A 57,671-nucleotide genomic window follows, 5' to 3' on the forward strand; every position below is an offset into this window, starting at 1 on the left:
GAGTTAAAACAGTGCAAGGCCTGTCCGTTACACGACTCCTGTACACAAAATCGTGCTCGGAGAATTCTTACAGTCGGGATGAACACGGCTCAATTTTATGAACTCTCCCAACAGCAAAAGACAGAAGAGTTTAAAGAAAAATACAAGAAACGAGCTTCCATAGAAGGAAAGAATGCGGAGCTGAAAAGGTTTCATGGCCTATCCCGAGCCAGGGGGTATGGTCTTTTAAGTGTGTCTACACAATCAAAACTCACTGCCATCGCAGTGAATTTAAAAAGAATTGCGGCATTGGTATCCTAAAAATACGGAGGATATCTACCTCTATATCCCCCGTTTTACAATAAAAACAGTCAAATCACACTGCGATATACAAAAATAACCAATTTAAAGTGAATATGTTTTTTGAAAGCCTACTTTTTCACTGGTCTCGAACCGTCCCCTTGCTTCCCAGTGGTCGGGCTTCGTCACGGGAACACTGCTAAGGTTGTATTATACCTTCTGTTCCAATTGAATCTGGGGATCTTCCTTGGCCAAATGCTTGAACTAGGCGGCCATCCCCTCCTGGCGGTGATGATGCTCCTGAATGGCGCCGTGTTCCTTGCTGCCTATAAAAGACACATCATCCAGTATGGAGCATTTCTCATTGGGTTCCTTGCCTTTTTCTCATTAACGGTCATCGATTTTTCCCTGCCGCTTCATACGACCTACACCGCTCTGTTCTTTCTGACCGCAACGGGCTGCATCTATTTCTTAAACAAATGGGGCTTTACCTTCTATTGGATAACATCCCTGGTCTTTTGGTTCATGCTCATCATTCAGCTGTATTATATTCTGGCTTGCCGGTCAGCAACTGCTCCCATTTGCCCTGCTTGAAGAAAGATTAGGGGAACAATAGACAATTAATTGAAATAATGGATCTGACCCAGACCAATCTAAAGTGTCTAGCGTTAATGTGCTAAAGTGCATGGAAGGATCAAATGGGTGGAATAACGTTCTCAACTTTCAATTCTTAGCAGCCAGAATGGCGGCTGTCATCTATTCAATCGGGATGACGACAAAGTCTACCCCTATTGCATCGCTAAATTACCTTTAAAAAAATAATGAATTACTATATAATTTACTTATTCTAACAGCTGAAAGGAGTAATTAAAATAATAATTCACCAACGAAAATCAACATATATCAAAACGAGTACAATTATTTGTAGCATTATCTTTCTTTTCTTGTTGATTGGTACACTTAATGCGACTGAGTCTACAATTAGTAATCTAGGGTTATTCGCCTTATCTGCTTTACTTGGAATAGCAAATGTTTTATTAGTAGCCCGATTTATAAAAAATAAGAGAATAAATAATATACATCTAACTATTATAACCATCTCTTTTATTTTTGTTCTTATATCAATCATAGGTATGCTTGATAATATATCTACTAATGGATTAATTAATATTTTGCAATATAGTTTGTGTATAGGATTCGTTGTATTCTTATCAGTCATTAGGTGGGACACATTAAAAATTAAGATTATCGGAAACTTAGCATCATTATTCATTCTTATACAGTTTGTTATTTGGGCCAGTACAAGTTTCCAATCACAATTTTCTAGTATTTATTCTAATTCTAACTTAATTACGCCTTATATGCTGTTTATGATGTTTTTTGTGTTCATGTTAATTCAAAACGTGAGTAATAAATCTTTTTATTATTTCATAATTTTATTAGGCTTTTCTCTCATGCTAGGTAGTGGTGCTCGTGCAGCGATGTTTGCTGGCATACTGTCTTTAATAACATATATTTTTTGGAATTTTATTTCAAAGAATAAATTTAGATTTTTATTTTATTTTCTGATTGTTATTTTTGGACTAATGATGTTTATTTTTGTATATCCACAATTACCATATTGGAAATATTTCCCTTATTTCGAAAACCTCATGTTGGAATATACGGGTAAAAGTATTATGTCTGGCCGTGATGATATTTGGAGACCTGTTATTGCTGCAATTAATGAACAACCTTGGTTTGGTTATGGTCCTGGTACTTTGCCAATTGATGTAACTGGTATAGATTTGTCAACTCATAATCTTTATCTACAAATTGCCTTGCAAAATGGGTATCTAGGATTACTCGTGTTTATAATACTATTATTATACTTTTGGATAATTTTCTATAGAAACCTAAAGGATAAAACAGTAAGATTAGTTGCTTCATTTTTCATAGCTATATTAATACATCAATCGTTTGAAATTGCCCTGACCCAGAACCAACTTTCAATCGGGTTAATGCAATGGTTTATTATTTCAGTGGGAATCAGTCAGGTAATGTATTTAAATGAAAATCACAGGCCACAATAAAGTACTCAATGGAATCAACAAAAAATGTGCTCTTGAGGGTGCTTGTATCAGAATAAATATGATAAATGCAGAAATTAGCAGATTTATAATAAAGACTAAAAGTGTTGAAGGAACAGAGGACTTTTTCTAAGGTAGAGTCTTATCCTAAATGGGGAAATTATATCGGTTTTTAATTGTAGGAGTATTAGCGGAAGCTCTTTAATTCGCTAATGAGGAAGAAAAATAAAACTATTTATACCTGATTATAAAAATAAATAGGAAACAGGAAGATTTAGCTCCCCTGTTTCCTATTTATAATATATCTTCTTCTAAATAGGTTGTGATTTGTCAAAGTTTTTGCTTAAATGTAAAGTTTTAAATATTAACAACAAGTTAAGGATGGCACCTGTTATTCCAAATAAGGCGATCGCAACCATATCACTTTTATATATAAAATAACCAATGGATAATGCAGATACACGTGTTATCAGCATAATAGTAGTAAACTTTAGGTGAAAAGATTGGGCCGACAACACTGGTAAAGTTCTGATAGAAGGAATGTTCATGAATACAAAAAACGACCAAATAGCTATCCACCTCGCATATTCTCCAGCCAATCCCCAATTATCCCCAAATACAAAGCTAAATAACCAAGGCCCAAACATAATAACAGTTCCAAAAGGAATTATTCCTATTAAACCAAGCGCTACAGTTGCTTTCCTAATTAAACTTGTCAATTCCTTACCGTCATTTGCAGCTTGATTAATTTTTGGGTAAAACACATCCCCAACTGATAAACCAATTAGTTGAGATGGTGCTCCTAATACGGTTCTGCCAATTGAGTAAAAACCTGCAGAGGCAGGGCCAAAGAAAATTGTTAATAATAATATGGGTAAGCTTTGTGAGGCTGCATTAATTAAAACTTCAGGAGCTCTATATTTAGGAAATTCATTATATTTTTTAGCTATTTTTTTTAACGGTACTTTAATCTCATTTTTTTCTCTCATAGAGAATTGCTTATAGCTAGATATTCTTGTGAAGATAAATAACAAAAATGCCTTTATACCATTACTTAGCGCTGTCATAACCACTAGTACTGCAGCCACTGGATATAATATACCCACCCCAACCATACTGCCATGAAAAAGTAAAGCATGAAAGAAAGATACCTTGGCGGTTATACTGAATTGTTTTGTGCGGATAAGCCATTGTTGTATAACTTGTAAATACCCCGAAAACAAAACAACTAAAGGAATTAAGTACAAAAATGGTGCAACTTCTTTTAGTTGGAATAAATCAACTAATTTGTCACCTAAAAATAACAAAAAAATAGTTACTAAAATAGATATTAAAGAAGTTAAATATAGTGATAGTCTGATAATACCTTTTGCTTCGCTATCACTCTTAGGAAGAACAATAGCTATAGGATATGTTAAGGCTGATATTGGAGCAACAATTCCAATGATGCTAATGAAAACTCCCATGATACCATAAGCTTCCGGTCCGTATAAACGAGTGATAATAGGTGACAGTGCTACTGCGATAAGTTGAGCTGTTGCTGTACCAGTAGCCATTATAAATACATTACGAATAAATGGCAGTTTACTTAATTTTAATAGTTTTTTTTTCATCTTATCTTCCTTCACTGTCATAACTTTTTACAAGTTATTATATTAACTCATTCTTCTTTTAATCATTTTGTGCCATTCCCCAAAAGTCAATACTTGGGTTAGCAGTCTCTCATGGTCTTTTATTCCATGAACGTGTTGATTGAATTTTTCTCTTAGAATTTCTCTATCAAAAATTTTGTCGCTTAAAATGCTGCTATCTTCAATAATAGATAAAATATTTTGTTGAATTTTCTTATTTTCTATAATCAACCTTGAATAGTTTGGCCAAGAATAGTTTTCAGATTTATAGTTTTTAGATTTATATAATTTGTTATATACTCTATGATAATTTGTAGCTAACCATTGCAAATTATAGTTTCTTTTTAAACTTAATCTTGAACTTGACAAAGGTATTTTTCCAATTTCTGGATCTAGTCGAGTGATTGCTTTTCTTAACAAGTCTCCTGAAGCTCTATATTTAATAGGTACCTTCAACAATAAATCAATTAATCTGTTATCATAAATGGTTCTATAGTTAATTTCATTGTTAATGCACAGTTGATTTAAATGGGAACTATATCTTCCATAACTATCACAAGCTAAGTAGTCTATTGCTTCTTGTGGGTCAATATCAATTTTCTGAAAATTAATCTCAAGCATTTCTTTAAAAGTTTCTTTTATTAATAAATCAACATCCAAGTCTAAATCTTTATTAAAAATTCCCTCTATATTCGGAACCTTTCGAGGAAAGTTTTCCAGTACTTTATCTATGGGATTGTCTTTACTTTTATCAATAAAAGGTAATGATAATTTATATTGATGGAAGTAAAGATTTTTTTTAATGAATTTACTACCTTGCCAAAACTGCTCTATTAAGGATCCATTAAAGATAATATCAACATCTTGACTAATTTGATCTAAAAATCCTATAAAATGACCATTTAGATAATTATGCATACCATCTCCAATTTCAACAGAATCTTTAATTATATTATAATAATGATTCGATTCTCTTTCTATATAATTGAATTTTGCCCCTTTGTGTTCTGCTATACTTTTAGATATCTCACATTCAATATTAAAAGAATCTCCTAAAGTATAAACTTGAGAAATCTTACTTTTAATATCAGCTGCCATAATTGCTCGCGAGTCTAATCCTCCACTTAGGAAAACTCCATACTTCATATCTTCTTCAGTTTTAAAACACATAATCTGTTTCATAAGATCACTTAAATCAGAAATGTATTTTTTTTCACTAAAATCTCTATCTATATGGTGTTTGAAAGACCAATATCTAAAGTTTGTCATTTTGCCATTACTAAAATTATTCAGAGTTGCCTTTTCCAAAGAATATATATTTTCAATAAAAGTTTTAGATCCAAATACCATCTGTAACTTAAAAAACTCAATAATTGCTTTGTAATTTAAATTAATATTTGTATTCCTGTATATTGCTATTTCTGACATTCTATTAGAAAAGAGCAATCTTTTTTCATCAACAAAATAATATAATGGCCTGGTTGCAAATCTATCATTTATAATTTTTATTTCTTTGCTTTTATGAGAATAAAGTATTAAATTAAAAGAACCATTTAATTCTTCAAGTGTATTAAATTTATTTTCAACTATGTCTAACATTATTTTTTTCAAAAAGTCTTTATCATTAGCTTTTATATTAAAGTCATTACTATATAATTCACCATCTACTATTAGAGTAATATTTATATCTGCATAATGATATATATTAAAGTCATTAGTATTACTTACATAGTCTATTCTAAATCTTTCATCTATATCTTTCTTTTTTGAGAATGAAATCATATTTCTTTTAGATACCGTCTCATCAAAAAACAACTCGCCAATATATTTCCTCATAAGAACCCCTCTTAATTTATAAGCTTTTAGTTATTGCTTGCTGGACCAGTTTAGTAAATAGAGAAGATATAGAATTAACTAAATTTTAATTCTAGAAGCAACTTGAAGAATTTTGGAATTAAACCCAAGTGCCAAACATTATAAACTTAATAAAATCTATATACTAACTGGAAATAATTTTAAATTACTCTTTCGCTAGATAAATTTTTTTGAATTTATCAGCTACACTGTTCCATTGAAATTCATTTGCTCGCTTCAGGCAGTTTTGAGACATATTGTTATAATTTATAATTATTTTGGAAACCACATTACATAGCATTTCTGAATTTCTCGGATCTACTGAATAACCAACTTCTCCATTTTTAAAGAAACCATCAATCCCTTGGCCTTCAGAATATATAACAGGTATACCTCTTGACATAGCTTCAATATATACAAGTCCAAAAGTTTCTTTAAATGATGGCATAACAAATATGTCACAATTATCCATAATTCTTGTAATAGATTTTATATCAGTAATATATCCATGGAAAATAATATCTTTTTCCATATTCAGTTTATTAGATAATTCTTTGCAATGCATTTCCAGTGGCCCATCCCCTATTACATCTAAGGATACATTGTACCCTCTGCTTTTAAGGACTTGGCAAGCTTGTATTACAGTTTTTAAGTTCTTATTTTTATTGATCGATCCAATAAACAATAATTTTACTTTCTTAGATATAGAAGTGTTCTTTTGTATTAACGAATTTTCATGCCAATAATCATGTATCCCATTAGGAATTACATAACACTTATTTTCAATTTGATTCAAAATATATGAAGGTAAAACGGATAGTGTTTGTTTTTTATACGCATGAGATAAAAAAATAATAGCTTTAGCATTTAATAGTACCTTATACATAAATAATCTTAAGTGTACTCCGTATTTATAAAATACGTTTATATCAGTATTACGTACATTAACAATATAATTAATACCATATTTCTGATGTAACTTATATGCTGTACCGCCATCACTAAAAAGTGTATGAGCATGCACAAAATCAATTTTACTATCTGACATAATTGAACGCTCTATTTCATCCATTTGTTTTCTAGTTTTATTAAAATAAAAAAATCTATCGTATCTTTTTAAAATATTTTTATAATAGTAATTAATTGTCTTATACTCAGAAGGTAATTGGTTACTCCCAGCAAAACGATCATTCTTTATTGGAATAAATACACGCTGATTTATTTCACTTTTTGAAAGTTCTTTGATCAAATTAGCATAAAGTTTATTACCTATGTAATAAGAACAAATATGCAATAATTCCATTGTCAACCTCCCCTAGAAATATATCGAAAAGAGATGCTTAATTTTTAAAGGTTCCAATAACTATAGCCACCCTTTTCTATCTTTTCTTTGTCTAAAATACTCTTAACATCAACAATGACTTTTTCTTTATTTGGAAATCCTCCAAACATGCCGTCTATTTGCTCCATCGTTATATTCTTAAATAAGTCATGTGCAACAGCAAAGACAAGACAGTCGGCATCATTTACCATATCAATTGGTACTAAATCTACACCATACTCAGTTTTTGCATCCGCAGGGTCAGCATATGGATCAACTATAATTGGGTCAATTTTATAATCTTTTAGACGTTTAAGGATATCCTCTACTTTTGAATTACGTATATCAGGGCAATTCTCTTTAAAAGTTATACCTAAAATTACAACCTTTGCTTGCTTTACAACCTTGTTTGCAAGAATTAATTCTTTAATAATTGCATCTGCTACAAATCCACCCATTCCATCGTTAATTTTTCTACCGGACAAAATGATTTGTGAATGATATCCAAGCTTCTCAGCTTCGTACAAGAAATAATAAGGATCAACACCAATACAGTGGCCGCCAACTAATCCAGGAGTAAACTTAAGGGCATTCCATTTAGTATTCATTGCCTCTACAACTTCTTGTGTATCAATTCCCATGCGATCAAATACCATTGCAAGCTCATTCATAAATGCAATGTTGATATCACGTTGACTGTTCTCAACAACCTTAGCTGCTTCCGCTACTTTTATACTACTGGCGCGATGAACCCCTACTTCAACTACGAGCTCGTAAACTTTAGCAATTACTTCTAAAGAATCCTTATCCAAACCTGAAACGATTTTTATAATATTTTCCAAACGATGAACCTTATCACCAGGGTTAATTCGTTCTGGAGAATAACCTACCTTAAAATCTACTCCACACTTAAGACCCGACTCTCTTTCTAGGATAGGAACACAGATATCCTCAGTAACTCCTGGATAGACCGTAGACTCATATACTACAATTGAACCTTTTGTAAGATTTTTTCCAATTGTCCTACTAACCCCTTCTATTGGACTTAAGTCGGGAGTTTTATCAGCGTTGACAGGTGTAGGAACAGCGACAACAAGAAATTTTGCCTCCTGAAGTTTATCTGGATCTGAAGTGAAATCTATTGTTGTTTGTCTTATAGCCTCATTACCAACCTCATTGGTAGGATCTATTCCATTCTTATACTGCTCGATTTTTTGAGTATTAAGATCAAACCCAATAACATTAACCTTTTTAGCAAAAGCAACCGCTATAGGCATACCTACATATCCTAATCCTACAACTGCTATTTTTTCCTCTTTATTAACTAGTTTTTCGTACAGGCTCATTTGATTGATTCCCTCTTTCGTTTACATTCTCAAAAATATAAATCAGCTTCTCTGTTAATTTATTAAAGTCAAATTGATAAGCAGCTTCACGAGCATTTTTCCCCATCAATTTATTCTTACTCTCATCACTACTTGCCGCAAGTATTGCCTTAGCAATTTCTTCTGCATTTTGTATAGGAGCGCTAACTCCACATCCGAATTTATCACAAATACTATAACCAGTTGAGTAGGTTTGGACGATACATTTTCCTGCTGCCAAATACTCAAAAAATTTATTTTGGCTTTGACCATACTTATCAAGTGATGTACTAGAGTTGTGAAGTATATTTATATAAGATTTTTTTAGTATAGACGGTACATACTTCTTTTCAACTCGACCTTTAAACAAAACATTATTTATTTCTTCTTCCTTGCAACGTTCTTTAAGTGCCTTACTTTCATCACCAGCTCCATATACTAGGAATCTAATATCTTTCTTACCTTGATTTTGAATTATCTTAGCAGCATCCAACAACATTCCAAGGTTATTAACCTTCCTAATAGATCCAGCATAGACAACATTTTTATATTCTTTATTATCCAGATCTGAATCTACTATTTTATGCTTTTCGCTATTTTTATCGAATGTATCGATTACTACTCCATTACTTATATGCTTTACTTTATTTAAATCTATTTTGTTATCCCATTTTTGATCCATAAGATATTCTCTGCCTCCCTCCCATGTCATTATGACAGAGTCGGCATTTTTATATATCCATTTCTCCCCTTGGTATAACAGTTTTGCGATTATACTATTTCTTTTTAAAGCACCATACGCCACAATACTTTCTGGCCAGAGATCTCTTACTTCACAAATACATGGTATCCCAAATTTTTTTGCTATCTTTATTCCTGCAACCAAAGTAAGTGGATGAACACTTGAAGCTAGGATAACATCAGGCTTACCATGTTTTTTAGCATATTCTTTTGATACAGAAAAAAGATTCTTATAAAAGGTAATCATATTAGTGATTCGTTGTCGCCCATTACCAAAATAACTAGGTGTTTTCACAAAAGTAAAGGGTATTTCATCAATAATTTTTGTAGTGTGCTTTTGACTACCGGTATCTATATTTACATTAGAATTATGAATAGTTGAGGCACAAAATATAGTGGGGTTATACCCTTGCTTTTTCAGATTTTCAGCAAACCAATAATGTCTCCCAGCTTGGTCTTTATACATATTTGAAGCATAATGATTCCAAATCCAAATATTCTTTTTCATACTTAAACTCTCCTAACTGGAGCACCAACATAAACTCCTGGGTCTGTTATATCTTTAATCACCACAGATCCTGCCCCTAACTTGCAATCACTAGTTATGTTAATGTTGTTACTTACAACACTACCAATCCCTAACCACGATCTTTTCCCAATATATACGGTCCCTGCTAAATTTGCTCCTGGTGAAACATGTACAAAATCTTCAATACAATTATCATGGTCAATAGTAGAACCAGTATTAACAATGCATCCTCTACCAATTCTTGTACAGCAATTGACAATAGTTCCTGCCATAAGAGCCGTGCCATTTTCAATTTCTACTTGCTCACCAATTACTGCAGTAGGATGAATCAATACAGGTATTTCCACACCTAATGTCTCCAGCTTTTCCTGAACCTTTTGTCTAGTTATATTGTTACCTATTCCTACAAATACTTCGTATTCCTCTATGTACTTTGAGACTTCACTAGAAGTATCTATCACTTCTAAACCCATAGAAGAATTGATATTCTTATTATCATCCAAAAAAGCAACACTCTGCCATCTATTCATTTTCAAAGCTATATCCGCAACCACTTTCCCATGACCACTAGCACCAAGAATTAAAAGCTTCTCTTTCATTGTTCCATTCTTTCCTTTTCATTTCCCTTAAATGGCTCCATAGTAGCTGCAGTCTCCGAATTAATACCTTCCCTTATCAGAGCCTTTTTTAAAGTGAGAAGAATGATCTTCCAATCCCCTTTAAAACTCACATGATCAACATAATAAACATCTAGATTAAACTTCTCTTCCCAACCAATAGCATTGCGACCACTAACCTGAGCCAATCCAGACAACCCAGGCCTAACTTCATGTCGCCGTTTTTGATGCTCATTATATAGGGGCAGATACTGAACCAATAATGGCCTCGGCCCAATAATCGACATATCCCCTTTCAATATATTGAAAAGCTCCGGAAGTTCATCTAAAGATGTAGAACGCAGAAACCTTCCAAACTTCGTTAATCTCACACTGTCCGGAAGCAACTCTCCATTCTCATCCCTTTCGTCCGTCATCGTCCGGAACTTATACATCATAAAGACCTTTTCATTTAACCCTGGTCGTTGTTGTTTAAAAAGTACCGGGCTGCCCAACTTCGTTTTAACAAGTAAAGCTGTAATTGGAAGCACTGGTATAATAGTAAGAATAATAATAGCAAGTAATGAAAGAGTAAAATCCATCGGTCTTTTAATAAACCTTCTATAGATACCGCCTTTTGCCTTCATTATTTCAACCACAATCCTTTTACAGTATTCACAACCCTCGTTAAATCCTCATCCGTCATCTTCGTATCCGAAGGCAAACAAACACCATTATCAAACAACTTCTCTGAAACATTTGTTCCGACGAAATCATACTTCTCAAAGAATGGCTGCATGTGCATCGGCTTCCAGACCGGCCTGGATTCAATATTTTCTTTTTCAAGGGCTTCCATTACATCTATAGGCCTGACATGGTCACTCAATGTCATTGCACTCAACCAATAGTTTGGCTTATCCCAATCATTAACGCGCATGAATTCCACACCATCAAGACCTTCCAGCTCTCTTTTATAAAACTCGAAAATATATTTCTTCTTTTCTACTCTTTCTTCTAAGACCTTAAGCTGACCCCTGCCAATCCCGGCAACAACATTACTCATTCTATAGTTGAACCCTAATTCACTATGCTGATAATGCCTCGCTTGATCTCTTGATTGAGTTGCCCAAAATCTAACCTTAGAAACTTTCTCTTCATTATTAGAAACGAGCATTCCGCCGCCGGAAGTAGTGATGATTTTATTTCCATTAAACGAGAAGATGCCGTAATCACCAAAGGTTCCCGTATGCTGCCCTTTATAGTATCCGCCCAATGACTCTGCAGCATCTTCGATAACAGCTACATTATGTTTCCTGCATATTTCCATAATTTTATCCATATCTGCAGAAAGACCATAAAGATGAACCACGATCACTGCTTTTACTTCTGGATACTTTTCAAAAGCTTCTTCTAAAGCTTTAGGACACATATTCCACGTTTCTTCATTACTATCGATAAATACAGGAATGGCATTTTGATAAATGATTGGGTTGGCTGTTGCTGAGAAAGTCAACGTAGGGCAGAATACTATATCTCCATCACCGACACCCGCTGCTCTTAATGCTAGATGGATGGCCCCAGTGCCGGACGATAGAGCTGCAGCAGCTTTGGAACCGACTTTTGCTGCAAGTTCTTTTTCAAATTCATTTACATTTGTCCCAAGAGGAGCAATCCAGTTTGTATCAAACGCTTCTTTTACATATTGCATTTCATAGCCTTCATCACTCATATGGGGTGATGAAAGAAATATTCTGTCTCCCATGATTAAACTCTTCCTTCCAGTATGTAGATCAGTTGCTTATTACTTAACTAGATTTCCCTGTATATCTATGTAACTAATAAACAACTAAAGATTGCCGGTACTGTCCCTTTAAGCACAGTACCGACTGTATTAATTAACATTTGTTATCAGTATTTCTTCATTCTTATTTGCTAAGCTCAACACGTACTGAGATAAATAGTCCTGATCAAACGCCTGATGGTTTTCTACCAGATTGGATACACGACCAAAGTCGAACTCCACCGTCTTCCCAATAAAAATCTTAGGAAACACAGCCTCACCATGAACCTCATTCTCCCCAAGAAGCTCCTCATACATCTTCTCCCCAGGACGTATGCCGGCATACTTGATCCCAATCTCATCAATAGAATAACCAGACAGCTTAATCAGGTTCTTAGCCAGGTCTACGATCTTAACCGGTTCACCCATATCCAGTACAAAGATCTCCCCGCCGCGTGCCAACGCACCCGCTTGCATAACTAGTCTGGATGCTTCCGGAATCGTCATAAAGTATCTTGTCATATCCGGATGGGTAACCGTAACCGGTCCGCCAGCTTGGATCTGTCTTTTAAATAAAGGAATAACAGACCCGCGGCTTCCGAGTACGTTCCCGAAACGCACAGCCACAAAGTTTGTCTTGCTGTTCTTATCAAGATTCTGAATCACCATTTCCGCAATACGCTTCGTCGATCCCATCACGTTCGTTGGGTTGACGGCTTTATCGGAAGACACAAGCACGAATGTGCCGACGCCGAATGTATCAGCGGCTTCCGCCACGTTCTTCGTCCCGATGACATTGTTCTTCACGGCTTCCTTCGGATTATATTCCATCAACGGAACATGCTTATGAGCAGCGGCATGATAGACTACATCCGGTGTATGGTTTTCCATCACTTCAAAAATGCGGTTTCTGTCTTGGATATCTGCAATCACAGGGATGATCTCGAATTCTTCCTTATATTTATTTCTAAGCTCCATATCAATTGTGTAGATGGAGTTTTCTCCGTGTCCCAACAGAAGGAGCTTCTTTGGCTTGAACTTGCTCACCTGTCTACAGATTTCGGAACCAATCGAACCGCCTGCACCGGTAACGAGAATTGTTTTACCAGTAAGTTTTGCAGAGATACTCTTAATATCAAGTTCCACTGGTTCACGTCCGAGAAGGTCCTCAACCTGTACGTCACGGAACTGATTGACGGAAACTTTGCCTGACACGATATCCTCTATCATCGGCATGATTTGCGTCTTAGCATTTGTCTTGCTGCATTCCTGGTATACTTCCTGCAGCTGGCCTTTTCGGAGTGAAGGAATGGCTATGATAATATTTTCGACTCCGTACTTCTCCACGATCTGCGGGATATCTTTCGTTCCGCCGAGGACGGTCACCCCGTAGATTTCAAGCTTTTGTTTCTTTGGCGAATCATCAATGAAGCCGACCGGCATCAAATCGGTGTCGCTGCTTTTGATCAATTGGCGTACAAGCATGGATCCGGCGGACCCTGCACCAATGATTAGTGCACGTTTCTTTGTCTGCTCATTCTTCATATACAGATCACGATACATCCTCCACGAGAATCTGGAGCCCCCGATCAGAATCATATGCAGCATCCAGGTAACGATCAAAATGCGTCTATACACAGTACCAGTGATGACGAATTGCAGGATTCCCGTCGTCAGCACCGAGAACGTGACAGCCCTGAGTATCGCCATGACCTCTCCGACACTCGCATATTCCCACGCTCTGTGATAAAGACGGTAGACGAACGCGAATAAGTGATGGCTGACAAGCAGGACAATCGAACTGAATACGATGACCGGCATGGCGTATGTATGGAATGCTGCGATAAGAATGTAATAACCGATATAAATGGCCGTAAGCACGATAATGGAATCCAGCAGCATCAACAGTGAGACCCGTTTCGTATAACTCATAGAATAAATCCCTTCTTTACTCATATTTTTTTCAATTGACCCTTATTTTCGACAAAATAAATACCTAAGGAAAATGTACGGTATACCCTTTCCTTAGGCATTTAGGTTATTTTTCTTGCTTGATCCGTTGGTTGATCGCTTGGTTGATAAGGCTTTGTATTTCTTTTAAATGTTCGATCGGTGCATCCTGGCAGATATAGCGGACGGCTTTTTTGATGCTTTTCGGCATGGTTTTGAAGGTGCTCATTTCTTCTCCCTTATGTTTCTTTCTAAATTTAAACATTTATACATTTCATTTACTACATATGAAGAACTTACATAAAACGCTTTCATTGTTTTTCTTTACTTATTTATTTTAAAATAGTAAATGTGGGCATCTAACCCTTCCTCACATCCCGCCACCGACGACAAGCGTCTAAGGTGAATTATTTTCACCCACGGCGTGACCGAGTGCCTCCATTGGTAACGGATAGGAGACATTCCCTAAATATCTATTGTTGTCCATATATTTCTTATGCAGCTCACAACGACAATAGTACATTAGGACCCTATTAAAAATTCGTTCACCTTAAAATATCCCCAGGAATTTTCTCTTTTTAACCTTCTCCGGGATTTCTTTATATATATTTTTCCCTTCAACCAGCAGCTCAGCATTCTCAGTGAAATGGTACACCATATCGATTCCGTATGTATGTTCTACCTCATCCAGCGCCTTACTCATATTGAATGTGCGGGTTGATGTGTTATGTGCGTCCGAAGCGATGAAGTGCGTGAGATTCGCTTCGATCAATTGCTTCGAGAACTTCTGGATGTTTTTCCCGAAATGCCCTGTCAGGCTTGAAGCCGTAATCTGCGTTGCAGCACCGTTTTTCACGAGGTTGTACAGTTTGTCGGGATGAGAGATCAATTCCGCATTGCGTTCGGGATGGACGATCACCGGAATCAGCCCTTCATTCTGTATATCGAAAAACAGGCGGTCCGTATACCTCGGCACGGAATTGGATGGGAACTCCACAAAGATGTATTGTGAATGAATATTTAGGGGTAAAATCTCCCCGTTCAGATAGTCCCCGATGATTTCACCGTAGATGCGGCATTCCTGACCCGGCAATACAACTAAATCGACCTGCTGACTTTTCAGTTCCTCATTCACTCTGTCGACCAAAGGCAGGATGTCCGACTTCACATTCTGATAGGCGTTGTTCATATGGTGGGGGGTGGCAATGATGGTTTGAATCCCTTCCGACACAGCGGCTTTCGCCATTGCGACCGTATCTTCCATCGTCTTCGCACCGTCATCGATTCCCGGTAATATATGACTATGGATATCGATCATCGCCATCACCCTCCATTTCACTAGTTCTTTTATCTTATCAACATCTATTATTTTACTACACTAGGTATTTTTGTAAACAGGCGAAAAATGTCGAATCGACACTTTTTATCTGTTATCTTTTTCCATAATAATAGTAGTAGCTTGTATCCTTCACTTCGCGGTTGTTCAGGACCACTCCGAGGAGTTTCCCTTTTGTCGCCTGAAGAAGGTCTTTCGCCTTCTGCGCGCCTTCGATTTCAGTCGTTCCGGAACTCACCACAAGGACCGTCCCGTCACATTGATTCGCCAGCACCTGCGCATCCGTCACTGCCAGGACAGGCGGCGTATCAAAAATGACCAGGTCATAATCTGCATAGACATCGACCAGGAACTCCTCCATCGAACGTGAACTTAATAGCTCGGCCGGATTCGGCGGTACCGGTCCGCAAGTAAGAAGATCGAGGTTATCGACATCGGACGGATGGACCACTTCCCTCAAGGTCTTCTGTCTCGTAAGGACGGTAGTGAAACCGAATGTGTTTGTCAGGTTGAACGTATAATGAGCCGTCGGCTTCCGCATATCCGCATCCACGAGCAGGACACTCTTTCCCTGCTGGGCGAATACAACGGCCAGGTTGGCGGCTGTCGTGGATTTCCCTTCCCCGGGTCCTGATGACGTGACCATGATTGAACGCAGGTCGCGGTCGACAGATGAGAAGTTGATATTCGTACGGATCGTTTTGTACTGTTCTGAAATAGGTGATTTCGGATCTGTTTTCGTGATGAGCTTCCGTTTCGTTGCCATCATGAGTTTCTTCAGTTTCTTGTTGTTAGCCAACATTCTCACCCCTCACTCGTGAATTGCGTTCCAGCCCGCGGCTTGCCTTCTTTTCATCCTGTTCTGAGATGCGGGCGATCGAGCCGAGTACCGGAACACCCAGGAGCTTTTCCACTTCATGCTCGGTTTTGATTGTGTTATCAAGGAATTCAAGCAGGAACGCAAGACCGACACCGATCATCAGGCCGACAACGGCTGCAATCGCGATATTAAGGAATGGCTTCGGCTTGATCGGGGCTTGTTTCTCTCCGACTTCAGCTTTCGCCAGGATACTGACGTTATCCACATTCATGATTTTCGGGATTTCGTTTTGGAACACTTCCGCTGTCTTATTCGCAATGGTCGCTGCCAGTTTGGGATCGGTATCCTGCACGGAAAGATTCATCACCTGTGATTCATTTTCACTGCCAACCGTGATTTTACTGGTCAACTGTGAAACGTTCAGGTCCAGATCCAGGTCTGAGATGACTTTTTCCAGGATGGCCGGACTCTTGAGGATGACCGTATACGTATTGATTAACTGTAAGTTCGTCTGAATTTCGCCGGGGTTATAAGCAGGCTGCTCCGACTTGGATTGATTGACCAAAAGCTGGGTGGATGATTGATAAACCGGGGTTAAAAGAAAAAAGCTGACCGCTCCGCTGACCAGGACGGCCGTCAGGGTAATCAGAATGATTAGTCTGATGCGCTTCTGCAATGTTTCCATCAACTCGCGCAAACTGATAGTTTCTTCCATGATTTCCTCCTATTTTAAAAGAAAAATATGTAAATAATGGCGATTCATGTTGTCTTTTCTCTGGTTTCTTGTCATAATTTTAATAGAAATGTAACATTGTTTCCATTCTTATCTATTAAACTACAATTTCTTGTAAATGAAAAGACCAATTACAATATTGGTAAGTATTTCTTTTGATCTATTTTCTAATTTTATATATATCGGAGGATTCTGTATGAAAAACTTCTTATTAATTGTATTTGGACTTATTTGTGTTGGTCTGCTTTATATAGGGAATCAGTATTGGCAGGAACGGATAGCCGGCGCCCCGGCTGCTCAGGCTGGCGGGGAAGTAAAGGAAGAGAATGCCCCGGAACCTGCTGAAGCAGTAAAGGAGGAGCCCCTCATTTCCAACTGGCCGGCTAAAGCTCAGGATCGGTTCAAGGAAGCTGTCAATGCCGGAAACGCATATAGAATAGCGCTCGTTGGATCTGATGCTTTGGGTTCCGGGAATGGCGGCTGGAGTGACCAATTGAAAGAGGAGCTTTCCTCCGGCTATGGGGATCAGGTTGAAGTCTCCATTTTCGAGGAAGATACAACTTCTGTAGAGTTCCTTGAAGGGGATGTCTATGAGGATGTCCTGGCTTTCCAGCCTGATCTTGTCCTGTTCGAACCGTTTACCCTCACCGATAATTCCATCGGCGTACCCGTCGAACGCAACCACGAAAGCATCCTGACGTTTTATGAAGAGCTGCAGGAGGAAAACAGCAGCGCCGAACTGATCCTGCAGCCTTCCTATCCGATTGAGGGGGCGACCTATTACCCGAAACAGGTGGACGGGCTGAAGACGTTTGCCGGGGAGAATGATTTCACTTACCTCGATCACTGGGCGGAATGGCCTGAGGAAGAAGAGCTCGGGGACTATCTCCTCCCTTCACAGGAGGGTCCGAATGAACAGGGACATGAGCTGTGGGCGGATTATCTGATGGATTATTTTATAGCAGAATAATGTTTGTGCGCCAGCTCTTGTGAACATTCATTGAATAGTAAATAATTGACTATTCAAACCGACTCATTTTTGATATGTTATCTAGTAGGCTAATTTTTAAAAGGTGAGGAAACGAATATGAGAGCTGAGAAACACAAAAAGAAGAAACGCACGTGGCTGCGTGTGATTGGGATCTTGCTTCTCTTGATGCTGCTTGGCGGAGGGGCGTATGCATACAGCATCTACCATTCCCTGAACAGCGCAGTCGAAACGATGCACGAACCGATCGACCGCGGGAAATCGGACAAGCGGACCGAAGAAGTGAAATTCCAGGAACGCGACCCATTCTCCGTGCTGCTGATGGGGGTGGATGAACGGAAGAACGACAAGGGCCGTTCCGATACGATGATCGTCCTGACAGTGAACCCCGATACGAAATCCGTGAAGATGCTGAGCATCCCGCGTGATACGCTGACGGATATCGTCGGCCACGGCACAAGGGACAAGATCAACCACGCCTATGCATTCGGCGGCGTGGAGATGGCGATGGATACGGTGGAAGAAATGCTCGATATCCCGATTGATTATTACGTACAGATCAATATGGAAGGATTCGAGGATATTGTGAACGCGGTCGGCGGCATCACGGTCAACAACGATCTTGCTTTCTCATCAGGCGGCTATTCATTCCCTGAAGGACAGGTGGAATTGAACGGCAAGAAAGCACTCGCTTACACCAGGATGCGCTACGATGATCCGCGCGGCGACTTCGGCAGACAGATCCGCCAGCGCCAGATCATCCAAGGGATCATCTCCGAAGGGGCAAGTGTCTCCAGCCTGTGGAAATTCGACGATATCTTCGATGCACTCGGAAGCAATGTGAAGACGAACATCGAGTTCAAGGAAATGGTTGATATCCAGAAGCATTATAAGGATGCTTCCAATGATATCGAACAGATCAAGATCGAGGCCGGTTCCGGTACGAGGATCGATAATATCTATTATTATGTGATCCCGGAAGAGGAAATTGCGAGACTGCAAAGCCTTTTGAAGGAACATTTGGAGCTGGAATCTTAAGATCAGGAAACCCGTGCTGTGTCGCAGCACGGGTTTTTTACATCGATTATCTGGATTCTTTCTTCTGCTTCTGGAGGAATGCTTCTTCCGCTTCGGGTTCAAGCAATGCCGTCGCCTTTCCAATTGTGCCGTCCTGAAGCCGCCAGATGGCATTATGATCCTTCACCGCATTGGAGAAGTCCCCTTCTTTCCAGCTCTCCAGGATCTCCCTGTAGAGATCCTCATGCTCATATTTGTTGGTTTCGAGCTGACTCAATAAGAAATCGATCCGTTCCCCGGTTATCTCAAAGAAAGACCACTTTTCCTTGGCCTGTACCTTTTGGTGGCTCATGGCGTGGATATATTGCTGGACCAGACTTTCACTCAGCGGTGTTTTCACCTTTTCTTCAAATGGATTGGAGGCGCTTTGTTCCCCGTCCTCTTCTTCTGTTGTACTCACTTCAGCTGCACTTCCGCTTGTGTCTGCGATGCCGGAATTCCCACTCGCATCCTCGGGTGCCCGCTCCAGGCTGCCTACCGCTATATAAATACCCAGCATCGTCAGGAGCAGTACACCTCCCAGTATGCCAAACACGAGTTTCTTGCTCATCCCCATCTCTCCCCTTTTCTTCTTATGGTATTCAATTCGTTATGTACAAAGGGAATCCTCTTTTGTATTAGGAAAGAGTTACTATTTTACCATATATTTCTTTATTCCACGGCCTGGTGATGATAATTGCTTGGAATTAAGCAATTATCATTAAAACAGGAAAAGAAAGTATTGAATTCGCTGATTATTAATAGTTAAATAGACTATGTGTAATTTTTCCTACAAAAGAATATTTTTACTGTATTTATTCATAAGATTATATCATTTGGCCATGTAATGGAATGAATTACTCAACTACACGATAAAGGAGAACGATCTATTGTCTACTAATCTGCAATCAAAGCTGGGAGAAGGCCTGTCTAAATTCCAGGGCGGGATCGAACAGGGCAAGCTTAAATTACAAACTGTACAGGAAATCAACAAAGTGAAGAAGGAGATCCATGATGTTTCGGTGAAAAAATCGAAGATCCTTCTTGAAACAGGGCAAAAAGTGTACATGAAAATCAGAAACCGGGAAATACAGGATCCTGAACTGATGGAATTGACGTCGAAATTGACCGAACTGGATCAGGCTATTTTTGAAGGTAACAAAAAGATAGCAGAATTGAGCAGCCGTCCCGATCAGGAAGGTGCGATCTGTCCTTCCTGCCAAACCCCTAACGAAATGGATGCCAAGTTCTGCGGAGGCTGCGGGGCAAAAGTCGAAAAAGCTGCGGAAGCCGAATCTGACTCAGGTGAAGTTTGTGCAAGCTGCAGTGAAAGGGTTTCACCTGATGCAAACTATTGCCACTGCTGCGGAACGAAGGTTTCAAAATAGAACATGAAAGGGGGAAGATAAACAGTGTACTGTAAACAATGTGGAACAAAAAACCGGGAAGATGCACTCTATTGCGTAAGCGATGGCGAGGCATTGACCTTACATAACGAATATGTCCTGGTACAAAACGAAAATAACCGCTACTGCAGCAGCTGCAGTCATGAAAACGGGGCAGCCGCCCTTTACTGCACGGCATGCGGGCAAACGATGAGCAAAGTGAAGGAAGCTGCCGGAGGAGAACCGAAACGGACAAGTGCACAGACTCCGGCCGCAAACAGCCCGTCGGAAGGAATCCTCTCCACTTTAACCAATGTGGACACCTTGAAAAAGCTTGCCGTCTGGAACGGAATTGCGCTTGCTGCTTTATTGCTCATTTCCTTTATTATCAGCTCTGCCGTCAACGGTGTATTGCGAGATGCACTGCGCGGGGATTTCGGTGCTCTGATTGACGGCATCAAGCTTGTATCGTTCACGGATGTCTTTATGATCAGTCATATGATCGGGGTTGATTACTTTGCCAATGCGATGATGTTCGAAGGAGTCCTTTCGACGACCAGCGGATTATTCATCCTATTGGTTATCCCAGCCGTCGTCTTCATCCCGATCGGATACCTGATGAACCGGAATCAGCCTCATCAGCCGTTTATCGAAAAAATGAAATGGAATGCTTCGCTCTCTGTTCTTTACAGTGCCGTGATCGGCATTATTAGCACCTTCGCAGGTGTATCAATGGAGATGACGGATCCAACAGGGTTCTTCGACGACATGACGGTCACACTCGGGTCGGATTATCCATTCTTTGAAAGTGTATTCAACGGTTTCATCATCAGCTTTATTTTCACAAGTCTTGGAGCCGTCCTCTCTTTGAGTAAAGAAGAGCGCGTGTCCAACGGGCAATATGGATTCTCGATCTCAAAGGCCATTCTCCACTCCATGATCGGCCTTGCACTCATGATGACTGCCGGAGCCTTCATCGTTTCTTCCAATGATGAATTGACAACCGAAGAACCTGCAGCAGACATCCTGCTTGGAAGTCAAATCGGCGGGTACCTTTGGAATGCAGCTCAATTCGAAACACTGACATTGGATATGACCGCGGATGGGGATACCGTGAATGCATCCTATTCCCTTCTCGGCGGACCAAAGGCTTCCGAAGATGAAGAAGGATTCGCTGAACTATTCGAGGAAATCGGCTGGATCTGGGTCTTTGCCTTCATCCCTGCTGCACTTCATCTGTGGGCAGGCAATCAGCTGCGGAAATCCACTGAAGGGAACATCTTGCAGGAACTCGCTGCATACGCCGTTGCTTTCGGTGTGATCAATGCTGTTTTCGTATCCATCTCTAAGCTGACGATCAGCACGAATTTCGAGGGAGCCTTCGACGCTTCATTCGGATTCTCTGCAATCGGTACAGGAATCATCAGCGCCATTCTGGCATTTGGCGTTTCCTGCCTTGGTGTAATGGTGACTAACCGCCAGGAACCATCCCAAACGACACGCGCGGCTTAAATAAGGGGCTGTCTTCGTGACAGGCAGCCTCCTTTTTATAAGACCTGAACAATAGAGGAGAAATGACTGTGAAATTTTGTACTTCCTGCGGACAAAAAATGGAAAACAACAGCCCGTTCTGTAAAGCTTGCGGAGCCAAGATGGAAACAAAGAAGCCAGGCCGGACACGGACAGCATCAACGGCATCCGCCATGCCTTCCCTTGCCTCCCTTTCAAAAAGAACCAAGATCCTCATCGGCTCGGCTTTGCTGGTGCTGATACTCTGTGTATCACTGTATAAAGTCGGAGAGGCCTACACCGATAAAGCAAAACTGATGGAGAACTTCGAGGAACAGCTTGAAAAAGGGAATGCGGACGAACTACTCGCCTTATTAAGCCCGAAGGAAGATTCCGGGAAAATCACGAAGAAAAACGTGGAAGCCCTTGTTGGGTTTTTAAAAGAATATCCAGACGCTAAAGAAACCCTTGCTGCCCAATTGAAGGATAACGCAAAAGCTTATGACGCGACAGCTGTAACCGCAAGTGCGGATACCGGCGAGACACAGCAGCTCGTCACTCTTGAAAAAAGAGGGAAAAAGTTCTTGATCTACGATAACTATGAACTGGTCCTCCAGCCTTTTCCGATGACCATCTACACGAATTATGACGACTTGACGTTTTATGTCGACGGGAAAAAAATCAAACCTGCCTCAGTGGAAGGCGATATGGTAACGATCGGCTCATACGTCCCTGGTGACTACGATATTAAAGCAGTTTTGAAATCCGATTTTGTACAATTGGAGAAGAAAGCGGAGATTAACCATGTCGGTCCGACTGATACCGACCTGCTGTTTGATATTGACTATGTCAGCGTCAATACGAACGTCGCAGGCTCTTCCGTTTTCGTCAACGGCAAGGACACCGGAATGAAGGTGGACGAAGAAAAATACATTGAGATCGGACCTGTCCTCACCGACGGATCCATGACGGTGCAATTAAAGAAAGATATGCCGTTCGGCAAAATCGAATCAGAAGACGCCCCGATCGACAGCAATCAACTGACACTCGGATTGACATTAGCCCATAAAGATAAGGAAAAAGTGAAAGAAGGATTGAAACGTCATTTCCTCAACCTTTCCAAAGCCCTTGCCAATCAGGATGCAAAGTTCTTCGCAGAGGACTCCAATGATGTTTCTGAATTTGTGACCGATTCATTCGGGGAGATGACCGGAGAAGACTGGAAAACAATCGGGTATGTCTCTTCAATAGAAGTCGACACCGATGCTCTTTACCTGGAGGATATTGAAGGGAAATGGTTCGCCACCCTGCCCGTGCGCACGAAATGGATGGAGGACAGCGTCTATTCAGGCGATCCCGTATCACTTTCCGAACAAAGCTCTGAAGACAGCTATTCACTAAGTTTTCAAAACGGTAAGTGGAGCGTCGAATCATGGGGCTACATCTGGTCCTTTGATGATGAACACGCAGAGGAAATCAAGGTGGATACGAAAGCACTCAAAAAGCAGCTGGAATCCTCCCCTGCTTTCACAAGCATCAAAGCGGAACAGTCAACAGACGAGGTGGAATCCTTCGTGGAATCTTACATCTCAGCTTCCGTCGAAGCCATCAACCATCGTGACTACTCGATTGTATCAGGGGATATCGACTCATCCTCTGAATACACAACAATCGTATCGGATTATATCGACTACCTCGACAAAAAAGGAATCACCGAAGACCTCGTCAATATAGATGTAGAGAAAGTCGAACCACTGGACGACGGTTCATACCATGTCTACACATTCGAGGAATACAATATACACTATGATGACGGCACTTCTAAATACAAATCATTTGATGGGAAGTACAAAGTGACCTCCACAAGCAGCGGCTTGAAGATGTATGATCTCGTTTCTACTGAGGAAGTGGAGAGTAAGGATCTATAATATTGGGTCCAAAGAGTCCCAGAGGATAAATAGATAAAGGAAAAGCCGGCGCAGTCAATCACTGCGCCGGCTTTATTAATCTAAATTCGAAACGAAGAATTAAAATGTGCGATATCCCGCAAATCGCGGTGACCAGTACGTATTGTTCAGCTTGCTCACAACAACACCGCTGTCCGAAGCGTGGACGAATTCACCATTTCCAACGTAGATGCCCATGTGGCTGATGCCTGATTTGTACGTATTTTTAAAGAAGACCAAATCGCCGGGCTTAGGGTTGGAGACAGCCGTTGACTTGCTGTAATAGCCTTCTGTATTCGTACGGGAAATGCTTGTCCCGGCCTGGTTGAATACATAGTAGATGAACCCGCTGCAGTCGAAACCGCTCGGAGTGGTCCCGCCCCATTTGTACGGCGTTCCGATGTATTTCTTTGCAACATCCACTACATTTGACGTCTGGCTTGAGTCACCGCCATCGGAAGTGGTTCCTCCCATTGAAAGCTTCTGGCCGACATAGATCGTGTCGGATTTAAGACCGTTCCATGACTTGATCTGGGATATACTCACGTCGTATCGGGCTGCGATATGTGATAGCGTATCGCCTGATTGGACCGTGTATGTCGATCCGTTCATTGCCGGTTTCGGCTGAGTCGTTGTATCGCCTGAAGCAGAAACCTTCAGTACCTGCCCCGGATGAATGACATCACTGGATAAATTGTTCCATTCTTTCAACTCCGCAACATACACATCGAACTTCTGTCCGATCTTGGAGAGATAGTCCCCTGATTGAACCGTATACGTTTTAGCAGAAGACGAAGTTGTACCGGACACTTCCAATACCTGATTGACATAGATCATGTCGGAAGTGAGGTCATTCCAGCTTTTTAATTTTGAAACGGATGTATCATATTTATAAGCGATCCCGGACAGGGTATCACCGGATTTCACGCGATAAGATGCGGCATCAGCAGAAGTAACAGCAAGTGACGAGACTAAAGCAGCAGTTGTAACAGCAATGATCGTTTTCTTCAAAAGATATTTCTCCTTCTTCATGTAAAATTTTCATGCTTTTCCATTATGAAAGAAGGAGATTGATAGGTTAATAGTGCTTTTATCCTGTTCTGTCAAAAACATCCTTTAAAGCGCCTGATTGCAGTGTTTAGTAATTTATGGGTCTGTTTCCAATATAGTTGCATTGGCCGCCAAATTATAATGAAGCGGGTAAAATCAAAAATATAACCAGGGTTATATTTTTAGATTACGATAACTTGGCCTATTCATTATATTTAATGAAGCCGGATCAAGTTGTTTCACAGACGCTGGAATGGATGACGTTTATGTTTTTCCCATTCATTTTTGCCATGTTCGGCATTTATTTAGCTACATATGAACGAAAATTCCGGACAATTAAAATACGTGCTGTTCAAACAGGATGGAAAACAAACCTGTTATCTAAGCAGCTTTCCATGTATATTTCATCTACTCTGATTGTTTCAATCAGCTTATTGACTTCGTACATCATAGGAATGGTTTTATATCAGTTTGTGGTACAGGATATTCCTGCAAGCGAGTTTAAGCTGGAAGCAATCCCTGAGTCACATAATATTTTCCTGCAATATTTCTTGAGTCTATTTATTTGCTTCATTTTCTCTACACTCGGCTTCTACTTGGGGACAATACTAAAAGGGTACATGGCTCCGACATTAATCTTTGTGGTGTACAATTTCATCATTCCGATCCTTGGGAAATTTGACATTCGGAATATGCTTGCGTTACTCGGCCATAAGGTATTCGACTTTAAAGGCAGGGTGCAATTGTTTATCCCGACAGAAATGTCGCTTTCACTCGTGTTCATCTCTTTATTCTTATTGGTCGTTCTAAGTACAGTCATCACTTACTATGTTTCAGAGAAGCAGACAAAATACGTTATTTAGATTGATAAAGGGTGGGAAGAAATGAAGTTGATTCTGCGGATTTTGGCTGCAATCGCAATAGTGATATTCATTTTCATATTGTTTGGAGTGGTCGGCTATAACCAATTCGTATAGAAATCTGAAGACGATTCACATAAACCATATGGGAATATTCATGTAAAAAAAGAGCTTGCAGACAAGCTCTTTTTTCGTTTAAAAAGGCAATATATTATATTGACGGAGGAGTAAAACACCTGCAACAGCCAGTCCCAAAAGCGAAGCCTTATACTTCAGTGGTTGTTGTTTATTCCTGATAACAAGGTACATGACAACAGCAATAAAACCCGCCGGCACCCATAACTCAAAATCTCCTTTATCCCTGGTATAACTGGCATACACGGGGATAATCGCACAACTTACCAAAAAATACATAAATAACTTCAACGTACTTTGTCCCTCTTCCTTTCCCCACCTGAAAAGAAACGTTACGACGATAACCGTTAAGATTATTAAAATTATATTGCCATACTGAATCATCTGCTCCACCTCTCACCTCTTGTAAAATATGGAATACACTTTTATATTATCATATTTATCATTCACGTATTACTCAACTTTCTTCCTGAATACCATCCATAGAACTATTTTTTCAACTTCTGACTGAATGCCCCCCTGTGAAAACGCTAACCTTTTTCCATTGACAACTTGTATATACATGAATAGAATAAAAGTATATCTTGTATATACAACAAGCCCTTAAATGTTTTGTAAGCGATTAAATATGCTTCCGGATAAATTCTTTCCAGCGATTGATTGGAGTGGAAGACGTATACTCCTATCAGAAAAGCGGAAGGGCTTTGCTCAGAACCGCCCGCGGAAAGCGAAGTCTTCCACGGAAATCAATAGCGGCTTTATTGCCAAAACAAAGAAAGAGCAAAAAAGCCTCAAATAGCATAATTTAGGACGTTTTTCACAAACTATTTAGGGGAATTCCATTAATAGAATTGTAAGCGGGTACATGACAGCTTCCGACAATAATCGGGAGATGCCTGTCACCTGCCAAAAACCAGGGAGGGAATTTCATGAGCGTAAGCAGAGAATCCGTTCGCGAGATCATCGAAGCGATTGGCGGTAAGGACAATATCCAGACGGCCACTCACTGCGTGACGCGGCTTCGACTCGTATTGAAGGACGAAAAGAAAGTAGACAAGGAGCGTTTGGAAGAGATCGATATCGTAAAAGGATCCTTCTCCTCAAACGGACAGTTCCAGGTCGTCATCGGACAAGGCCTGGTCAATAAAGCGTATCAAATCTTAGCTGAGGAAACAGGCATCGAGCAGGCATCCAAACAGGATGTCAAAGATGCGGCGACCCAGAACCTGAACCCGCTGCAGCGTGCCATCAAGACGCTCGCCGACATCTTCATCCCGATCCTTCCGGCGATCGTAACGGCCGGTTTGCTGATGGGTCTGAACAACATCCTGACCGGACCCGGCATTTTTTATGATGGCAAGTCCGTCATTGATGTTCACCCTCAATGGGCAGATCTTGCCAGCATCATCAACTTGATTGCCAATACTGCCTTCGTGTTCTTACCGGGATTGATCGGTTGGTCGGCGGTTAAGCGTTTCGGCGGAAGTCCGCTGCTCGGTATCGTTTTAGGTCTTATCTTAGTACATCCTGATTTGATGAACGCGTGGGATTATGGTAAAGCTGATGAAATCCCGAAATGGAATCTCTTCGGTCTTGAAATCGATAAGATTGGTTACCAGGGACAGGTATTGCCGATCCTCTTTGCATCCTACCTGTTGGCTAAGATTGAAATGTTCCTGGACAAACGCGTCCATGATTCGATCAAACTGCTGGTCGTTGCACCGGTTGCATTGTTAATCACAGGTTTTGCTTCATTTATCCTAATCGGTCCTGTCACTTTCTTCATCGGTAATCTTTTGACTGACGGTGTTGTCTGGGTATTCGATTCAGTATCCTGGTTAGGCGGATTACTCTATGGCGGTCTTTACGCAGTGATGGTTATCACCGGTATGCACCACACGTTCCTTGCAGTCGACCTTCAGCTTGTCGGAAGCCAGGGCGGGACATTCTTATGGCCGATCCTTGCGCTGTCAAACATCGCACAAGGTTCAGCTGCACTCGCGATGATGTTCGTTGCGAAGAAAGAAAACGAAAAACTGCGCGGTCTCGCCGGTACTTCAGCCATTTCGGCTTATCTCGGAATCACGGAACCAGCGATGTTCGGGGTCAACCTCCGTTACCGCTATCCTTTCATCTCAGCATTGATCGGATCAGCGATCGGCGGCGTACTCCTTGCGATGACAGGAACCAAAGCATTCTCCATCGGTGTCGGCGGACTGCCTGGATTCCTATCCATCATCCCGGAATACTGGATCCCATTCTTCATCGGAATGGCCATCTGTATCGTCGTACCATTCGTACTCACAATGATCTGGTCTAAATTCAGCAAAAACAAACCGGTATAAAATAATCAGTTTTGGTGGGGTCTGACCCCCGCCGCGGTGATACGTTACCGCAGCGAGGGACGGGCCTTCATAAATATATAGATAACAGTAGACGAACTTGTATATACAAGTTAAACTAAGGGGGACGAGATCGATCAGCAGTGGTTGGTCCTCCCTCTTTTTTTATATTTATTAAAAAAGTATTTGATGTGGACGACACTTTTTTTAGTGTCTCCCTATCCATTTGTAAAATGACAGGATTACAGCTCAATCCAGCTTTTGATTGTAGTGGGAGACGAAGACTCCTGCGGGAAAAGTAGCTTATGTGAGACCCCGCAGGAACGAAGTGACGAGGAGGCTCACGGGCTACCCGCGGAAAGCGAAGTCTCCCACGGAAATCAAACGCGGTATATCAACTACTAACTAAGTAATGAAAGGTGCGGATCAAAATGAAACAACCATGGTGGAAAAACTCCGTCGTCTATCAAATCTACCCGAAAAGCTTCAACGATACCACCGGCAACGGCGTAGGCGACATCAAAGGAATCACCCAAAAACTCGACTACCTGAAAAAACTCGGCATCGACGTCGTCTGGCTCACACCCATCTACAAATCCCCCCAGCGCGACAACGGCTACGACATCAGCGACTACTTCAACATCCATGACGAATACGGCACCATGGAAGACTTCGATGAGCTGCTTGAAGAAGCACACAAACGCGGCATCAAAATCATCATGGACATCGTCATCAACCATACATCAACAGAAAACCAGTGGTTCATCGAATCGCGCAAATCGAAAGACAACGAATACCGCGACTTCTACATCTGGAAAGACGGCAAGCCTGACGGTTCCGAACCGACGAACTGGCAGTCCAAATTCGGCGGCAACGCATGGCAGTATGATGAAGAAACCGGACAGTACTATCTCCATCTCTTCGATGTCACACAGGCCGACCTGAACTGGGAAAACGATGAAGTCCGTAAAAAGCTTTATGACATGATGCACTTCTGGCTGAAAAAAGGCGTCGATGGCTTCCGCCTGGACGTAATCAACCTCATCTCCAAGGACCAGGACTTCCCGGACGATGACGGTTCCGTGGCGCCTGGCGATGGACGCAAGTTTTACACTGACGGCCCGAAAGTTCACGAGTATATGCAGGAGATGAATAAAGAAGTCTTCTCCCAATACGACATCATGACCGTCGGGGAAATGTCATCGACGACAATCGATAACTGTATCAAATACTCGAACCCTGAGAGAAACGAACTCAGCATGACGTTCAATTTCCACCACCTCAAAGTGGATTACCCGAACGGGGAGAAATGGTCGATTGCCGACTTTGATTTTCTGAAGTTGAAAGAGATCTTGTCGACATGGCAGAGCGAAATGCACAAAGGCGGCGGCTGGAACGCGCTATTCTGGTGCAACCACGATCAGCCGCGTATCGTGTCCCGATACGGCAACGACGGTGAGTATCGCAGCGAATCAGCGAAGATGCTCGCGACAACGATCCATATGATGCAGGGTACGCCTTATATCTACCAAGGAGAAGAAATCGGGATGACCAACCCGAAATTCACGAGCATCGGCGAATACCGTGATGTTGAATCGATCAATATCTTCAATATCTTAAAAGAAGAAGGAAAGTCCGAAGAGGAAATCCTGGAGATCCTCCGCCACAAATCACGCGACAACTCAAGGACACCTGTCCAGTGGAACGGAGAGGAAAACAGCGGCTTCACTTCAGGAACCCCTTGGATCCCGGTTGCGAAGAACTACAAGGAAATCAACGTGGAAAATGCCCTTGCAGATGATGACTCTGTGTTCTATCACTACCAGAAACTGAACCGTCTGCGCAAAGAATACAGCATCATCGTCGACGGCGACTACCAGCTGATCCTGGAAGACCACCCGGAAATCTTCGCCTACGTACGAAACGGTGACGGCGAGAAACTGCTCGCAGTGAACAACTTCTACGAAAAAGAAACAACCTTCACCCTCCCATCCGAGGTAAACGTCGAAGGCTGGACCAGCGAAATCCTAATCTCAAACTACAGCGACACACCAAACCGCTACAACGATATTACTCTTCGTCCATACGAATCCGTAGTATTCCGTATAACCAAATAAAATCAAGGGTACCTGCATGTGCGGGTACCTTTTTTAGTGGGAATGAGATGGTTGTTTCAATTATTTCCTTCTAGAAGTATGATTATTGATTTCGTGCACTCTCCAGCTTTTGATTGGAGTGGGAGACGCAGACTCCTGCGGGAAAAGCGGTGCTGGTGAGACCCCGCAGGCGAAGCCGAGGAGGCTCACCGCCCGCCCGCGGAAAGCGAAGTCTCCCACGGAAATCAAAAGCGGTATTAACACTAGACTATCAAAATTATCAGTACTAAAAACTGTAAAACAAATATTAGCAAATCCCGACACATTTCCCGAGAAATATGTCATAATATAGACACAACCACAAGAGGAGGGATTCCATGCAAACCATCAACCAACTGAAAAACATCATGTACGAAATGGAAAAAAAACGCTCTGAACTCCAATCCTTCGCTCTTGTCAACGGCTTCACCCATCCGACAACCATCAGGCTGAGTCAGGAACTTGATGAATTGTTCAACGTTTATACTGAGCAAAAAAACTCTATACATAAAAAATAGCCTGCGGGATCAACCGCAGGCTGTTTTATTATTCTTCTTTTTCTTTATCCTCTTCACTCGCCAGGAAGAAGATGGCTGCTACCTTCCAGCCGTCATCCTTCTTGTGAAAAACCGTAACCTGTTTACCTGAACGGGTTACTTCTTTGTCGCTGTTGGGGTCTTTGGTAGTCGCCTCTATGTTAGCATAGACGTCGGCTTTTTTCCCGGCATAATTGATGATTTTCATATCGCTTACCGAACGCTTCGAATCGACGGAATCAAAGATCTGCTTCACATAGCGCTTTTCATCTTCATACTTGAAGTTTACAGGCGTCTTCGAAATGACGCTCATATACGAATCGAAGTCCTCTTCGTTGAAAGCATCGATATATTGATTAAAGGCATCCGTGATCGCCGTTTTCTCTTCTGCAGGAATATCTTCCACTTCTTTAATGGCGCCTGCATCTTCCACGACCTGGGTCATTTGTTGAAGCGATGCCGCTTCATCCGTTGCAGGGTCTTTCTTAGGATCCTCTTTCTGTTGAACCTCTTCTGTATCCTTCTTCTCTTCTTTCGCTTCATCCTCGCCGCCGCAGGCAGCCAGCAGCAAAGTACTCATCCCGATACCAAGCATGATTTTCTTCCAATGTTGTGTCGACAATACTCTTCACCCTTTTCTAAAATTTGCGCTATCTCCATTCTATTGAAAATATTCGCAACACTCAAGTTGAATCTCATTTCCAGCCGACATTATGGTAAAATAATAGATGGTGATACTTATGACGAAAAGCAATAAATACAAACAAATATTCGAAGATCTATCGGAAAAAATACAAAACGGCACGTATAAGACGAATGCCATCCTTCCCTCAGAGAACGAATTGACTGGGATGTACTCAACTTCACGCGAGACGATAAGGAAAGCGCTTACACTCCTCGCTCAGAAAGGCATGATCCAAAAACTGCGCGGCAAGGGTTCTCTCGTGCTGGATGTATCACGCTTGAACTTCCCTGTCTCAGGACTGGTCAGCTTCAAAGAGCTCCAATCTTCAATGGGACGGGAGGATATCGAGACCACCGTTCATGAATTCGGCCTCATGAATGCTGACAGCAGCCTCTCTTCCATTTTTGAAGTGGCAGACAGCACCGAAATTTGGAATGTCGTCCGTTCCCGGCGTATTCAGGGTGAACGAATCATCCTGGACAAGTCCTATTTCCTAAAATCCCAGGTTCCCCTGCTCACAAAGGAAATCTGCGAGAATTCCATTTATGAGTATTTGGAGGACGAACTGGAGCTGCCGATCGATTTTGCCAAAAAAGAAATTGTCGTAGAAGCATGCACGGATGAGGACCGCAAATATCTCGATCTGGACGACTATGATCATGTGGTCGTCGTGAAGAATTATGTGCATTTGAAGGATGCAACGCTATTTGAGTATACTGAGTCGCGGCACAGGCTGGATAAGTTCCGGTTTGTGGATTTCGCGCGGCGGAAGAACTAAAAGATCCACTCCTGTTAATAGGGAGTGGACCTTTTAAAGAGGCATTATTCTTCTTTCTGTTCAGACACTATTTTTTCATCGGGATTATCGCTGCTCCCCTGCACGGGATTCCCGCTATCTTCCTCAATATCCTCAGAATCCGTCTCAACGGAATCTTCCACTTGCTCTGTTGGAGTCCCTTCCAGAGCGTCTGCCGGCTCACCTTCCTGTCCGGTATCACTTGAAGGCTGCTCGGCTTTTGGTACTTCCACTTCTTCTTTCTCCGGTTTTTCCATATTTGGCTGTTCGACTGGAGGTTTGTCTTCTTTCTCTGGTTTTTCTTCCTCCTGCTCCACTTCCGGCTTTTCTTGCACGGCCGGTACCATGGTTTCTTTCAATCTAGCCTTATCAACTGGAACGGAGTACATTTCATCTACATATTGGTGAAATGCCTGGATTCGATACGGGAGCGATTCTGTTTCGCAAGAATTTTCCTGAAGCTCCGGCTTCACGGTCAGGGTCTGTCCCGGTTTCAACTTTTTGCTTTGGGCAGTTTCACCGCCGCTCGAAGCAGAAAGGGTGACGGTTACAACTGTATCCATATCTGAAATGTTTTTCACCTTCAGCGTATGGCGGATGCTGCATCCTTCCCCGTACTTGATCTCCGAGGACTGAAATGCGAGCAGGTCCTTGGTGGTGGCATTGGTGATGGTTCCGACAGCACCTGTTTCCGATGTCAGCCAGGCATAGGTGCCGGGTGCCGCTGTCATGGCGAAGGAAACAAGATAGACGATGAACAGGATCAGGAAGGTGCCAAGAACAATATTGGGTTTTCGTTTTTTTACTTTCAACTCTTCTTTGTATTCAGCGTGGATCACCCTCATTTTGTTCCCCTTTCGAAAAGGCGGGCAGCCTTATGAAGGCTGCCTGGCCGGCTGTATTTATTTCTTATTTTCGAATTTGGCACCATGGTCCGTCTGCTTCGCTTCAACGTTCAAGCTTCCGTTATACACCGCACCCTGGTACTCATTCCCTGCTTTTTGATCAAGCTTCACATCGAATACAATGTCGATATATTGGTTAGATTTAAGCTTGAAGAATTTATCATTTCCGATTTTCAACGTCTTGCTTGTTCCTTCAGCTGATTTCGCCATGGCCGCCATCGCCTGCGCTTCTTCGACCGTTGCTTCACCTGTGATCATTTCTACACCTTCAGGCAGTGCTGCTGACTTTGCCATGCTCATGGAAGGATTATGATTTCCATTGAAGAAGCCTCTTTCCCAGCCCTGTCTCCAATCCTTTATGACATCACCGCTTGGTTTCTCTTTATATTTGAAAGCCATGTAGTAGATCTTATATGGATTTGCAGATGCCTTATCGACGGAGCCGGTATACGTCACCTTGAGCTGCTGATCGAGGCTTCCTGTGTTTTCAAGTGTGACGAAATTCCCCATCACCACTTGCGAAGGCGCAAATGATTCCCCGCTGAATAAAGGTGTTGAAATCGATTCCCCGTTATTGACGGACAATGTACCGTTTTCAATCGTTCCCACTGCCTGTGTACTGGATGTGAACCATGAGTATGTACCGTATCCTGCACTTACTACCAAAGCTCCCGCCAATGATGTTGCCAATAATGCTTTCTTTACATTTTTCATATTCTTTTTTTCCTCCCCAAATTGGATATATATTTTTTAAAAAGTAAATGTTAATGGACCTTTGCAGTCTTCTCTTTATCATTTAAATATTTGGATATGCGCTGATAGACTTCAATCAGGATGTAAAGCAGGAACGGCAGCAGGACAAATAATGAGAAACCAAGTTTACTGGAAATGAGTTTCGCTATGTACCCGGCATTCGGCAGGATGAAGGCGACTTTTCCTATGACATTGGCAGGCTTGGCCCTTTCTCCATCCTCAACATTATTATTGTCACCCTTCGTTATGAAACCTTGCGGGGTTGCCTCTGCGACCCGGTGGGTGACGACCCGTTTTTGAGGCGTTTGAAAGGTGAGGATATCCCCTTTCTTGATGTCTTCGGTTTTTGCTTCCTTCACCAGAATCATATCCCCTGCGCTGATTTCAGGTTTCATACTGTTTGTCAGCACCGTCATCGGTTTGTATCCGAAAAAGGACGGGACCTTCATTGGATCCTTCTTCGCTTGATACGTTGAAAATAGTAAAAATACAATACTGCATAGTACAAATACTGTCAGGAAGTACATCGCAGCTCTCGCTAGTTTCTTTCCCATCAACTCCCCCCTCTATCAATTTCTTTGCCTGTACACAAATCTACTAGAATTATATGGAAGTGTCAACGTTATTAAGAACAAAGCGTTCGCTAAAAAGCGACAAAATCCTTCTGTTTTTATCGAAGCATCCACGAGTACTTTACGGCATATGAAAGTCAATCGGGACAAGGATTGGGACGTTTTCTTCGTTCTTTAAAACGAACATCTTGGCTGCTTACCTTCTTTGTCTTATGTCGCATTTTGATGAGCAACTCTTCTACCAAATTGATTTTTAATAGAATAATATGGGAATGTAACAAACTAACATTAGGGGGTTTTTTATGAGCAAGCTATTGAAAGCGGGTCTCACATCCGTCGTCGTGGCAGGTACATTATTTGCCGGGATCCCGGTTTCGGCGGGTGTGCAGACGGTAAGCGATGTAAAAGTAAAAGAAGAGAAACATGCTTCACATTTCAAGGGTACATTGGATTTATCTCTGGTCAATGATGAGAGATTACTTGATTCATTGATCAAACGGGGGAAGATTTCTTCCAAGGCTTCCGATGCCACCAAACAAAAAGAACTCGAGAAGTATATTGAACTGAAAGGAAAGAAAGTCGAGGACACCGCCGGTAAAAAAGACCCGATAATCGGGAAAGTGAAGGCCGCAGAGTCCGAAAAGCATGAGAAGTTCAAGAAAGAAACATTAAAGGGAAGCTCAGGGAAACTGGAGGGAAGCACAGCGCATCCTAAACCGGTGAAAGAATCGCCTTCTCCCGGCGTAGCGAAAAAAGGGAAACTCCTCACTTTGATGGTGGAATACTCGGATTTCGAACACAACAATATCCAGCCTCACGAAACCGATAACTACTATCCTGATTACAACACTGAGCACTTTGAAGATATGATCTTCGGAGACAACGGCGTGAAAGGGCCGAACGGGGAAGACTTTGTTTCCCAGAAGCAGTTCTATGAAGAGCAGTCCGGCGGGACTTATACCATAGAAGGAAAGGCTTACGGCTGGCTGAAGGTACCGGGGACAGCGAAATTCTACGGTGCTGACAGATCCACTGGCGGACACGATAATGTAACACCGGGCGGATCTAAAAAATTGGTCGCCGATACTTATGCAGCTGCCCTTGCTGCAGGAATCCCGCTTGAAGATTATGATCTGGAAGATCCCCATGATCTTGATGGAGACGGAAACTTGTGGGAGCCGGATGGCTTGGTCGACCACCTGCAGATCATCCATGCCGGAATGGGGCAGGAAGCCGGCGGAGGTTCACTCTACGATGATGCCATCTGGTCACACCGTTCAGCTGCCTTCGTAGATCCCGATGGTCTCGGTAAAGGAAAGCCTGGATTCTATGATTACACGGTCATGCCGGAAGACGGTGCCACCGGTGTATTCGCGCATGAATACGGCCATGACCTCGGCTTGCCTGATGAATACGATACAATCTATTCAGGTGCCGGCGATGCGGTAGAATACTGGTCGATCATGTCAGCGGGATCCTGGGCAGGAAAGATCCCTGGCACCGAGCCGACAGGATTTTCTCCATGGGCAAAAATGTATCTGCAATCGACTCTGGGCGGGAATTGGACAACGCCTGAGGTAGTTGATTTGAAGGATTTGAATAAAAAAGGAACGGACTTTTTAATCGATCAGGCAAATTCCCCTAATGGCCAGAACCACCAGGCCCTTCAGGTCAACCTGCCTGGGAAGAAAACACCTGTAAACACCCCTGCTTCCGGCAGCTACGAATATTGGGGCGGGCAAGCGGATGAAATCGACACCAATATGGTGGTCGATCTTGATCTGACAGGTAAATCGTCCGCTGAGCTGACGTTCGATGCGTGGTATGACATCGAAGAACAGTGGGATTACGGGTTTGTACAAGTATCGACTGACGGCGGGACACATTGGACTTCTTTAGGCAATGAAAACACGAGAAGTGATGCGGTGCCTGAAGCATATCCAACCATTCTGAATTCGATGCCTGGTTTCACAGGTAAATCTGATGGGTGGGAATCTCAATCATTCGACCTGAGTGAGTATGCAGGTCAAAACATTAAGCTGAGACTCCGTTACGCTACCGACTGGGGTACATCCCATATCGGATTCTTCGCCGATAATATCAAGGTGGTTGCAGACGGAGCCACTATTGTCGAGGATGGAGCTGAATCAGACAGTTCTTCATTCGGGTTAAATGGATTTGAACGTTTCGACGGATCTAAATATACAGATCACTATTATTTACTGGAATGGCGCAACCATAAGGGTGTGGATGAAGGGCTTGCCCATATCGCACGCGGCAGTTCGCTGATGAAGTATGATGGCGGTCTCGTCGTTTGGTATGTGGATGATTCCTTCACAGAGAACTGGACCGGACTCCATCCAGGGGACGGCTTCCTCGGTGTGGTGGATGCTCATGATGATACCAAGATGGTCTGGAGCGACGGTGCTCCGGCATCCAGCCGCTACCATGTAGCCGATGCTGCCTTTAACTTCTTCCCTACGTCTGGCATGAACCTGGTCTATCCGGATATGACATTGACTCTGGCAAGCCAGCGCGGGGTTCCGCTATTCAATGACAGTAAAGATTATAATAACAAATTCCTTCCTGATGCGGGCCGCAATATCACGGAATATGGATTGAAAGTGCTCGTTACCGACCAGGCCAAGGATAAATCGGTCGGTAAGGTGAGGCTGTCAAGATAGAATAGATGTTACTACACTTTATTACCCTGTACACAAGAGGACACTTCCCTTCGTGTGCAGGGTATTTTTATTTTTTACGGTGTTGGGAGGTGAATAATGATAGTTATTCACCTGGTGAATCATCCTTATTATTCACCTGCTGATGTATGGCCGTTATTCACGTGCTGAAATATAGACTGTGATTCACCAACTGATATATAGACTGTGATTCACCTGCTGAATTTTCAACATTATTCAGCAGGTGAAATCCCCCGTATATTCACCAACTGACAAACCTGAAAATTTCACCAGCTGAACTCCAAGTACCAGCACAACAACAAGCAGCAGAACACAATCACTCCTCCTCCAAATCCACACCCAAAAAAACAGTCCCTCCAAATGGAAGGACTGTTTTTCTAACGACATATTACAAACCTGCCTTAAACTTATCGAACCTCAACCCAGCCGTTCTTGATTGCTGTCACGACAGCCTGGGTACGGTCGTTTACGTTCATCTTCTGAAGAATGTTACTTACATGGTTTTTAACCGTTTTCTCACTGATATAGAGTGCTTCACCGATCCCGCGGTTGCTCTTGCCGTCAGCAAGCATCTGCAGTACTTCGCATTCGCGGCGCGTCAGTAAATGCAATGGGCGGCGAACTTCGGATTGCTGGAATCCTCCGGCGCTTTGGGCGTTAGCCAGGCGTCTGTATTCTGCCACAAGATTGTGGGTCACTTTTGGATGGACGTATGATCCGCCTTCTGCCACTACCTTGACCGCCTGGATCAGCGCTTCTGAGTCCATTTCTTTCAGAAGATAGCCAAGGGCACCCGTTTTAAGTGCGTGGTTGACATAGTTTTCATCATCGTGGATCGATAAGATGATGACTTTTGTTTCCGGGTACTTGTCCATCAATTCACGGGTCGCTTCCACGCCGTTTGTTTCCGGCATATTGATGTCCATCAAAACGACATCCGGTTCATGGGTTTCCACCAGGTTCATGGCTTCCGATCCGTCATCGCCTTCAGCTACTACATTGAAGGAAGCTTCAAATTCCAGGATCCTCTTTACTCCTTCTCTGAATAACTGGTGATCATCAATGATAACAATATTTGTTGACATGTCATTCGCCTCCCTAATCCTTCGAAAAAATTATTTATTGAGCGGAACTTGAATCAGTACTAGCGTTCCTGCCCCTATTTTAGAGTCAATCGTGATGTCTCCTTCGAGAAGGTCGACACGTTCTTTCATCCCCATAATGCCAAAGGATCCTGTTTGTGTTTCTTTTGTATCGAATCCTTTGCCGTTGTCTTTGACGACGACGGTTATCTTGTCTTTCTTTACTTCCACTTTCACCTGGATATGCGTCGATTCAGCGTGCTTCAGTGCATTCTGCACACATTCCTGGACCAATCGGAACAAAGCGACTTCGTATTTAGAAGGCAGCCTGACATCCAGGCCGATGTTCACGAATTGGATGCTTGTTTTATGGTTATATTCTTCGATTGTGCTTAAGTACTTTCTGAGGGTCGGGATCAACCCGAGGTCGTCGAGCGCCATCGGCCTGAGATCGTAGATGATGCGGCGCACCTCATAGAGGGCGGACCGGACCATCTTCTTCAAGTCGCGGATTTCCTTGATCGCTTCTTCCGAGCCTTTTTCCCTGTAAACCCTGTCGATCAGGTCGGAGCGCATCAGGACGTTGGCCATCATCTGCGCGGGGCCGTCATGGATTTCACGGGACAGGCGCTTCCGCTCTTCCTCCTGCGCTTCGATGATCTGCAGCCCGAAATCCTGGCGCTGCTTTGCATCTTCGAGTGCCTCATTCACTTGCCTGAGATCACTATTGAGATAATTAAGGACGACCGATATCTGCGTACATAAATGCTCGGCACGGTCAATTGTATCGCCCAAAGACTGCAGGCGTCTCTGCAGCTCGTCCCGGCGGTCCCGCAGCTGCTTTTCGAGCTGGCGGTTCATCGACAGCTTCATTTGAAGGTCGTGGGCTGCTTCATATGCTTCCCTGACCTGATCTTCCGAGTAGGTCTGGAAATGCTTGCTCACTTCAGAAAGCCTGAGTCTGGCCAGTCGTGATTTACGCGTCAGTTCATCGCCTTCATCAATGACCTTGACCACCATTTCCTTTACTTCTGATAATTCATTGTTTAAGTCTTCAAAGTCGTTTCTGCATTGTTCACCGATCTGAAAAATTTCATCCTTGCTGTGATCGACCGTCTCCACCATTTTCTCAAGGATGAGATCCAGCATCTTGGTGTTTATTTTTTTTAGTGACACGGTACACCCCTCTTTTGGTTCCACGTTTCATTTATACCCAGAAAGATCGCTGCTGATATTCATAAGGTAGTATTCTTATATAATAACTAATGGGATTGTTTATCGCAGTTCAAACACCTTGCATGTCCAACTACCTATAATCTCATTTATAAAATATACCTATAAGAAATTCAATGCAAAATCGATAATCTCCTTTATTCATCTAGGCATATTTCTCCGCAATACCTATATATCAGGGTTTTTACGGTCTTTTCCCGTAAAAGCCGCAGGCTGATCCTTAAAGAGACCATTCACCTACGAACATCCGTCAGGAACCCGGGAAGTATTATGTTCAGCGTCAATTATACCATGTCAGATATTGTCGGAGATTAAAGTTTCGTTACATTGTATTACCATTATTTCATGTAGAACCATATATTTCCTTGGCGGAACGTCAGAATCTGTGCAATTTTTCACTATGTACTTTATAGTAGAATTAGAAATTAAGCCTGAACTAAATACCCTTTTTACATATACGGTAAACATCTTTATTTGGAAGGAGAATGCAAATTGTTACACCGATATAATACTGTAAAAGGATACGGGGAAAATGAAATCAATATCGAGCGCTCACGCTTCATTGCTTACGTAAACCGGGCAGAAACCGAAGAAGAGGCCAAGGCTTTCATTGATGATATTAAGAAAAAACACTGGGACGCCAATCATAACTGCTCCGCTTATATGATCGGGGAGAATGATCTGATCCAGAAAGCGAACGATGACGGGGAGCCGAGCGGCACAGCCGGAGTCCCGATGCTCGAGGTGCTGAAAAAACGCGGTCTCAAAGATACAGTTGTTGTCGTGACACGTTATTTCGGCGGCATCAAATTGGGTGCCGGAGGATTGATCCGCGCGTATGGGAAATCTGTATCAGAAGGGTTGAATGCCACCGGAGTCGTGGAACGAAAGCTGATGCGCATCATGAAAACGAAGATCGACTACACCTGGCTCGGAAAAGTAGAGAACGAAGTGCGGTCTTCTCATTATCAATTGAAGGACATTCATTATCTTGATGCGGTGGAAGTGGAGGTTTATGTCGAGGAAGCCGCCAAAGATCCATTTACCGGCTGGATGACCGAACTCACAAACGGACAGGGGGAAATCACTGAAGGTGAAGTGGAATACCTTGAGACTTTAGTAGAATAACACATAAAGGGACGGTCTTTGGCACATGAAAGACCCGTCCCTTTATTTTGTAATGAAATTTTTATTTTACGGTAATGGGAATGCATAGTAGAATGAAACTTAGGTTAATTCGTCGAATTTTTGAGAAACTTACACCATCCCGTTATAAAGGAGTACAATAAATGGATCGTTACATTAAGCAGCAAAGAAAGAAAAAACGCAGGAGGAGGATTTTTTATTTTATCATCGTCCCCCTGCTGATCGTCACCTTCTCGGTTGCAGGCTACGGTGCCCTGCTCTATAAGAAAGCCGAGACGGTTTTCAATGATTCCTTCAATAATATAGAAGGAAGGGAAAAATCCGATCTCCGCGACAAGCAGGTTGACCCCAACATCGACAACGTTTCCATTCTTTTCATCGGTGTGGATGAAAGTGACACGCGAAACTACGGCAGTTCCACCCGGTCGGATGCCTTGATGCTTGCAACATTGAATGAGAAAGAAAAGTCAGTCAAGCTCGTCAGCATCCCCCGTGACTCCTATGTATACCTTCCGGAAGTCGGTTACAATACAAAGATTACTCATGCCCATGCATACGGAGGGCCAAAAGCTTCAATCGAAGCGGTGGAAAGCATGTTTGATATCCCGGTCGACTACTACGTGAAAATGAATTTCCATGCCTTCATCGATGTGGTTGATGCACTTGACGGCATTAATGTGGAAGTACCTTACGAGATGTATGAACAGGATTCAAAAGATACGCAAGATGCCATTCACCTGCTGCCCGGCATGCAGACCCTTGACGGCGAGGAAGCACTTGCGCTTGCCCGGACCCGGAAAATGGACAGCGATATCCAGCGGGGACAGCGTCAGCAGGAAATCTTGAAAGGCGTCATGAAAAAAGCCATCTCTGCTAATGCTCTGACAAAATACGATGACATCATGCAAGCCATCGGTGACAATATGGAGACCAATATGACGTTCGAGGAGATGAAGGCCCTCTCCAGCTACGGCCTCAAAAAGCAGCTCGACTTGACTACGCTCTCCCTTGAAGGTGAAGATGCCTATATCGAAGGGATCTATTATTGGATGCCCGATGATACAAGCCTTGCAAATACATCGATTGAATTGCGCGATCACCTGGAAGTGGAAACCAGTACAGCAGACGGCACGGATGGTTCCGGAACCGGCGGGGACCCCGGGTATGCTAAAGAGGAAGAAAGCGACCCAGCCGCTTACTAGTTTGTGGCTGGATAACGTCTTAAATGCAAGCTGTTCAATAAGTAACGCACTGGGTTTTCAGCGAGAACACAGTGCGTTACTTATTACCTGTTATTAAGTTGTTACCTTCGCCCAAAGAAGAGAGGCTGGGACAAAAATGATTTAGTATATATAAAACCCGAACTAATTTGCATGAGATAAGGCAAATTAGTTCGGGTTTTTAATTTGTTCATTGTACAGGTAGGATTTAGTTCTTTCCAGCGGTTGATTGGAGTGCAAGACGCAGACTCCTGCGGGAAAAGCGAGTTAGGTGAGACCCCGCAGGCGGAACGCCGAGGAGGCTCACCAACCGCCCGCGGAAAGCGAAGTCTTGCACGGAAATCATGAGCGTTGTATAGAGTCCACTCTAAAATCTTCGTCTTTAGACCTTAGCTTTAAAGTATTGTCCCAGCCTCTTAAATTTTATATCAATCAAAATTATAAACAGGCCCTGTGAGTTTATCATCGTTGATCATAATGAGTACGTAATCATAATCATTTTCTTCGATGAGCTGTTCAAAGGTCTTCTTTTTATAATGTCTTAAGTCGATCACATCTGTCTTTGCAAATTTCTGTGCGATTAGTGAAACCATTGGGTTTGTATAAGAGTCTTTGGAAATAAGCACTTTTTTATCGTTGTCTGCACGCGGGTTCTCTATGCTGAGTTTCGCATAGTCACCCGTGAACAAATGCTTGTACTCCACCAGCTTGTCTTCCCTGTCCTTTGCGAGGGCAAAGACATCATCCACGGAACGTTCCTTGCCGTTCGTCGTGACTTTAAAGGAGTCAAAGTCTTCTTCCGGGTATTTAATGCACATATTTTCATTTGAAGCATCCACCATCATATAAAGCTGACGGTTGTAACTGCCTTCAAATGATTTATCGTCAAAGCATTTTTCTGCATAATCACTTTCATCTACCGGCATCTCAAGCTGATCGGCCAGCTTTTCAAATGCATAGAAGGCCCCGTCGATGTTCCAGTGATGGTCTGTTTTATAGTACAAGGAGTTGATTTCTTCCGGCGTCAGTTCCTTTTCCATCTTTTTACCGATATCAAGGACTTCTACATCCGTCTGTGCTAATTGCTCCATCATGTAATTCTTACTCTTGATCCCTGTATCCTCCATGATATAAGAAGGTTTATTGACATCTACATGATTCACTTTATGGGGCAGGGACACATATATCAACTGTGATCCAGCTTTTTCAGCCGTTTTGTCCACTTCTTCAAGATGCTTCACAGCCGTTTTCATATCTTTCGTACGATAAGAAGTATCCGGCTTTGGCATGATCCAATTTTTATCGGTGATGTAATAGTCATATATGAACGTCTTGTCCGTGTATCTCTGGAAGTTCAGATACGCTTTTACCCACACATTCCTTCCAGGGAACTGGTCGGTAAAGTACTGCTCGAATTGTTCCATATACTTTCCATCCACCAGCTTGTCTATCGTCATATCAGGTTTCTGCTGCAGATTCCTGTTTTCAAATCGAGACACTTCAGTGGCACCCATGAACTGAATATAGGGGGCCATGATAAAAATAAACGTCAAAAAGGCAACGATAAATAATTTATTTAACAATGATATCCCCCTCTTTTAAAATCGGAAATAAATAAACGGATTGTATGTTGAGTTCACAAGTAAAATGGTCACCACGACCAGGAACACCATATAGCCTGCATATTTGATTCCCTGGTAGGTGTTATCCATCAATCGGTTCCCGCCAATGATCCCAAGCGCCCAGCGATTCAGTGCAACGAATACCGGGGTACTGAAGATGATTCCGAGTAAGAACATGTACCAATTGTCATTCCAGACGATATGTGCCTGGGTATCTGCCAGGACATGCTGGTTGAACCCGAACATCGTCTGGATGAATTCAGAGGAATAACTGAAATTGTCCGCCCTGAAGAACACCCAGCCGATCATGACGAGTATCAGCACATACGCATGTTGAAGAGGAGCCCACAACTTGGATAATAATTTGCCGAGTCCAAGCCTTTCAAGGACAATCAGGAAGCCGTAATAGAAGCCCCATGCCATGAAGGTCCAGCTGGCTCCATGCCAGAACCCGGTGATGGTCCATACAATCAGGAGGTTCCGTATAGTCATGAATGTGCTCCCCCTGTTCCCTCCGAGAGGAATGTATACATAATCCTTGAACCATGTCCCGAGGGAAATATGCCATCTTCTCCAGAATTCCGCGATGCTTTTTGAAATATAAGGAAAGTTAAAGTTCTCTTCGAAATCGAATCCAAACATCTTCCCTAACCCGATTGCCATATCACTGTAACCGGAAAAATCAAAGTAGATCTGCAGCGTGTAAGCAGCGATGCCGAGCCACGCAGTAGCGATACTCATTCCACTTGGGTCCATGGCAAAAATGGTATCGGCAATTTCGCCAAAAGCATTTGCCAGGATGACCTTTTTGGAAAGACCGACAATAAAGCGGCGGATCCCTTCCGCTACTTTAGCATGTGTGGATATCCGGCTTTTGATTTGCTGTGCCACGGTATTGTAACGGACAATCGGACCAGCAACCAGCTGCGGGAATAGTGAGATATATAAAGTGAGGTCAAAGAAGCTCTTCTGGACCTCTGTATCTTTTCTGTAGACATCAATGATATAACTGATGGCCTGGAAGGTGAAAAACGAAATCCCGATCGGTAACGGGACACTTTCCGCATTGATATTCAGATTGAATGCCTGATTCATATTATCAATAAGGAAGTTGATATATTTATAGTATCCGAGAATAGCAAGGTTGCCGATAACGGCTAATGCTACCATGACCTTCTTAAGTTTTTGATCCTTGAAATAATCAATGGCGAGGCCAAAGACATAGTTCAGCAGGATGGAGAAGAGCATCAAGAAAACGTATTTAGGCTCTCCCCAGGCGTAGAAGACCAGACTGGCACAAATGAGGACAAAGTTTTTCAGTTCTTTTTTTGCTATAAAATAAAAGAAAAGGACGACTGGCAGAAACATGAAAATAAATACTAAATTACTGAAAACCATTAATTTCTTTCTCCCTTTTTTTAGTCTATTCACCGTTGAAATATCGAAATTTATAAACCAAAATAAATTCTAACACATTGAAAGGAGAAAGCTATAAAATATTTTGAATTTGTAACAAAATGTAATATTCTATCTGACTTTGTCGAATGTTTTTCACAAATAAAAAAGCAGGGAAACATATCGTCCCCTGCTTTCCAGATTTATTTTCTTGTGCCGCGCGCCTTGACAAACTTCAATAGCGGCTGATAATTCGAGTTGACAAGCCCGATGCTTTCGATGAAAACTTCAATGGCAACGAGCAGGATCGCTATGACGATAAGGCCGCCCCACACGGTCGACATCGAGAAAATGATGGCTGCCAGGCTGAACATGGCCGCAATCGCATAGATCAGGATGACGGTCTGCTTATGAGTGAACCCAAGCCGCAGCAGGCAGTGATGCAGATGGGATTTATCAGGCGCAGATATCGGCGTCTTATTGATCTTCCTTCGAAGGATGGCGAAGAACGTGTCCGAAATCGGCACTCCCAAAATGATCAATGGGATGATGAGTGAGATCATCGTTACGTTCTTGAATCCAAGCATGGAAAGCACCGCGATCATGTACCCCAGGAACAGCGCCCCGGTATCACCCATGAAGATCTTTGCCGGGTGAAAGTTGAAGTACAGAAAGCCAAGCGTGCTCACCAGCAGGATCAAAGCCATCGTCATCACGAAAGCATCGCCTTTCATGACTGCCATGAATCCGATCGTCGCAAGTGCTATCGTGGAGACACCTGCAGCCAGACCATCAAGGCCGTCGATGAAATTGATTGCATTCGTGATCGCCACAATCCAGATGATCGTGATCGGAATGCTGAACATCCCGAATTCAAGTTGTCCGCCGAATGGAAGGTTGATGAATTCAATCTGAACGCCGCCCAGTACAACGATGAAAGCAGCGACCAGCTGTCCAATGAATTTAAAACGCGGCGCCAATTCAAAGATATCATCCGCCATTCCCGTAAGGAGGATCACCATGCTCCCAAGGATGATGGGCCATACAGATGGATCCTCCGGGCGCAGTATCAAAAATCCAATGATGAATCCGATGAAGATCGCCAGCCCTCCGAGGCGCGGCATGATCTTCTGATGTACCTTCCGGTGATTGGGCTTGTCGGTGGCCCCTATTTTATAAGCAAGTTTTTTGACAAATGGTGTCGAGACCAGCGTCAACAAAAAACAAATGATTAAGGTCGTAATTAACATAATTGTCACACCTCTTGTAATTAAGTTACCCGTTGCCGCGCTTAGGGAAACAGGTAATTAATACATGGTCAATTTAGTAACTTCAAATATACATTATAAACGTTATTGGCGAATTGCTCTATAGAAAAATGTCTTTTGCTGTAACTTTCTAACTTTCTGCCCATGCCGGAAAGTTGTCCGGATGCTTTTAAATTCATAGCGGACTGGATTCTGCCGGCCAGTGCATCTGCATCTTCCACAGGGATGATCCACCCATACCGGTCATCCGGTATGAGCTTATCTACCCCGCCGACATCGGTGGTGATGACAGGCACACCTGCCCGGGCAGCCTCCAGCAGGACGAGAGGGAAGCTTTCGCTGTATGAGGTGAGCATTGCTATATCAGCTGCAGGGTAGATCTTTTCTACATCATTCCGGTGTCCCAGGAATTTCACAGTATCATCCAATCCATGTTGAATGGCGAATGTCTTTAATTCCTCTCTTTGCTGTCCATCACCGACCAGCAGGAGTTTCACTTTACTGCCATGAACCCTTTTCAGCTTTTCCATAGCCTGAAGGGCCATTTTATGTCCCTTGACCGGTTCAAGCCTTGCAACCATTATAATGATAAAGTCTTCCCCGGAAAGTCCAAGTTCTTCTCTGCTATAAGGATTTTCCAGCTCCTTTTCGAAATCGATTCCATTTAAGATTGTAGATACCCTATTTGATGGAATATCGAAACCTGTCGTCAGGATTTTTTTGAAACGGTCCGAAATGGCTAACAGATGATCTGCTTTTTTCAGCGCTTTTTTGTTGGCTGAAGTATAAAACCTTCCTATGGCGCCTTTTCCCATAAAATCATCCCGGGGATCACTGTGGACTGTTGCCAGCCATTTCACATCGGCTACCGTACGGATCAGCGCCCCATAGCAATTTGCTCTGGCTCCATGTGTATGGATGAGATCGATTTTATTTTTTTTGATGAACCGGGTGATCTTCCTTACGACCGATAAGTCAAACCTGGAGCGCTGATGGAACAACACCGTTTGTACGCCCGACTCCTTTGCCCTTTCGTACATTTCTCCTGTTTCAAACACACCCAGATAAAAATCGGAGCGATTTAACTCGTTCAATAGTGAAAGGATATGAAACATGCCTCCGCCGGTTTCATTTCCGGCATTCAGATGTAAAACCTTCATAAATAAAATCCTTTCTGTTTAAGATAAGTTAATCTAACCCCGGGTTCTCATGACTTGGATAAGAAACTGCGGCAAAACGAGCATCCGCCTCCATCGGGACGGCTGCTGCATCAGACGGTAGAACCACTCCAGATGGATTTTCTGCCAAAACACAGGGGCTCTTTTCACATGGCCGGCAAGTACGTCGATACTGCCTCCCACTCCGATGAAGACCCCTTTATCGACTTTCTGGATATTTTGTTTAATCCACTGTTCCTGTCTTGGAAAACCGAGCGCTGCCAATATAAGGTCAGGCTTTGTCCGCTGAATTTCCTCCGTTATATGACCGTCGTTGTCATTGAAGTAGCCATGATGGTAACCTGCCAGTTTTAGGCCGGGGTATTCTGCGCGGATATTGGCAACTGCTTTATCAAGCACCTCAGGTTTTGCACCCACTATGTAGACACTGAGTCCATGTTTGTGCCCAAGCTCCAGGAGCTCCTTCATCAATTCAAATCCGGGCACTCTTTCTTTAAGAGGCTTTTTCTTCATCTTCGAGGCAATGACCACTCCGATGCCGTCCGGCACAATGAAATCCGCCTTGCTTAACGTATAGAAATAATCCCGGTCCTTTTGCGCCTGCATCACAATCTCCGGATTGGCCGTCACGATGAATCCTTTTTTCCCCTCTTTAAGATATTGATGAAAGACGTCATTTACCACTTCATTTTTTGTTTTATTGATAAAAGGGATATCTAAAATGTGTACATATTGCTTCTCCATCACTTCTACTACCTTTCGACGATAAACTTTATTTTCCATTCTATCTCAGTCGCGCCCATACTGAAATAGCTATTCAGTTAAAAATGTTTACAGTACAATGACATCCATCATCTGATCATTTTTAGAGGAATTTCCGTTCGACATCTATAATAAAATAAAAAAGACGGCCTTCAATCGTTGTCATCGATTCTTCATCGTTTCTTTATGAATCTTTACAAAACCTTAAATATAACTATAAATTTCTTTATTAAGCTAATACTAGAGTTAACCTTTTCACGAAAGCATCATCAGGAAGGTGGTATTTTTTTGCTGACCAGAAACCGGAGGATCCTTCTTCTCATCGTCATCGGGGTGTTGGTTCCGCTGCTCATTCAACATCCGATCGCCGCGTACCTTTGTACGCTTGCCGTTCTCGCACTCATTTTTAAAGATAAAGTGAGCGGTGTTCTTTTCTTATTTGTATACTTCCCATTACGGCCATTTTTAATAGAAGTAAATGGCGGACTGAAGCTTACCGGTGATATCGTCATCCTGCTTCTCTTTTTATTGACCCTTGTACATATGTTCAGGAACCCGGGAAGCATTGGGAGAAAATATGCGTTTACCCTGGCTTTCATAGGGTTCTGTTTGACCGGTACGATCGCTGCCTTCGTGACAGGAGTCGGGCTGCCGGCCATCGTTTTTCAAAACAGAGCATTCATCATTACGTTCCTCTTGATATTCATTGCTGCTGAACTTGACGTTTCCAGGGAAGATGTCCGGAGATTTCTGTGGATCACGATCATTACGGGAGCTGTCTTGTCTATTCACGGCCTGTTTGAATTCATCGGGCATCGTACCGTGCTTGTCCCCCAGGCCTGGGAAGAGTGGAATCTTTCCTCTGTCAACGAGATGAGGGTGTACGGATTGACCGCGAACCCGAATGTTCTCGGGACGTATCTTTCGATTTGCCTGTTTGCTTCCCTGTACGTGTGGCAGACTTCAGAGAAGTACAAAGCTTGGCTGATCTCTGCCTCGATCCTGATGCTCGGTGTCTTATGCCTGACCTTCTCACGCGGGTCGATCCTTGCTTTCGGCCTCGCTTATGCTCTCTACTTTTTATTGACAAGAAATTGGAGGCTGGCCGTAAAGCTGATCATTACGGCTGTGGCCGGGCTTGCCATCATTTATTATCCGGCCAATATGGCAAGGGATTATGCTGCGGCAGGAATCGGGGATCATTCGAATGGATCGCATGAAGCTCCTGACAAGACTGTAAAAGAAGAAAAGAAACCGGTGCCGGATTCGAGGACCTCTTCTACTTTTTCAAAACGCTTCAAAGAAATGTTCTCGGATGAAATCATCCAGAAGAGTTCCGAATGGGGGCGGCTGTATGTGGTCTTCAAGGGGCTCGAAATCTATATGGAACACCCTGTCATCGGGACCGGATTCGGGACTTACGGGGACTCGGCCACGCTGAGCTACGGCTCTCCTATTGCAGAAGAATACAAGCTTCCGGCCAGGATGTACTCAGACAATCAATACATCCAGCTCCTGGTCGAGACCGGTACGATCGGGACCATTCTCGTGTTGGCATTTGCAGTGTCAATCATCAGGAAATGCTGGAAAGACAGGAGGCACCCGCTCACCCCCGTCCTCTTTTCATTCCTGATTGCGATCCTGGCGATGGCACTCTTTTATAATGTGCTGGAGGAAAAGATTTTGACCCTTTATTTTTATGCTGCACTGGGGTACTTTTTACGGGAAGGCGCAATGAAAAAGCTTGACTCAAACGGAAAGCTGGGATAGCGTCTGACATACTAAATCAGTTGAAAAAATGAGGAATTACATGAAAGCATCCACCCTGATCAAATCAGTCGGCTTAGTCACCATCATATCGGGTATCGGCAAGCTTCTCGGCTTCGCCAGGGAAAGCATCATCGCGGCTTATTTCGGAACGTCCGATGCCGCCGACGTCTTTTTCGTGGCGAGCCTTGTCCCGACGCTTCTTTTTACCGCCATCGGCACGGCCATCCAGGCGGGGATCATCCCGCTCTTCATGGAAGAGCGGAGCAAAAGCAAAGAACATGCGAGGGATTTGATGAGTCTCCTGGGAACCTTCCTGCTCGTCATCTCTGTCCTGTTCATCGGAGCCGCACTCCTATTCACCGAACCGCTGATTGCCATGATGGCGCCCGGTTTCAATGCCGAACAGTCGGCTTTGGCGGTGGAAATCACCCGGATCATGATTCCGAGCATGGTGTTCCTTACGCTGACGTCGATCTCGACCGGGGTATTGAACGCCAATAAACAGTTCGTCCTGCCGGCGTTTTCCGCCACTGTCCAGAATATTGTCATCATCCTGGCGACCGTGCTGCTGGCATCGGCTTACGGAGTATACGGATTGTCAGTCGGGGTTCTGATCGGCGCCCTGGGTCAATTCCTGGTCCAATATCCTTCTTTTAAAAAGTCGGATATCGGCTTCAATTTTCAGTTCAGGAAGAATAAAGAAAAAATTGTCAGGATCATGGTGCTCTTCTACCCGATCATCATCGCAGCCATCAGCGTCCAGCTGAACAGCCTCGTCGACCGCATGGTATCGACAGGGCTCGAAACAGGAAGCGTGTCCGCATTGAACTACGCCAACCGCCTGCTGTGGCTGCCGCTCAGCGTCATCCTGACGCCGCTGATCACCGTCCTCTATCCGTCGATCGTGGAAGGCGCTTTGGAGAGCTATAAGAAGTTTTTCAGTATCATTCAGCGCGGTGCGTCACTCATTATTTTTGCCAGCATCCCGTTTATGATCCTGATGGTCATTTCAGGGGACAACCTGATCCAGCTCGCCTTTCAGCGCGGTGAATTCAGCAGTGAGGCGACCGATATCACGAACCAGGCATTACTGTTCTACGCAGCCGGCCTTGTCTTCTTTGCCTTAAGGGATTTCTTGATGAACGGGTTTTATGCGTTGAAGAAGACGAAATTCGCCATGTATTCATGCCTGGGGGCAGTGGCGGTTAACATTGTTTTAAGCGTGCTGCTGTCCAAGGTGATGGCGGTAGGCGGGATCGCGCTCGCCTCCAGCATTTCGATGCTGATCCAGTGTGTAGTATTATTCGGCTATCTGCTGCGCCGGCATCATGCTGATGCGGGGTACCGGAATGGTTTTGTGAAAGAAACATTCAAGATCCTGTCCATCGCTGTGCTGGTTTCCTGCGGTGCCATTCTCGCAGAGAATTTGATGCCCGGCGGATGGAATGTTCTGATTGAGACAATCGTTCTTACCCTGCTCATCTTCGGCCTCTACCTGGCCCTGTCACTTGCACTTAAGGTACATACCGTGAAGCCATTGGTCCAAAAGCTTACAAAAAGGAGTTTTTAATATGAACATATTGATCACGACCATCTTTGATTACCCGCATGAAGGCGGACTCTCCACCCATGTAGCGACACTTAAGAACGGACTGGAAGCAAGGGGCCATAATGTGGACGTGCTGTCCTTCTCCCAGCTTAACCCGCTGCTCAGAAAAGCGTATGCGCAGGCACCGGGATTCATCGCAAGCAAGTTCAAGCCGGGATCCGGGCAGCTGATGAACGACGAAAACCGGATGACATTGATCCGCAAACAGCTCGAACGGATGAAGAACGATTATGATGTCATCAACTCACAGGATGTCTACGCCACCCTGGCAGCCGAATCTTCTGGCCTGCCGGTCGTTGAAACCGTACATGGCTATTACTCCTACGAAGCCATAAGCAGAGGTGCGATCAAAGAAGGCAGCAAAGAAGACCTTGTGATCAGGGAAAAGGAAAAGAAAGCCTACACCCTTGCATCCCGCGTCGTGACAGTGGACCAGAGGATCAAGGACTATGTATACAAAATTGCCGGAGTGAGCGCCACAGCCATCAGGAATTTCATCGATGTGGAAGATTTCAATCCGCTCAAGCTGGACCTTTCGGGCATCCGTAAAGAATTCGGCATCCCCGAAGATAAGAAGATGCTGTTCGTACCCCGGAGGATGACGGAGAAGAACGGGGTCATCTATCCGACACTTGCCCTTCGCAAGGTCCTCGATAAACATCCGGATACTGTCCTTGTCTATGCGGGGACAGGCGAGCAGATGCCTGCCATCAAGGAAGAAGTAGCCAAACAGGGACTGGGAGACAATGTCATGCTGCTGGGCACGGTCGCACATGAAAAAATGAAGTATCTGTACGGAGTCGCAGACGTTGTCCTCGTCCCTAGCATCCATTCGTACGGTGTCGAAGAAGCCACTTCCATCTCCGCCTTGGAAGCAATGGGCTCTTCATCACCTGTCATAGCAGGGGCAGTCGGCGGCCTGAAGGAAATCATCGCGGATCATGAAGACGGGATTTTGGTGCAGGAACGTGATACGGACGCTTTATCAAATGCCATCATTGAGGTGTTGGACTCACCCGGGCTCGGTGATCAGCTTGCCCTGAGTGCCCGCAGGAAGATTGAACGGGAGTATTCGCATTTGTTTGCAGCGGAGAAGTACGAGCAGATTTATCATGAGGCGATCAATGATCAGCGGGTGAAGGTGGAGTAGTTGCTGTTGGGGTGTTGGGGTGGGGGTGTCGGGGTTGTTGTACCTGGTACAGGTGGGATAGATTGTACCAGGTACATTGGCCGCGTTTTGTACCTGGTACATCGACGTTGGATTGTACCTGGTACATTTGTGTTGATTTGTACCAGGTACACAGAACTTATTTTGTACCTGGTACCATCCCCGTAATTTGAGCCAGGGTTATTTCTGGGTTTTTGAGCCAGGGTCAATTGTTGTTTTTTGAGCCTGGCTCAACCTTGGCATTCTGAGCCTGGCTCAACCTCATCTCCCCCCTCCTGCTGTGTCAGGCACAATCCCACCTCTCTGTTCCAGGCACCACCCCCTATACCCAACTCCACCCCAAAACAAAAAGACCGCCCCCCAGGCGGTCCCCAACCAACTAACTAACTAACTTCCCTCTCACTCTTCTTCCAATGCATCCCCCAGCAAAACGACCAAATCTTCCATCTCATGCGTCTTATTCCGCTGCATCAGCTGATCCACCGCTTCCCTTGCGTTCACGCCGTTGAAGAGAATATCATAGAGCGCATCCGTGATCGGCATGCTCACCCCGTACTCAGCGGCGAGCTGCTTAGCTGCTTTCGTCGTTCTTACTCCTTCGACGACCATCCCCATATTGTCGAGCACTTCGTCGAGGTCCATTCCTTTACCGAGCATATTCCCAGCTCTCCAGTTACGGGAGTGGACGCTTGTACAGGTGACGATCAGATCGCCGATACCGGACAATCCGGAGAACGTCAGAGGGTTTGCTCCCATTTTGACGCCGAGCCTTGATATTTCCACCAGTCCGCGGGTGATGAGGGCTGCTTTGGCATTGTCCCCGTATCCGAGGCCGTCCCCCACTCCGGCTGCAAGGGCGATGATGTTCTTGAGGGCCCCGCCTATCTCGACGCCTACCATATCTGTATTGGTATACACCCTGAATTGATTGTTCATGAACATATTCTGGACCTTAACCGCTGCTTCAATGTTCCCGGACGATGCAACCACGGTGGTCGGATGCCTCAGACTCACTTCTTCTGCATGGCTTGGTCCCGATAAGACCACGATATCTTTCAGATTTTCTGGTTCCATCGCTTGTTCAATGATCTGGGATATCCTCAATAAGGAATCAGGTTCGATTCCCTTGCTGACATGGACAATGGTGAGCGGTTCGCTTTGAACCTTCTGTATATCATCGAGCACCTGTCTGATGGCTTTGGTGGGAACAGCCAATACGATGGTATTGGTCCCGCCTATTACATCTTTCAGATTTGATGCTGCCGTGATGTTATCAGGGAGTCTGCACCCCTTCAAGTACTTTTCATTCGTATGGGATTCGTTGATTTCTTTTACCGCTGCTTCGCTTCTTCCCCACATCTCTACGTTGTAACCGTTATCAGCAAGGACAATGGCAAGCGCCGTTCCCCAGCTTCCTGTTCCGATGACTGCTGCTTTTTTATCCATACATTCTTCACCGCCTGAGTTCAATTGAAATTTTTCTTATTTTATCATAAAAATAACGTCTTTTTTTGTATTCCCTTCTGAATGAGAAATACTCCCCGGTACGAATAGTCGGGACAAGGCTGTCATACACTATTATCTATATACTTAAGCAGGATGTGAGGGTTTGATGCAAGGGTTGAAAGCACCAAAAGAGTTATTTGTCCGTTACTGCAATGAACTGGTCTATATTTTTCTCTTCATTAAAATCATTCTTTTTCATCTATTGACGGATACGCCGGTGTCCAGCGGGGTTTACTCGACGTCGCTGGGATTTCTGTTCATTTTCTATGCCCTGTCTTATTTTTTCCGGAATAAGGGAAGGTTGATTTTCTCATATGCTGTCAGTTTTTTCATAAGTCTGCTGTTATTGAGCAATACTCTCTATCTGGATTATTACAGCTCGCCTGTCACCATCGCCACCTTTTACCAGACGTCGAATTTATCCGGTCTCGGGGACAGCATCCTGTACTTGTTCCAGCCTGAATATGCTGTGTATTTCCTTGACCTGCTCGTACTGCCATTCCTTATTTTCAGAAGGTCATTTGTCTATAAAAAACACACTTCAATCGTAAAAGGGGTCCTTCCGTTTGCCGTATTCGGAGTGATGGGACTTTTCATGAAGCCTGTAAAATTGATGCTGATCGATAAGCTGGAGAACCCTGTCCAGGCCTACGATTCACTCGATCAGACGGTTCAGTACGGGATCATGGGCCACCACGCCCTCGATACGTATTTCCATGTCAGGGATGCGAACTTCACCCTTTCTTCGGAAGACAGGCAGCTGATTGAAGAGCAGTTGAATAAAAAAGAAGAATACACGAAAGAGACGAAATATGAAGGAATCGGCAAAGGGAAGAATCTAATCCTTATTCAGGTGGAATCCTTGCAGCAATTTGTTCTGAATAAGAAGGTGAACGGTCAGGAAATCACCCCGACACTGAATAAGATGATGGATCATTCCATCTCGTTTCCAAACTTTTATGCACAGACCATCGGCGGTAACAGCTCGGATGCAGAATTCCTGACCCAGACTTCCCTCTTCCCGATCAATTCAGGATCTGTATTCTTCCGCTACCCTTCCAACACTTATCATTCGCTTGCCAATATGTTGAAGGAAAATGGATATGGGACGCTTGCCGTACATGCTGACGAGAAAACATTTTGGAACCGCCATGAGATGTACCCTTCACTCGGCTTTGAAAAATACGTGACTATAGAGCAGTTTCCCCAAAAGGAAATGGCAGGAATGGGGGTCGGTGATAAAGAGATGTTCACTGAAACAGCCCGGATACTTGCCGATCAAAAACAGCCTTTTTACTCCTTCCTTGTGACGCTTACCAATCATATGCCTTATGAAATAGAAAAAGAAAAACAATCACTGGCACTGCCGCCGGAGCTCGACAATTCGCTGCTGGGTAATTATTTTCAAACCGTAAAGTACACAGATGAAGCACTGGGGTTATTTTTGGAGTCATTGAAAGAAAAGAAGCTGCTGGAGGATTCAATCATCGTACTGTACGGCGACCATAACGGTATTTTCCACCGTGATAAACAGCAGGTCGAGAAATGGATACAGAAGGATATTACAGACGAAGAGTGGTACAGGGAATATGCAACCATCCCGTTCATGATTTATCATCCATCCATCAAAGGGGAGATCAGTCAAACAATCGGCGGACAGATCGATGTTTTGCCTACCCTTGAATCGATCATGGACGTTAGTGTTAAGGGAGCCAATACCATGTTGGGAGCCGACTTACTGAGGACGAAAAAAGGAAGCGTCCTGATTCCAAGCGGAGGATATGTGGATAAGCCCCTCTCCATCACAGCCCAATCTGTCTCACAGGGATTAACCGAAGACCAGCAGAAGGTCTTGGAACTATCAAACCTGATCATAAAAGGAAACTACTTTGGAGAAGAATAACCTCGTGACAACATGACTTTTTATGGGTACTTCCAAAAAAGAGGCTGGAACAAAACTGTTTTAGTCTAAATAAACCCCGAACTAATTAGCACGCTAAGAGGCAAATTAGTCCGGGGTTTAATTTTCTTCAATGGGATATTTAGATGTAGCTCTTTCCAGCGGTTGATTGGAGTGCAAAACGTAGACTCCTAACCGAAATGCGGAAGGGCTTTGCTCAGAGGCGTGTGGCATAAGACGAATCGGCCTGGAAGGCGCACTTTGCCTTCTTGGGCGGTTTGGCTTATGACATGTGCCTCTAAGCCCTGAAGCTGGACAGTTCCTACCCTGAATAAGGAAAAAAAGCTCACGGGCTTCCCGCAAAAGCGGAGTTTTGCACGGAAATCATTATCAGTAATAATAGACTACTCTGAAATTGCTTTTTTTGTTTTGTTCCACTCTCCTTCTATTTCATTTAGATTACAAAATTTGAACACATTATGCATTTTTTGCAATATAACTTATGTTACAATTGGGTAAATTTCTAGTTCCTTCTAACTATTTAACAAAATATAACACTTTTAGAATAGTATTCTTTTATATTTCGACATATGATAGAATTATTTTGTCATATAAGTAATTTATTTGTAAATTGCTTAATTATTCTATTATATGGAGGGATTAAGGAATCTATCATGAAGTCATTCAGAAAGATTAGTTTTTCTTTGTTGGCCGCTTTACTGGTTTTCTCTAATTTCGGAGGAATTGCTCAGGCAGAAACGAGTAAAGCAGCAAATGTCAGTGATGTTACTGTATCAGCCGATACTGGAGAAGCGATCAGCTTATACAAGGAACCTTCCGGGGAGAGTGAAATCCTTCTCGAACTGCCAAATGACGCTGCCGTCTCCCTTCTTGCCGAAAGCGTGGATGAATCCCCGTATTCATTAGTAAGCTATTACGACAGTGAATCGGAAGAAGATATTGAGGGGTATGTATTAAGTAAATACATAGCTATTCCAGCTAAAACTGAAGAGGATCCCGCAAACCAAGAGGATCCATCCCAGGAATCCACGGATAGCGAAGAACCACAGGTTTCGGACGGAGTATCACAGGAAGATGGCGTTTCTTCTGAAGAAGGAACAACAGAACCTGCTGATAATGCCGGCTCAGAAGACCAAACGGTTTCAGAAAAAGAAACTGAAACGGCAAAGGAAGAAGAATCTTCCGAAAGTGTGACTGAAGAAACAGTTGAAAATGAGACTTCTAAAACGGTTGAAATGGCCGATGAAGAGGAAACATCGACAGAAAAAAGCAAATTTTCTGCGTTTTCTGCTTCCGTACAGGAATTCAGCGGTGAAAGTATGAGCGGTATCGCTCTAAAAAGCCCTACTTCTGTATACGAAGCCCAATCAACCTCTTCCAAGAAGCTTAAAAGCTATGATCAAGGAAGTACACTAAGGTACTATGCCTTGAAT

Annotated in this window: 48 protein-coding genes and 1 pseudogene (1 of these 49 running past the window's edge); 21 read left to right on the plus strand and 28 right to left on the minus strand. The window is 43.2% G+C overall.

Going from position 1 to position 57,671, the window contains the following annotated elements:
• From BHE18_RS20145 to BHE18_RS22770, 3 genes and pseudogenes are all read left to right on the plus strand, one after another.
• Positions 1-297, plus strand: a pseudogene (locus BHE18_RS20145) (transposase); the annotation flags it as partial.
• 105 nt (positions 298-402) lie between these two features.
• Positions 403-873 (plus strand): hypothetical protein, encoded by a 471-nt coding sequence (locus tag BHE18_RS20150; protein WP_071620291.1) that lies wholly within the window; start codon positions 403-405, stop codon positions 871-873.
• A gap of 350 nt (positions 874-1,223) precedes the next feature.
• On the plus strand, positions 1,224-2,351 hold the full coding sequence (locus tag BHE18_RS22770; RefSeq protein ID WP_141771947.1) for an O-antigen ligase family protein: 1,128 nt from the start codon (positions 1,224-1,226) through the stop codon (positions 2,349-2,351).
• 308 nt (positions 2,352-2,659) lie between these two features.
• Here the strand turns inward: BHE18_RS22770 and BHE18_RS20160 are convergent, their stop codons facing one another.
• The 13 genes from BHE18_RS20160 to BHE18_RS20215 all read right to left on the minus strand — a co-directional run bounded on the left by BHE18_RS20160 (position 2,660) and on the right by BHE18_RS20215 (position 16,985).
• Positions 2,660-3,961, minus strand: a complete 1,302-nt coding sequence (locus BHE18_RS20160; RefSeq protein ID WP_216095312.1) for an oligosaccharide flippase family protein — start codon at positions 3,959-3,961, stop codon at positions 2,660-2,662.
• A gap of 42 nt (positions 3,962-4,003) precedes the next feature.
• The gene (locus BHE18_RS20165) at positions 4,004-5,815 is read right to left on the minus strand and encodes an asparagine synthase-related protein (RefSeq protein WP_071620293.1); all 1,812 of its coding nucleotides are present in this window, start codon (positions 5,813-5,815) and stop codon (positions 4,004-4,006) included.
• Between the two features lie 184 nt (positions 5,816-5,999).
• Positions 6,000-7,136 (minus strand): glycosyltransferase, encoded by a 1,137-nt coding sequence (locus BHE18_RS20170; RefSeq protein WP_071620294.1) that lies wholly within the window; start codon positions 7,134-7,136, stop codon positions 6,000-6,002.
• Between the two features lie 44 nt (positions 7,137-7,180).
• Positions 7,181-8,500: a nucleotide sugar dehydrogenase gene (locus tag BHE18_RS20175; protein WP_071620295.1), complete on the minus strand. Its 1,320-nt coding sequence runs from the start codon at positions 8,498-8,500 to the stop codon at positions 7,181-7,183.
• On the minus strand, positions 8,475-9,767 hold the full coding sequence (locus BHE18_RS20180) for a glycosyltransferase family 4 protein (RefSeq protein ID WP_071620296.1): 1,293 nt from the start codon (positions 9,765-9,767) through the stop codon (positions 8,475-8,477). The genes BHE18_RS20175 and BHE18_RS20180 overlap by 26 nt, the downstream gene beginning before the upstream one ends.
• A 2-nt stretch (positions 9,768-9,769) precedes the next feature.
• Positions 9,770-10,387 (minus strand): acetyltransferase, encoded by a 618-nt coding sequence (locus tag BHE18_RS20185; protein WP_071620297.1) that lies wholly within the window; start codon positions 10,385-10,387, stop codon positions 9,770-9,772.
• The gene (locus tag BHE18_RS20190; protein WP_071620298.1) at positions 10,384-11,031 is read right to left on the minus strand and encodes a sugar transferase; all 648 of its coding nucleotides are present in this window, start codon (positions 11,029-11,031) and stop codon (positions 10,384-10,386) included. The genes BHE18_RS20185 and BHE18_RS20190 overlap by 4 nt, the downstream gene beginning before the upstream one ends.
• Entirely contained in the window at positions 11,031-12,146 is a 1,116-nt protein-coding gene (locus BHE18_RS20195; protein WP_071620299.1) for a DegT/DnrJ/EryC1/StrS family aminotransferase, read from the minus strand. Before BHE18_RS20195 ends, BHE18_RS20190 begins: the two co-directional genes overlap by 1 nt.
• 129 nt (positions 12,147-12,275) lie before the next feature.
• A complete protein-coding gene (locus BHE18_RS20200) occupies positions 12,276-14,096 on the minus strand; it encodes a polysaccharide biosynthesis protein (protein ID WP_071620300.1) in 1,821 nt (606 codons plus the stop codon).
• Between the two features lie 106 nt (positions 14,097-14,202).
• Positions 14,203-14,343 carry a hypothetical protein gene (locus BHE18_RS23355; protein WP_171910764.1) on the minus strand — a complete coding sequence of 47 codons (141 nt, stop codon included), beginning with the start codon at positions 14,341-14,343 and terminating at the stop codon, positions 14,203-14,205.
• A 321-nt stretch (positions 14,344-14,664) separates the two neighbouring features.
• Positions 14,665-15,432, minus strand: coding sequence for a tyrosine-protein phosphatase (locus BHE18_RS20205; protein WP_071620301.1), 768 nt, complete (start codon positions 15,430-15,432; stop codon positions 14,665-14,667).
• Positions 15,433-15,544: 112 nt separating this feature from the next.
• Positions 15,545-16,252, minus strand: coding sequence for a CpsD/CapB family tyrosine-protein kinase (locus BHE18_RS20210; protein WP_071620302.1), 708 nt, complete (start codon positions 16,250-16,252; stop codon positions 15,545-15,547).
• Positions 16,242-16,985 carry a YveK family protein gene (locus tag BHE18_RS20215; protein ID WP_071620303.1) on the minus strand — a complete coding sequence of 248 codons (744 nt, stop codon included), beginning with the start codon at positions 16,983-16,985 and terminating at the stop codon, positions 16,242-16,244. Before BHE18_RS20215 ends, BHE18_RS20210 begins: the two co-directional genes overlap by 11 nt.
• Before the next feature lie 214 nt (positions 16,986-17,199).
• Here BHE18_RS20215 and BHE18_RS20220 point away from each other — a divergent pair, with 214 nt between their 5' ends.
• Positions 17,200-17,973 (plus strand): SGNH/GDSL hydrolase family protein, encoded by a 774-nt coding sequence (locus BHE18_RS20220; protein ID WP_071620304.1) that lies wholly within the window; start codon positions 17,200-17,202, stop codon positions 17,971-17,973.
• Between the two features lie 117 nt (positions 17,974-18,090).
• Positions 18,091-19,029: a polyisoprenyl-teichoic acid--peptidoglycan teichoic acid transferase TagU gene (tagU, locus tag BHE18_RS20225; protein WP_071620305.1), complete on the plus strand. Its 939-nt coding sequence runs from the start codon at positions 18,091-18,093 to the stop codon at positions 19,027-19,029.
• 46 nt (positions 19,030-19,075) lie between these two features.
• Here tagU and BHE18_RS20230 read toward each other — a convergent pair whose 3' ends face one another.
• Positions 19,076-19,618, minus strand: coding sequence for a DUF6241 domain-containing protein (locus tag BHE18_RS20230; RefSeq protein ID WP_071620306.1), 543 nt, complete (start codon positions 19,616-19,618; stop codon positions 19,076-19,078).
• Positions 19,619-19,937: 319 nt separating this feature from the next.
• On the opposite strand from BHE18_RS20230, the gene BHE18_RS20235 reads away from it, so the two are divergent.
• The 3 genes from BHE18_RS20235 (at position 19,938) to BHE18_RS20245 (ending at position 23,869) form a co-directional block, all read left to right on the plus strand.
• Entirely contained in the window at positions 19,938-20,435 is a 498-nt protein-coding gene (locus BHE18_RS20235) for a zinc ribbon domain-containing protein (RefSeq protein WP_071620307.1), read from the plus strand.
• 24 nt (positions 20,436-20,459) lie between these two features.
• Positions 20,460-21,944, plus strand: a complete 1,485-nt coding sequence (locus tag BHE18_RS20240) for a zinc ribbon domain-containing protein (RefSeq protein WP_071620308.1) — start codon at positions 20,460-20,462, stop codon at positions 21,942-21,944.
• 68 nt (positions 21,945-22,012) lie between these two features.
• Entirely contained in the window at positions 22,013-23,869 is a 1,857-nt protein-coding gene (locus BHE18_RS20245) for a zinc ribbon domain-containing protein (protein WP_071620309.1), read from the plus strand.
• A gap of 99 nt (positions 23,870-23,968) precedes the next feature.
• Here the strand turns inward: BHE18_RS20245 and BHE18_RS20250 are convergent, their stop codons facing one another.
• Positions 23,969-24,898 (minus strand): C40 family peptidase, encoded by a 930-nt coding sequence (locus BHE18_RS20250; protein ID WP_071620310.1) that lies wholly within the window; start codon positions 24,896-24,898, stop codon positions 23,969-23,971.
• 236 nt (positions 24,899-25,134) lie between these two features.
• Between BHE18_RS20250 and BHE18_RS20255 the strand changes: the two genes are divergently transcribed.
• Entirely contained in the window at positions 25,135-25,800 is a 666-nt protein-coding gene (locus tag BHE18_RS20255; RefSeq protein WP_141771948.1) for a hypothetical protein, read from the plus strand.
• Between the two features lie 192 nt (positions 25,801-25,992).
• On the opposite strand, the gene BHE18_RS20260 is transcribed toward BHE18_RS20255, so the two are convergent.
• The gene (locus BHE18_RS20260) at positions 25,993-26,325 is read right to left on the minus strand and encodes a hypothetical protein (protein WP_141771949.1); all 333 of its coding nucleotides are present in this window, start codon (positions 26,323-26,325) and stop codon (positions 25,993-25,995) included.
• Positions 26,326-26,861: 536 nt separating this feature from the next.
• Here BHE18_RS20260 and treP point away from each other — a divergent pair.
• From treP to BHE18_RS20280, 3 genes are all read left to right on the plus strand, one after another.
• Positions 26,862-28,277, plus strand: coding sequence for a PTS system trehalose-specific EIIBC component (treP, locus tag BHE18_RS20265; RefSeq protein ID WP_071620313.1), 1,416 nt, complete (start codon positions 26,862-26,864; stop codon positions 28,275-28,277).
• Between the two features lie 428 nt (positions 28,278-28,705).
• The gene (gene treC, locus BHE18_RS20270) at positions 28,706-30,391 is read left to right on the plus strand and encodes an alpha,alpha-phosphotrehalase (protein ID WP_071620314.1); all 1,686 of its coding nucleotides are present in this window, start codon (positions 28,706-28,708) and stop codon (positions 30,389-30,391) included.
• Between the two features lie 356 nt (positions 30,392-30,747).
• Positions 30,748-30,927: an aspartyl-phosphate phosphatase Spo0E family protein gene (locus BHE18_RS20280; protein ID WP_071620316.1), complete on the plus strand. Its 180-nt coding sequence runs from the start codon at positions 30,748-30,750 to the stop codon at positions 30,925-30,927.
• A 28-nt stretch (positions 30,928-30,955) separates the two neighbouring features.
• Here BHE18_RS20280 and BHE18_RS20285 read toward each other — a convergent pair whose 3' ends face one another.
• Positions 30,956-31,567, minus strand: coding sequence for a hypothetical protein (locus tag BHE18_RS20285; RefSeq protein WP_071620317.1), 612 nt, complete (start codon positions 31,565-31,567; stop codon positions 30,956-30,958).
• A gap of 118 nt (positions 31,568-31,685) precedes the next feature.
• On the opposite strand from BHE18_RS20285, the gene treR reads away from it, so the two are divergent.
• Positions 31,686-32,408 carry a trehalose operon repressor gene (treR, locus tag BHE18_RS20290; protein WP_141771950.1) on the plus strand — a complete coding sequence of 241 codons (723 nt, stop codon included), beginning with the start codon at positions 31,686-31,688 and terminating at the stop codon, positions 32,406-32,408.
• 44 nt (positions 32,409-32,452) lie between these two features.
• On the opposite strand, the gene BHE18_RS20295 is transcribed toward treR, so the two are convergent.
• From BHE18_RS20295 to BHE18_RS20305, 3 genes are read right to left on the minus strand one after another with little or no spacing between them, the layout of a single operon-like run.
• Entirely contained in the window at positions 32,453-33,271 is an 819-nt protein-coding gene (locus tag BHE18_RS20295; protein WP_071620319.1) for a hypothetical protein, read from the minus strand.
• Positions 33,272-33,328: 57 nt separating this feature from the next.
• Entirely contained in the window at positions 33,329-34,045 is a 717-nt protein-coding gene (locus tag BHE18_RS20300) for a hypothetical protein (protein ID WP_071620320.1), read from the minus strand.
• A 50-nt stretch (positions 34,046-34,095) separates the two neighbouring features.
• Complete coding sequence (locus BHE18_RS20305; RefSeq protein WP_071620321.1) at positions 34,096-34,638, minus strand: signal peptidase I; 543 nt, start codon at positions 34,636-34,638, stop codon at positions 34,096-34,098.
• Positions 34,639-34,958: 320 nt separating this feature from the next.
• Between BHE18_RS20305 and BHE18_RS20310 the strand changes: the two genes are divergently transcribed.
• Positions 34,959-37,340 (plus strand): immune inhibitor A domain-containing protein, encoded by a 2,382-nt coding sequence (locus tag BHE18_RS20310; RefSeq protein ID WP_083573910.1) that lies wholly within the window; start codon positions 34,959-34,961, stop codon positions 37,338-37,340.
• A gap of 425 nt (positions 37,341-37,765) precedes the next feature.
• On the opposite strand, the gene BHE18_RS20315 is transcribed toward BHE18_RS20310, so the two are convergent.
• Together BHE18_RS20315 and BHE18_RS20320 are read right to left on the minus strand one after the other, a co-directional pair.
• Positions 37,766-38,443, minus strand: coding sequence for a response regulator (locus BHE18_RS20315; protein ID WP_071620322.1), 678 nt, complete (start codon positions 38,441-38,443; stop codon positions 37,766-37,768).
• Positions 38,444-38,473: 30 nt separating this feature from the next.
• Positions 38,474-39,616, minus strand: a complete 1,143-nt coding sequence (locus tag BHE18_RS20320) for a sensor histidine kinase (RefSeq protein WP_071620323.1) — start codon at positions 39,614-39,616, stop codon at positions 38,474-38,476.
• A 549-nt stretch (positions 39,617-40,165) separates the two neighbouring features.
• Between BHE18_RS20320 and BHE18_RS20325 the strand changes: the two genes are divergently transcribed.
• Positions 40,166-40,801 carry a YigZ family protein gene (locus BHE18_RS20325; RefSeq protein WP_071620324.1) on the plus strand — a complete coding sequence of 212 codons (636 nt, stop codon included), beginning with the start codon at positions 40,166-40,168 and terminating at the stop codon, positions 40,799-40,801.
• Positions 40,802-40,962: 161 nt separating this feature from the next.
• Complete coding sequence (locus tag BHE18_RS20330; RefSeq protein ID WP_071620325.1) at positions 40,963-42,021, plus strand: LCP family protein; 1,059 nt, start codon at positions 40,963-40,965, stop codon at positions 42,019-42,021.
• Positions 42,022-42,467: 446 nt separating this feature from the next.
• Here BHE18_RS20330 and BHE18_RS20335 read toward each other — a convergent pair whose 3' ends face one another.
• The 5 genes from BHE18_RS20335 to BHE18_RS20355 form a co-directional block, all read right to left on the minus strand.
• Positions 42,468-43,622, minus strand: coding sequence for a DHHW family protein (locus BHE18_RS20335; protein ID WP_071620326.1), 1,155 nt, complete (start codon positions 43,620-43,622; stop codon positions 42,468-42,470).
• Between the two features lie 15 nt (positions 43,623-43,637).
• A complete protein-coding gene (locus BHE18_RS20340) occupies positions 43,638-45,059 on the minus strand; it encodes an MBOAT family O-acyltransferase (RefSeq protein ID WP_071620327.1) in 1,422 nt (473 codons plus the stop codon).
• 200 nt (positions 45,060-45,259) lie between these two features.
• Positions 45,260-46,306 (minus strand): glycosyltransferase family 4 protein, encoded by a 1,047-nt coding sequence (locus BHE18_RS20345; RefSeq protein ID WP_071620328.1) that lies wholly within the window; start codon positions 46,304-46,306, stop codon positions 45,260-45,262.
• A 68-nt stretch (positions 46,307-46,374) separates the two neighbouring features.
• Positions 46,375-47,484, minus strand: a complete 1,110-nt coding sequence (locus tag BHE18_RS20350) for a glycosyltransferase family 4 protein (RefSeq protein ID WP_071620329.1) — start codon at positions 47,482-47,484, stop codon at positions 46,375-46,377.
• 33 nt (positions 47,485-47,517) lie between these two features.
• Entirely contained in the window at positions 47,518-48,246 is a 729-nt protein-coding gene (locus BHE18_RS20355) for a WecB/TagA/CpsF family glycosyltransferase (protein ID WP_071620330.1), read from the minus strand.
• A 306-nt stretch (positions 48,247-48,552) separates the two neighbouring features.
• Between BHE18_RS20355 and BHE18_RS20360 the strand changes: the two genes are divergently transcribed.
• From BHE18_RS20360 to BHE18_RS20370, 3 genes are read left to right on the plus strand one after another with little or no spacing between them, the layout of a single operon-like run.
• Complete coding sequence (locus BHE18_RS20360; RefSeq protein WP_071620331.1) at positions 48,553-50,034, plus strand: O-antigen ligase family protein; 1,482 nt, start codon at positions 48,553-48,555, stop codon at positions 50,032-50,034.
• Between the two features lie 40 nt (positions 50,035-50,074).
• Positions 50,075-51,604 (plus strand): murein biosynthesis integral membrane protein MurJ, encoded by a 1,530-nt coding sequence (gene murJ, locus BHE18_RS20365; protein WP_071620332.1) that lies wholly within the window; start codon positions 50,075-50,077, stop codon positions 51,602-51,604.
• A 1-nt stretch (position 51,605) separates the two neighbouring features.
• A complete protein-coding gene (locus BHE18_RS20370) occupies positions 51,606-52,793 on the plus strand; it encodes a glycosyltransferase family 4 protein (RefSeq protein WP_071620333.1) in 1,188 nt (395 codons plus the stop codon).
• A gap of 417 nt (positions 52,794-53,210) precedes the next feature.
• On the opposite strand, the gene BHE18_RS20375 is transcribed toward BHE18_RS20370, so the two are convergent.
• Entirely contained in the window at positions 53,211-54,257 is a 1,047-nt protein-coding gene (locus BHE18_RS20375; RefSeq protein WP_071620334.1) for an NAD(P)H-dependent glycerol-3-phosphate dehydrogenase, read from the minus strand.
• 166 nt (positions 54,258-54,423) lie between these two features.
• Between BHE18_RS20375 and BHE18_RS20380 the strand changes: the two genes are divergently transcribed.
• The gene (locus BHE18_RS20380; RefSeq protein WP_071620335.1) at positions 54,424-56,220 is read left to right on the plus strand and encodes an LTA synthase family protein; all 1,797 of its coding nucleotides are present in this window, start codon (positions 54,424-54,426) and stop codon (positions 56,218-56,220) included.
• A gap of 671 nt (positions 56,221-56,891) precedes the next feature.
• A protein-coding gene (locus BHE18_RS20385; RefSeq protein WP_071620336.1) for a glucosaminidase domain-containing protein crosses the window boundary here: on the plus strand, positions 56,892-57,671 show its 5' portion. It continues 2,244 nt past the right edge of the window; only the first 780 of its 3,024 coding nucleotides appear in the window; its start codon is at positions 56,892-56,894; the stop codon falls past the right edge of the window.

Origin of the sequence: Rossellomorea aquimaris (genome assembly GCF_001877785.1) — a bacterium.
In the GTDB taxonomy this organism is placed as follows: Bacteria; Bacillota; Bacilli; order Bacillales; family Bacillaceae_B; genus Rossellomorea; species Rossellomorea aquimaris_A.

Bases quoted from the DNA above. Each gene is read 5' to 3' on its own strand.
- BHE18_RS20160 (WP_216095312.1), bottom strand. From the start codon at position 3,961: ATGAAAAAAAAACTATTAAAATTAAGTAAACTGCCATTTATTCGTAAT.
- BHE18_RS20165 (WP_071620293.1), bottom strand. From the start codon at position 5,815: ATGAGGAAATATATTGGCGAGTTGTTTTTTGATGAGACGGTATCTAAA.
- BHE18_RS20170 (WP_071620294.1), bottom strand. From the start codon at position 7,136: ATGGAATTATTGCATATTTGTTCTTATTACATAGGTAATAAACTTTAT.
- BHE18_RS20175 (WP_071620295.1), bottom strand. From the start codon at position 8,500: ATGAGCCTGTACGAAAAACTAGTTAATAAAGAGGAAAAAATAGCAGTT.
- BHE18_RS20180 (WP_071620296.1), bottom strand. From the start codon at position 9,767: ATGAAAAAGAATATTTGGATTTGGAATCATTATGCTTCAAATATGTAT.
- BHE18_RS20185 (WP_071620297.1), bottom strand. From the start codon at position 10,387: ATGAAAGAGAAGCTTTTAATTCTTGGTGCTAGTGGTCATGGGAAAGTG.
- BHE18_RS20190 (WP_071620298.1), bottom strand. From the start codon at position 11,031: ATGAAGGCAAAAGGCGGTATCTATAGAAGGTTTATTAAAAGACCGATG.
- BHE18_RS20195 (WP_071620299.1), bottom strand. From the start codon at position 12,146: ATGGGAGACAGAATATTTCTTTCATCACCCCATATGAGTGATGAAGGC.
- BHE18_RS20200 (WP_071620300.1), bottom strand. From the start codon at position 14,096: ATGAGTTATACGAAACGGGTCTCACTGTTGATGCTGCTGGATTCCATT.
- BHE18_RS23355 (WP_171910764.1), bottom strand. From the start codon at position 14,343: ATGAGCACCTTCAAAACCATGCCGAAAAGCATCAAAAAAGCCGTCCGC.
- BHE18_RS20205 (WP_071620301.1), bottom strand. From the start codon at position 15,432: ATGATCGATATCCATAGTCATATATTACCGGGAATCGATGACGGTGCG.
- BHE18_RS20210 (WP_071620302.1), bottom strand. From the start codon at position 16,252: ATGTTGGCTAACAACAAGAAACTGAAGAAACTCATGATGGCAACGAAA.
- BHE18_RS20215 (WP_071620303.1), bottom strand. From the start codon at position 16,985: ATGGAAGAAACTATCAGTTTGCGCGAGTTGATGGAAACATTGCAGAAG.
- BHE18_RS20220 (WP_071620304.1), top strand. From the start codon at position 17,200: ATGAAAAACTTCTTATTAATTGTATTTGGACTTATTTGTGTTGGTCTG.
- tagU (WP_071620305.1), top strand. From the start codon at position 18,091: ATGAGAGCTGAGAAACACAAAAAGAAGAAACGCACGTGGCTGCGTGTG.
- BHE18_RS20230 (WP_071620306.1), bottom strand. From the start codon at position 19,618: ATGAGCAAGAAACTCGTGTTTGGCATACTGGGAGGTGTACTGCTCCTG.
- treP (WP_071620313.1), top strand. From the start codon at position 26,862: ATGAGCGTAAGCAGAGAATCCGTTCGCGAGATCATCGAAGCGATTGGC.
- treC (WP_071620314.1), top strand. From the start codon at position 28,706: ATGAAACAACCATGGTGGAAAAACTCCGTCGTCTATCAAATCTACCCG.
- BHE18_RS20280 (WP_071620316.1), top strand. From the start codon at position 30,748: ATGCAAACCATCAACCAACTGAAAAACATCATGTACGAAATGGAAAAA.
- treR (WP_141771950.1), top strand. From the start codon at position 31,686: ATGACGAAAAGCAATAAATACAAACAAATATTCGAAGATCTATCGGAA.
- BHE18_RS20295 (WP_071620319.1), bottom strand. From the start codon at position 33,271: ATGAGGGTGATCCACGCTGAATACAAAGAAGAGTTGAAAGTAAAAAAA.
- BHE18_RS20300 (WP_071620320.1), bottom strand. From the start codon at position 34,045: ATGAAAAATGTAAAGAAAGCATTATTGGCAACATCATTGGCGGGAGCT.
- BHE18_RS20305 (WP_071620321.1), bottom strand. From the start codon at position 34,638: ATGGGAAAGAAACTAGCGAGAGCTGCGATGTACTTCCTGACAGTATTT.
- BHE18_RS20310 (WP_083573910.1), top strand. From the start codon at position 34,959: ATGAGCAAGCTATTGAAAGCGGGTCTCACATCCGTCGTCGTGGCAGGT.
- BHE18_RS20315 (WP_071620322.1), bottom strand. From the start codon at position 38,443: ATGTCAACAAATATTGTTATCATTGATGATCACCAGTTATTCAGAGAA.
- BHE18_RS20330 (WP_071620325.1), top strand. From the start codon at position 40,963: ATGGATCGTTACATTAAGCAGCAAAGAAAGAAAAAACGCAGGAGGAGG.
- BHE18_RS20340 (WP_071620327.1), bottom strand. From the start codon at position 45,059: ATGGTTTTCAGTAATTTAGTATTTATTTTCATGTTTCTGCCAGTCGTC.
- BHE18_RS20345 (WP_071620328.1), bottom strand. From the start codon at position 46,306: ATGTTAATTACGACCTTAATCATTTGTTTTTTGTTGACGCTGGTCTCG.
- BHE18_RS20350 (WP_071620329.1), bottom strand. From the start codon at position 47,484: ATGAAGGTTTTACATCTGAATGCCGGAAATGAAACCGGCGGAGGCATG.
- BHE18_RS20355 (WP_071620330.1), bottom strand. From the start codon at position 48,246: ATGGAGAAGCAATATGTACACATTTTAGATATCCCTTTTATCAATAAA.
- murJ (WP_071620332.1), top strand. From the start codon at position 50,075: ATGAAAGCATCCACCCTGATCAAATCAGTCGGCTTAGTCACCATCATA.
- BHE18_RS20370 (WP_071620333.1), top strand. From the start codon at position 51,606: ATGAACATATTGATCACGACCATCTTTGATTACCCGCATGAAGGCGGA.
- BHE18_RS20375 (WP_071620334.1), bottom strand. From the start codon at position 54,257: ATGGATAAAAAAGCAGCAGTCATCGGAACAGGAAGCTGGGGAACGGCG.
- BHE18_RS20380 (WP_071620335.1), top strand. From the start codon at position 54,424: ATGCAAGGGTTGAAAGCACCAAAAGAGTTATTTGTCCGTTACTGCAAT.